Here is a 55610-nt window from a genome sequence, read left to right on the forward strand (position 1 = left end):
GCGGTCGCGGTCGCGGTCCCGGTCACGGTCCCGGTCGTGGTCGCGGTCCTTGTGGTCGCGGTCCTTGTGGTCGCGGTCGCGGTCACGGTCCCGGTCGTAGTCCCGGTCCTTGTGGTCGCGGTCGCGGTCCCGGTCGTAGTCCCGGTCCTTGTGGTCGCGGTCCCGGTCGCGGTCCCGGTCGTAGTCCCGGTCCTTGTGGTCGCGGTCGCGGTCCCGGTCGTAGTCCCGGTCCTTGTGGTCGCGGTCACGGTCGCGGTCACGGTCCCGGTCCCGGTCCCGGTCCCGGTCGCGGTCGTGGTCGCGGTCCTTGTCGTCGCCGTAGCCGTTGTGGTCCCGGTCCGGGCCCTGGCCGCCCGTGGCGAAGCCGCCACCCTGGCCGTTCCAGTCCTTGCCGTTGTGGTCCTTGTCCTTGTCGTCCTTGCCGTTGTGGTCCTTGTCCTTGTCGTCCTTGCCCTTGTGGTCCTTGTCCTTGTCGTCCTTGCCCTTGTGGTCCTTGTCCTTGTCGTCCTTGCCGTTGTAGTCCTTGCCGTTGTAGTCCTTGTCGTCCTTGTCGTTGTAGTCCTTGTCGTTGTAGTCCTTGCCGTTGTAGTCCTTGTAGTCCTTGTCGTTGTAGTCCTTGCGGTCCCCGCGCCGGTCGTTGTCGACCCGCTTCAGATCGACCTTGCCGGTGACCTTCGACCAGACGTAGGCGTGCTCCTGCTTGTCCTCGCAGACCTGGAGGAACTTGACCTTGTCGCCGGGCTCGACGATCTTCGGCTTGGCGTAGACCTTGCCGTCCCGGTCCCTGCCGTCGTGGTGGCCGTCCGCGAACGCGATCCCCGGCGTGAAAACCAGGAGGGACGCGCCACCGAGGGCGGCACCCGCTACGACCTTCCCGAGCATCTTCTTAGCCATGACCTGCGTCACTCCATCCCTGTTGTCCTGAGCCCGACGACAGTCGAGCTATGGCCAACGTTAGACCGTTTCGCGAGCTATCCGAGGAAAGATTCGCGTTTTAGCGTTTGCGGGTGATCGGCGCGGAAGGGGTGCTAGATGGCTTCTGTGCGGCTTGCGCTGTCGCGGTGTCCTTGTCGCCCCGCCGCGCCCTCCGGGTGGTGCCCGACCGTGACCGGTGTACGTCCGGGTTTCCCGGGTGGACGACAGGCATCGAACCATTGCCATGGAAGCGCTCCCATGCGAGAATCGCTGCACGCGGTTCGGGGAGCCACACCGCACCGGCAGATGTCGAGGGCAACCGGTCCGACCGGGCGGCGTCTGCGCCCGACCACCCCGAACGGGGTCGGTCAGCTCACCACCACCACCGCCCGTCCGTCCTGGACGGGCAGACCCCGAGACATCCCCCGTTGGCACCGAGGTCGTCCGTTCCGGGCGCCCGCCGGGCCATTTCGCCGGGCCGTACGCGGACCCGGTCTCGCCCAAGGAGTTCAGTGGTATGAATCTGTGGAGAAGTCTGTCCGGCCGGCGCCGGGCGCTCGCCCTCACCGGTGCGAGCGCCCTGGTGGTGGGCGGGCTGGTGGCCATTCCGGTCACCGCGGCGCAGGCCGCGACCCAGTGCAGCGTCGACTACACCACCAGCGACTGGCCGGGTGGTTTCACCGCCACCGTCGTCATCAGGAACGTCGGTGACCCGGTGAGTTCCTGGAACCTCGGCTTCACCTTCCCTGACGGTGGTCAGAAGGTGCAGCAGGGCTGGTCGGCGAAGTGGTCGCAGACCGGCCAGAACGTGACCGCGACCAACGAGTCCTGGAACGGTGCGCTGGGCACCGGAGCAAGCACCAGCATCGGCTTCAACGGGGCCTGGAGCGGCAGCAACCCGAAGCCGACCTCGTTCACCCTGAACGGCGTCGTCTGCAACGGCGGCAACCCGACCCCGACGCCGACCAACCCGACCCCGACGCCGACCAACCCCACCCCGACGCCCCCCACACCGGGGCAGAAGGTGGACAACCCGTACGTCGGGGTGAAGGGGTACGTGAACCCGGAGTGGAAGGCCAAGGCGGACGCCGAGCCCGGCGGTAGCCGGGTCTCGAACAATCCGACCGCCGTCTGGTTGGACCGGATCGCCGCCATCAACGGCACCCCGGACAGCAGCTCCAACGGCGCCTTCGGGGTGCGTGACCACCTGAACGAGGCGCTCAAGCAGGGGGCCGGCTACATCCAGTTCGTGATCTACAACCTGCCGGGCCGGGACTGCGCCGCCCTCGCCTCCAACGGCGAGCTGGGCCCGGACGAGCTGCCCCGCTACAAGGCCGAGTACATCGACCCGATCGCCGCGATCCAGGCCGACCCGAAGTACGCCAGCCTGCGGATCATCAACATCATCGAGATCGACTCGCTGCCCAACCTGGTGACCAACACCTCCGGTCAGCCCGGCGGCACGGCCATGTGTGACACGGTCAAGGCCAACGGCGCGTACGTGAACGGGGTCGGCTACGCCCTGGCCAAGCTGGGCGCGATCGGCAACGTCTACAACTACATCGACGCCGCGCACCACGGCTGGATCGGCTGGGACAGCAACTTCGGCCCGACCGCCGACATGCTGAAGAGCGCGGCCGTCGCCTCCGGCAGCACGGTGAAGAACGTGCACGGCTTCATCGTCAACACCGCGAACTACTCCGCGCTTCGGGAGCCGTACATCAAGATCACCGACACGGTGAACGGCCAGACTGTCCGCCAATCGAAGTGGATCGACTGGAACCAGTACGTCGACGAGCTGTCGTTCGCCCAGGCGTTCCGCAACAAGCTGGTCTCGGTCGGCTTCGAGCCGGGCATCGGCATGCTGATCGACACCTCCCGCAACGGCTGGGGCGGCGCCGCCCGGCCCACCGGCCCGGGTGCTCTCACCAGCGTCGACACCTACGTCAACGGTGGCCGCGTCGACCGTCGGATCCACGCCGGCAACTGGTGCAACCAGGCCGGCGCGGGCCTCGGCGAGCGGCCGAAGGCCGCGCCGGAGCCGGGCATCGACGCGTACGTCTGGGTCAAGCCCCCGGGCGAGTCGGACGGCTCCAGCAAGCTCATCCCGAACACCGAGGGCAAGGGCTTCGACCGGATGTGCGACCCGACCTACACCGGCAACGCCCGCAACGGCAACAGCATGACCGGTGCCCTGCCGAACGCGCCGATCTCCGGCGCCTGGTTCTCCGCCCAGTTCCAGGAGCTCATGCGGAACGCCTACCCGGCGCTGTAGGACAGCGACGGTGGGACGGCACGCCCACCTGCCGCGGCAGGAGTGAGGCACTGCCGCGGCGGGTTCCCCGGGCCCCCGACCATTGGCCGGTACGACGGTCAGGGCACCGTACGCTCGATCGCCGCCGGGCCCATCTCGGCCAGGTCACGCCGGGCCCGCTCGATGTTCTTCGGCGACAGGTCCTGCCCTCGGGCCTTCACCAGGTCCTCCGGCTCCCACGGCTGCTCGGCCCCGGTGCGGATGTTGTCCCCACCGGCACCGGTGCCCGTGCCGGTGGCGCCGGTGCCCGCCGCGTACGGGTCGCCGATCAGTTCCTCCGTCGGCGTGCCGCCGGGCTGCTCCCCGGGTGCGGTGAAGGACGGGTTGTCCGGATCGGCGCCGCCGCCGGTGGCGAGCTGCGGCACGGTGCTCTCGTCGTCCACCGCCGCCGCCACCTCCGGGCTCTCCTCCAGCGGCCGGCCGCGGTTCGGGTCACGATCCGTCATGGCGTTGCCCTCCTGTCCCCGACGTTCTGCGATTTCGCGTACCCCGTCGGGCCCGGCCCATGCCGCTGCGGCTCACGCCTTCCGGGCCTCCTCCTCGGTGGGCGGCTCGGCCGGACGGATCCACTGCCAGGCCAGCATGAGCAGCCCGAAGGCGAACATCCCCAGGCCGGCCCAGAGGTTGATCCGGACGCCCTGCGCCTTCTCGAGGTCCGCCGCCGAGTCGAAGAGACCGACGAGCCCGACGATCACCCCGTACACGACGAAGAGCCCACCGATGACCCGGCGGATGTCGAACAACCGGGCGGCCGCCGAGGCGCGGCGCTCCCGTTCGGTCTCCTCGACCAGCGGGTCGTGCGCCCGCTCGCTGTGGTGCTCCATGTGGTCAGCCTCCTTCTGGTCTGCGTCCGGCTCAGAAGACCGGGATGTAGAGGAGTACGGAGAGGACCAGGGCGATCGCGCCGAGCAGCACGGGGGAGCGCCACCAGACCGCGTCCCCGGCCAGCACGTCGCCCTTGAGGTCCACCCCGCCCATGCCGTACACCAGCCCGGTCAGCTCCTCGTCCCGCTTGGGCCGGGTGAGCGGGGTGACGATCAGGGCCACCACGGCGACCGTGACGAACGCGATGCCGGCCCCCCAGAAGCTCTCCTCCAGGTCGGAGTTGAAGTGGACGATCCCGCCCTTGTAGAGCAGGTAGGTCGCCAGCGCCGCCAGCGTGCCCGACAGCAGCGACCAGAAACCGGCCAGGGGGCTCATCCGCTTCCAGAACATGCCGATGATGAAGGTCGCGAAGAGCGGCGCGTTGAACAGCGAGAAGAGCGTCTGGATGTAGTTCATGATGTTGCTGAAGCCGGCGGCGATGAACGCCGTGCCGATGCCGACCACCACGCCGAGCACCGTGGCGAGCCGCCCGATCCGCAGGTAGTACTCGTCCGAGCGGTCCCGGCGCACGTACGCCTGCCAGATGTCGTACGTGAAGACGGTGTTGAAGCCGCTGACGTTGGCCGCCATGCCGGCCATGAACGAGGCGACCAGGCCGGTCACCGCGATCCCGAGCACCCCGTTGGGCAGCAGGTCGCGCATCAGCAGCGGGATCGCGTTGTTGTAGACCAGGTCGCCCTCCTCGGCGCCCAGCCCCTTCACCGTCGCCAGCGCGATCAGGCCGGGGATCACGGTGACCGCCGGGATGAGCAGCTTCGGGTACGCGGCGATGATCGGCGTACGTCGGGCGGCGCTCATGTTCCGCGCCGACAGGGCCCGCTGCACCTCGGCGAAGTTGGTGGTCCAGTAGCCGAAGGAGAGCACGAAGCCGAGCCCGAAGACGATGCCCAGCCAGTGCGCGCCGAGCGGGTTGTCGGTGCTGCCGGTGCCCTCCCAGGCGTGCAGGCCGGCCTCGCCGAGTTCCGAGTCGCGGACCGCGTCCATCAGGCCGGACACGCCGCCGACCTTGACCAGCCCGAGCACGGTGATCGGCACCAGCCCGGCCACGATCACGAAGAACTGGAGCACCTCGTTGTAGATCGCGCCGGAGAGCCCACCGACGGTGATGTACGCCAGCACGATCGCCGCGCCCACCACGATCGCGAACCAGAGCGGCCAGCCGAGCAGCGCCTGCATGATCAGCGCCAGCGCGTACAGGTTGACCCCGGCGATGAGCACCTGCGCCAGGGCGAAGCTGATCGCGTTGAGCAGGTGGGTGGGGCGGTTGAAGCGCAGCCGGAGGTATTCGGGGACGCTGCGGACCCGGGAGCCGTAGTAGAAGGGCATCATCACGATGCCCAGGAAGACCATCGCCGGGACGGCGCCGATCCAGTAGTAGTGAACGGTCATCATGCCGTACTGGGCGCCGTTGGCGGCCATCCCGATGATCTCGAGCGCGCCGAGGTTCGCCGAGACGAAGGCCAGGCCGGTCACCCAGGCCGGCAGGGACCGCCCGGAGAGGAAGAAGTCGACGCTGGTTTTGATCGCCCGGCGGGCGGCGAAGCCGACCCCGAGCACGGTGACGAAGTAGAGCGCCAGGATTCCGTAATCCAGCGCGTTCATGTTGAGTCGAAGACCGTCGCCGCCCATCCCGTACCCTTCATCGAGAGCCTTGCGTGGGCGCGCTACTACCCCTGGCCGCCGAATTTCATGCTGTGACGCGCGACGCCCCGGCCACCACGGTGGCCGGGGCGTCGCGGGGCAGGTCAGCGGCCCAGTACGCGGTCCAGGAAGTCGCGGTACTGCCGGACGGCCACCCGTAGCTGTTCGGTGTCGGCGGAACCGGCGTCCTGCCAGCCGCCCAGCTTCGCCTTCTGCGCGGCGAGCGCCGAGGAGAGCGCCTGGATGGCCTCCTCGACCAGCGACTGGGCCTCGCCGGCGGCCGCCCGCGGGTCGTCGACGAACCGGAGTTGGACGTCGCGCCACCGGTCCCGGAAGCTCTGCGCGGTGTCGTCGTCGAAGAGCGTCGCCGCGTGGGCCGGCACGGGAGCGCCGGCCGACAGGCCCGCCGCCCCGACGCCGGCCGCGGCCGCGGTGGCGCCACCCCCGGGGGCCTCGGCGTCCGGGTCGACCATCGTCGGGGTGGCGCTGCCGTACCCGGCGGCGCCGGCCACCACCGCCTCGTCGTCCCGCCGTACCGTCGCCGACCGGTCCTGGCGGTCGTGGCCCAGGCCGGCGGCGTGCTCCGACGCCCAGCGCTGCCGGTCGTGGATCCGGTCCGCCGCCGTCGGGTCGGCCCGCTCGTCGTCGAAGGGCCCGGTCCGCCCCGGGGCGCCGTCCCCGGGCGCCACGGTGTCCTCGCCCCGGGCGTCCCGTTCGTCCTCGGGTCGCCCGCTGGCCAGGGCCGACGCGGCGACCGCGTCGCCCACCGAGGCCGCCCCGAAGGTGGTCGGCAGCGGCGCCGGCTCGTGGAACTCGGGTCCGCGGTCACCGCCGCGCCGCGCGTCGCCCCGGTCGGCGTCCCGGACGTCGTACGGGCGGGTGTCGTCGGCCGCCCGGGGGTCGTCGAAGGTGCCCCGGTCGTCGAGGACGTCCTCGGGTACGTCGGCGCGCCCGTCCCGGTCGGTCCGCGACGCCTCGTCGGCGGGCGGCGGGACGGCCACCGGCGCGGACCGGACGACCTCCGGTCGGTCGTTGTTGACCTGCTCTTCCTGGCGCATGGTGGCGGTCTCCTCAACGGCTCGTGACGTCGTGCGAACTGTCCGGGCGGCGCTGCTCCGGCCGGTGCCCGACCGGCTCCTCGCCGAGCAGGTCGGCGAAGAGGGCGCGGTAGTGGACGACGGCCTGGCGGAGCTCCTCGGTGCTGGCCTCGCCCCGGTCGGTGCGCAGCCGGATCTCGTGCGCATCCCGGTAGTTGGTGAGGGTGCGGGCGTGGTCGACGGAGAGGTGGGCGATCTGGTCGGAGAAGTCCCCGGTGGGGTAGCCGCGCTCGGCGATCAGCCGACTGACCAGTTCGTCGGCGTCGCTGACGGTCTCGGCGGGGGAATCGATGAAGCGGACCTGGAGCTCCTCCCAGGCGGCCGCGTAGCGGGCCCGTGCCTCGGGGGCGAGCGGGGTGAGTTCGAGTTCCGCGTGCCGGCGTTCCCGGTCACGCAGCTCCCGCTCGGCGTCGGCGCGGCTCTCCCGCTCGGCGACGACCCGGTCGTACTCGGGGCCGAAGCGCTGCTTGAGCGCGCGCCGACGGCCGGCCACGACGGCCAGGGCGACCAGCGCCGCGACGACCAGTACGACGAGAACCAGAACGACTATCTGCGTGGGCGACATGGCTCCTCCTTCGCCACCGGTATTCCCTCCGTCCACTGATCGCCAATCCCGATCCCACCGACTTTCCTGGTCCGTTCCGGTACCCGGGATCCGGCTGGGCATGGCGGGGGTGCCCGGGCGACCGCCCGAAGAAAACTTGACTCGTTCCAGAAAGCCCGCTTGAGTGGGGTGGTGGTTGGGGGCGATCACGACACCCGATGCCAGCACCGATCAGGAGGAGAGCGATGAGCGACCGGGCCGACAAGCCGATCCTCACCACCCGTCAGGGTCATCCGGTGCCCAACAACCAGCAGCAGCGGACGGTCGGTTCCCGCGGCCCGGCCACGCTGGAGAACTACCACTTCCTGGAGAAGATCAGCCACTTCGACCGGGAGCGGATCCCGGAGCGGGTGGTGCACGCCCGCGGCTTCGTCGCGCACGGCGAGTTCGAGGCGTACGGGACGATCGGATCCGGGGACCAGGCCGTGCCGGCGTCCGAATTCACGAGGGCCAAGCTCTTCCAGACCAGGGGCGAGAAGACTCCGGTGTCCGTTCGCTTCTCCACCGTCATCGGCGGCCGGGACTCCTCCGAGGCGGCCCGCGACCCGCGCGGCTTCGCGGTCAAGTTCCGCACCGAGGACGGCAACTGGGACCTGGTCGGCAACAACCTGCCGGTCTTCTTCATCCGGGACGCGATCAAGTTCCCGGACGTGATCCATGCGCTGAAGCCGGACCCGGTCACGCACCGCCAGGAGCCGAACCGGATCTTCGACTTCATGTCGAACACGCCGGAGTCGATGCACATGCTGACCTGGCTGTTCAGCCCGCGCGGCATCCCGGCCAACTACCGCACCCAGGACGGCTTCGGGGTGAACACCTACCGGATGGTCAACGCCGCCGGCGAGGGTGTGCTCGTCAAGTACCACTGGAAGTCGCGGCAGGGCGTCGAGTCGCTGACCGAGGAGCAGGCCGCCGCCATCCAGGCCACCGAGCTGGGGCACGCCTCGAAGGACTGCTACGAGGCGATCGAGGGCGGCGAGTATCCGCAGTGGGAGCTCAACGTCCAGATCATGAGCGACGACGAGCACCCCGAGCTGGACTTCGACCCGCTCGACGACACCAAGACCTGGCCGGAGGACGCCTTCCCGCTGCGCCCGGTCGGCCTGATGACGCTCAACCGCAACGTCACCAACTTCCACAACGAGAACGAGCAGATCGCCTTCGGCGCCGGTGTGCTGGTGGACGGGCTGGACTTCTCCGACGACAAGATGCTCGTCGGCCGGACGTTCTCCTACTCGGACACCCAGCGCTACCGGGTCGGTCCGAACTACCTCCAACTGCCGGTCAACGCGCCGCGGGAGGACGTCCGGGTCAGCACCAACCAGGACGGCGGCCAGATGTCGTACGGCGTGGACGACCGGGGCGGCAACCCGCACATCAACTTCGAGCCGTCCTCCGTCGCCGGGCTCCGGGAGGCCGACGAGTCCTACCGGGAGTACCGACCGTTCGTCTCCGGGCAGGTCGTGCGCGCGCCGATCGAGCGGCAGAACAACTACGGCCAGGCCGGTGAGCGCTTCCGCACCATGCCGGACTGGGAGCGCGACGACCTGGTCAACAACATGGTCAACGTGCTGGGCCAGTGCGACAGGCACATCCGGGAGAAGATGGTCTGGCACTTCAGCCAGTGCGACGAGGGCTACGGCCGTCGGGTCGCCGAGGGGCTCGGCCTCTCCGCCCGGGGCTGACCAGCCGTACCCGAACGCCCCGCCGGCCCGACCCGGCCGGGCGATCGGTCTGTCCCGGATCCGACTTGATCCACAGTAGTTGGCGATAGACGGACGGTAGTGCTCCGGCGCGGGATTACGTATCCTGCCCAAGGTGCCCGCGCCGGTGCCCCCGGCCCCGAGGTCGGGCGCTGCCCGGCCGGTGCCGGCGCCGCCGCTGCCACCCCTTCCGGGCGAGGACTCATGAAGACGCGCGACTGGCCGATCCGCGCCAAGCTGACCGCCCTGGTCGTCACCCCGGTGGCCGCCCTGCTGGCACTCTGGATCTTCGCCACCACGCTCACCTTCGGTCCGGCGCTGGACCTGCTCTCCGCGCGGACTCTCCTCTACGACCTCGGGCGCCCGGGCGAGCGGGTGGTCGCCGAACTCCAACGGGAACGCCGGATCTCCGTGGTCCGGCTCGCCGGGGCGGCCGTCCAGCCCGCCCTGGTCGAGCAGCGGCGGCGCACCGACGCGGCGGTCGCCGAGCTGCGCCGCCGTCTCGGCGGCGAGCGGCTGCGCGACGCGGCCGGCGATCTGCTCGACGCCCGGCTCGACAACCTGCTCTCCGCCCTGGACGCGCTCCCCGCCGGCCGCGGCTTCATCGACCGCCGGGAGGTCGACCGGGCCGGCGCGATCGGGCTCTACACCGGCATGGTCACCTCGGCCTTCCAGACCTTCTCGGCGATGGCCACCCTGCCCGATGAGCAACTCAACCGGGAGGCGCTCGCCCTCACCGCGCTCGGCCGCTCCCGTGAGCTGCTCAACCAGAGCGACGCGCTGCTGGCCGGGGCGTTCACCGCCGGGCGGTACGCCGAGGACGAGCACCAGCGGCTGGTCCAGACCATCGGCAACGAGCGGTTCCTCACCGAGTTGGCGGTGGCCGACCTGCCCGCCGCGGACCGCAGCGCCTATCAGCGCCTGACCGAGGGCGAGGAGTTCGTCCGACTGCGCACCATGCAGGAGCGGCTGCTGCGGGCCGACCCGTCCGGCCGGCCCCCGATCGACGCCCGGGCCTGGCAGGCCAGCCACGACGCCGTCCAACAGCGGCTGCGGGACTTCGAGCTGAGCGAGGCCGACGGGCTGACCGACCGCACCGTGCCGGTGGCGGTGGGGGTCCTGGTCCGGCTCGGCGTCGCCGGGCTCCTCGGGCTGCTCGCGGTCGTGGTCTCGGTGCTGGTCGCGGTCCGGGTCGGGCGTACCCTGGCCCGCCGGCTGACCGGGGTGCGGACGGCGGCGCTGGAGATGGCCGAGCAGCGCCTGCCCGACGTGGTGGCCCGGCTGCGCCGCGGCGAGGCGGTGGACGTCGCCCGCGAGGCCCCGCCGCTGGAGTACGGCCGTGACGAGATCGGCGAGGTCGGACGGGCCTTCAACGAGGTACGCCGCACGGCGGTCCAGGCGGCGGTCGACGAGGTGACCCTGCGGCGCGGCCTCAACGAGGTCTTCCTCAACCTCGCCCGACGCAGCCAGGGGCTGGTGCACCGGCAGTTGGCCCTGCTGGACCGGATGGAGCGCCGGAGCGAGGACCCGGACGAGCTGGCCGAGCTGTTCCAGGTCGACCACCTGGCGACCCGGCTGCGACGGCACGCCGAGGACCTGGTCATCCTCGCGGGGGCGGCCCCGGGCCGGGGCTGGCGGCAACCGGTCGCCGTGCTGGACGTGGTGCGGGGGGCGGTCTCCGAGGTGGAGGCGTACCACCGGGTGGAGATCGGCGCGCTGCCGCCGGCCGGCGTGGCCGGTCGCGGGGTCGCCGACGTCATCCACCTGCTCGCCGAGCTGATCGAGAACGCCACCACCTTCTCGCCGCCGGAGACCCGGGTCGAGATCACCGGCGAGCCGACCCCCGAGGGGTACCTCGTGCACGTCACCGACCACGGCCTGGGCATGTCCGCCCCGGCGATCGAGGAGGCCAACCGGCGGCTGGCCCGGGCGCCGGAGTTCGACCCGGCCGACAGCGCCCGGCTCGGCCACTTCGTGGTGGCCCGGCTCGCCGCCCGGCACGACGTCCGGGTCACCCTCCGCGCCGGGCCGACCGGCGGCACGACCGCCGTCGTCCTGGTCCCGGCCGACCTGGTCACCGCCGAGCCGCAGCCGGCCGCCCCCGACCCGGCGCAGCGGGGGTCGGTGACCCGGCTGGCCACCCTGCCCCGACCCCGGACCACCCGCACCACCCGGGAGCGGGCCGATCAGACGGTGCTGCCGTTCGCGTCCGCCCGGGCCGCCGCGGCGGAGCCCCCCGACGGCGACGGGCTGCCCCGCCGGGTCCGCCGGCGGGGACCCACCGCCCGCCCCCGCCCGCAGGCCGGCGAGGCCGCGACGGCCCGCTCACCCGAGGAGGTACGCCGGCAGATGGCCGCACTCCAGGCCGGCACCGCCCGGGGCCGGCGCGAGGGCGCGGTGGTCCGGCCGGTGCCGTCCGGGCCGGCCGACACCCCGGCCCCCGGCGGCGCCCGCCCAGAGGGGCGGGACGTGCCCACGCCACCCCCGCCACCGGGTGACCCGGTGGCGGCCCCCCGATCCCCCGACCGCGACTGAGAGGGACATCCAGTGGTGGAAACGACGAGGCGGAGCGCCGACCTCGGCTGGCTGCTCGACGACCTGGTGGAACGCGTGCCGGCGGCCCGGGAGGCCGTGGTGCTCTCGGCCGACGGCCTGTTGCTCGGCGCCTCCGCCGAGCTGGGCCGGGACGCCGCGGAACACCTCTGCGCGCTGGCGTCCGGCTTCTCCAGCCTGGCCAAGGGCGCCAGCCGGCACCTCGACGCCGGCGAGGTGCGGCAGACGATGGTGGAGCTGGAGTCGGCGTACCTGTTCGTGACCGCCGCCGGGCAGGGCGCCTGCCTGGCCGTGGTCTGCGCGGCCGACGCGGACATCGGCCTGGTGGCGTACGAGATGGCGATGCTGGTCATCCGGGTGGGCGAGAACCTCACCGCGCCGAGCCGGGCGGCGGCGGGAGTCGCCGATGCGGGCTGAGCCGCCGGGCCCGCGGCACGAGTGGCTGGACGCCGCCGCCGGACCGGTCGTCCGCCCGTACACCCTCACCGGCGGCCGGGTGCGGGCGGCGAAGGGCTTCGACCTGGTCGCCTTCGTCCTCGCGGCGCCCGGCGCCGACCCGGCCGGCCAGCGCGGCCTGCAACCGGAGCACCGGCGGCTGGTCGAGTGCGCCCGCCGCCCCGCCGCGGTGGCGGACCTCGCCGCCGACCTGGACCTCGCGGTGGGCGTGGTCCGGGTCCTCCTCGGCGACCTTCTCGCCCGGGGGCTGGTCGCGGTGCACCAGCCGCCGGCCGCCGGAGCACCCGACAACGACATCCTCAAGGCGGTGGTCAGTGGACTACGTGCGCTCTGACCGGGACCACTCCCGGCCCCGGTTGCCGCTGGCTCTCAAGATCCTCATCGCCGGCGGCTTCGGCGCCGGCAAGACGACGCTGGTCAGCGCGTTGAGCGAGGTCCGACCGTTGCAGACCGAGGAGGTCCTGACCGACGCCGGCATCGGCACCGACGACCTCTCCGGGGTGGAGGCGAAGGCGACCACCACGGTGGCGATGGACTTCGGCCGGATCACCATCAACGAGGACCTCCAGCTCTACCTCTTCGGCACGCCCGGTCAGGACCGGTTCTGGTTCCTCTGGGACGAGCTGGCCTTCGGCGCGCTCGGCGCGGTGGTGCTCGCCGACACCCGCCGGCTGGCCGACTGCTTCCCGTCGATCGACTACTTCGAGCAGCGGGGCATCCCGTTCGTGGTGGGGGTCAACTGCTTCGACGACGCCCGACGGTTCGGCGCCGAGGCGGTGCGGCAGGCGCTGGACCTCGATCCGGAGGTGCCGGTGGTGCTCTGCGACGCGCGGGACCGCCAGTCCGCGAAGCTGGTGCTGATCTCACTGGTCGAGCACGTCGCCCGGCAGCGGGGCGAACCCGTCCCGGCATGACCGCCGGCCGCCGGGTGACGCACCCGGCCGGCCGGCGCGGCGGCGGAGAAATCCGGGAAAACAGGTCTAACCGCCGGGTACGCCGGGAAGCCTCTGGTTGGATCGACGGCAGAATCGGCGGAGGGGTGGATCGGTGACGGCAACGATCGTCCACATCGGGGGTTACACGGCGGCCGGCGGCGGACGGGGTGACGGCATCGTCGCCGCGCGCCGGGACCCGCGGACGGGGGCGCTGACCCCGCTCGGCACCGTCGCGGTCACCCCGTCCCCGTCCTTCCTCGTCCGGCACCCCACCCTGCCGGTGCTGTACGCGGTCAACGAGCTGCCGGAGGGGGAGGTCAGCGCCTTCCGGACGGGGGAGCGGGGCGAGCTGACCCCGCTGGGCGTCCGCCCGACCGGCGGCGCCGAGCCGTGCCACCTGGCGGTCGCGCCGGACGGCCGGCACCTCTTCGTGGCCAACTACGGCGGCGGCAGCGTGGCGGTCTTCCCGCTGGATCCGGCGGGCGTGCCCGGCGAGCGCAGCGACCTCGTCGTGCACCAGGGGCACGGCCCGGACCCGGAGCGGCAGGAGAAGGCGCACACGCACATGGTCTCCCCGGACCCGGAAGGCGGGCCGCTGCTCGCCGTCGACCTGGGCACCGACTCGGTTTACCGGTACGACCTGGACGCCGCCTCCGGCCGGCTGGTGCCCCGCGCGCCCCAGGTCCGTACCGCCCCCGGCACCGGGCCGCGGCACCTGGCGCGGCATCCGGACGGACGGCGCTGCTGGTTGGCGGGGGAGCTCGACGGGACGGTCACGGCGTACGAGCTGACCCCGGAGGGCGCGCTGCACCAGCGGGGACGGGTGGATGCCAGCGAGCGGACGGGCCACGTCCAGCCCTCGGAGATCGCCGTCGGCCCGGACGGCCGGTTCCTCTACGTCGGCATCCGCGGGGTGGGCACCGTGTCGGTCTTCGCGTTGGACGGGGAGCTGCCCCGGCTGGTGGCGGAGGTGGCGACGGGCGGGGAGTGGCCGCGGCACTTCGTGCTCACCGGGGAGCACCTCTATGTCGCGGACGAGCGGGCCGACATGATCCGGGTGTTTTGGGTCGACCCCGACTCGGGCGTGCCGGAGGCGGTCGGCGAACCGGTTCCGGTACCGAGCCCCACCTGCGTCCTGCCCTGAAAAGTCACCGTCCGATGTGGATGGCGACCACTGGGCGGCACTGAACGGTCACTCAGAGTGGCAAAACCGCGATCAACTGTATCTCCTGCGTAACTTTCGTCCGAACGGTTGTGGCAGTAAGCGAACGAGATACGCAAGATGGTCAGCGTGTCTGGCCGCCATCGCATGCGTTCAAGTATCCGTGGAGCAGGAGCCGCAGCTGCGGCGACCGCTCTCGTCGTCGTGGTCTCCGGGTCGTGGTTCGGGTACCAGCAGCTGGCCGGGCCCTCCTGCTCCGGGGAGATTCAGCTCTCCGTCGCGGTCGCTCCCGAGCTGGAGCCGGCCGTCCGGTCCGCCGCCGACGGCTGGCAGCAGGACGGCGCGGCGGTGGGCGGCACCTGCATCAAGGTGAACGTCGCCGCCTCCGAGTCGGTCGACGTGGCGGCCGCCGTCGCCAGCAAGCACGGCGCCACCCTCGCCGGTGTCGGCCAGGCGAGCGGCACCGCGATCACCCCGGACGTCTGGGTGCCCGACTCCTCGACCTGGCTGCTGCGCCTGAAGAACGGCGGCGCGACCGCCTTCGCCCCGGCCAACGGCGCCTCGATCGCCCGCAGCCCGGTGGTGGTCGCCATGCCGGAGCCGGTCGCCTCGCGGTTCGGCTGGCCGGACAAGAAGCTCACCTGGACCGACCTGCTGCGCTCCGTCACCAGCGACAAGCCGGTGCGGGCCGGAATCGTCGAGCCGACCCAGGACGCCGCCGGCCTGTCCGGGCTGCTCTCGCTGACCGCCGCGGCGGGTGGCGCCGGCGGCGACACCCAGAAGGCCACCACCGGCGCGCTGCGCGCGTTGGCCATAGGGCGTTCCTCGCTCCGCAAGGACCTGCTGGCCCGCTTCCCCCGGGCCAACGATGCGACCGCCATCGCGAACGGCCTCGGCGCCGCGGCGCTGTCCGAGAAGGACGTGATGGCGTACAACGCCACCAAGCCGCCGATCCCGCTGGCCGCGCTCTACCTCGAACCGTCGCCGATGCCGCTGGACTACCCGTACGCGGTGCTGCCCGGCATCGAGCCGGCCAAGGCGTCCGCCGCCCGGGTGCTCTACGAGCTGCTGACCACGCAGGGTTTCAAGAACCGGCTGGCCGCGCAGTCGCTGCGCGCGCCGGACGGCAACTGGGGTGACGGTTTCAAGGCGCTGCCCGGTGCGCCCAGCCCGGCCGGCGGTCAGGCGACGGTGCCGCCGGCGGGTGTCGGTGCGGCGGGCGGCCTGGACCCGGTCGCGATAGACCGTGCGGTCTCCGGCTGGTCCATCGCCACCCAGTCCGGTCGGATGCTCTGCGTCATCGACGTCTCCGGCTCGATGAAGGCGCCGGTTCCGTCGGCCAACAACGCCACCCGCGAGCAGGTCACGGTGGCCGCGGCGAGCCGGGGCCTGAACCTCTTCGACGACTCCTGGTCGATCGGCCTCTGGACCTTCTCCACCAACCTGCGCGGCTCGCAGGACTGGGTGCAGCTGGTCCCGATAAACCCGCTGTCGACCAACCGGAGCCGGCTGGAGCAGGGCCTCTCCGGGATCCGCCCGTCGCAGGGCAACACCGGTCTGTACGACACCATGCTGGCGGCGTACGAGACGGTCCAGGAGAACTGGGAGCCCGGACGGGTCAACTCGGTGGTGCTCTTCACCGACGGCAAGAACGACGACAAGGACGGCCTGTCCCAGGCCGAGCTGATCAGGCGGCTCAAGCAGCTCGCCGACCCGGAGCGGCCGGTCCAGGTGGTCATCATCGGCATCGGCAACGAGGTCTCCAAGGCCGAGCTGAAGTCGATCACCGATGTCACCGGGGGCGCGCCCTTCGTCACCGAGGACCCGACGAAGATCGGTGACATCTTCCTGAAGGCGATCGCGCTGCGTCCGAACGCGCCTCGCTGAGTCACGAGTCAGTGCGGGTGGACCGCCGCGCCGGACAATCCGGTGCGGCGGTTCGCATTTGAGGAATTCTCCGGGCGAGCAAACTGACGGTAATACGTCGGAAGCAATCGGTGAGCATCATTGTCAGGGCAGGATGTCGACAGTGCTCCGGCGTCGGCCCCCCGGTGGGGACGGCGGCGGACCGGGGCCGACCGGTGCGATGTGGGGGAGGCTGAGTGACCTCGGCGACGCTGTCCACGCCCGTACGGACCCCGCCGGCCCCCCGGGCCCGGCCACCGCGACCGGCCACCCACGGCGACCAGCGGGCGTACGTGCGGACCATGGTGGTGCTGGACACCGCCGTGCTCTCCCTCGCCGTTCTCGCCGGCTACGCCGCCCGCTTCGGCGACGGGGTGCCGGTCGGCTCGCAGATCCCCTACCTGCTGGTGGCGCCCGGTCTGGTGCTGGCCTGGCTGGTCTCGCTCAAGGCGCTGCGCTGCTACGACGACCGGGTGCTCGGCTACGGCGCGGAGGAGTATCGGCGGGTGAGCACCGCCAGCCTGCGGCTGGCCGGGACCGTCGCCATCATCGCCTACATCGCCGACGCGGGCGTCTCCCGCGGCTTCCTGGCGATCTCCTTCGCGGTCGGCACGGTGGCGCTGGAGGTGTCCCGGTTCGCCGCGCGCAAGCGGCTGCACCGGGCCCGCTGCAAGGGTGCCGGCTGGTCCCGCCGGGTGCTGGTGGTCGGCGACACCGCCCACGTGCTGGAGCTGGTGCACACCCTGCGCCGCGAGCCGTACGCCGGCTACCAGGTGGTCGGCGCGTGCATCCCCGACGCGCTGCTCGCGCCGGTGCCGCAGCGGCTCAGTGACGTGCCGGTGGTGGGCTCGCTGCGCGGCGTGCCCGAGGCGGCCACCGCGATCGGCGCGGACACCGTCGCGGTCACCGCGTCCGGCGAGCTGACCGCCACCCGGCTGCGCCGGCTGGGCTGGCAGCTGGAGGGCACCGGGATCGACCTGGTCGTCGCCCCGGCGCTGACCGATGTGGCGGGCCCGCGGATCCACACCCGGCCGGTCGCCGGCCTGCCGTTGATCCACGTCGAGGCGCCCGAGTTCCGGGGCGCCCGCAAGCTGGTCAAGGAGCTCGTCGACCGGACGGCCGCCGGGCTCGCCCTGTTGTCGCTGCTGCCGCTGATCGCGGTGATCGCGCTGGCCATCCGCCTGGACAGCCGGGGTCCGGTGCTGTTCCGGCAGGTCCGGGTCGGGCAGGGCGGCGAGGAGTTCGGGGTGCTGAAGTTCCGCACCATGGTGGTCAACGCCGACGCCCTGCTCGCCGAGCTGGCCGCCCGCAACGAGACTGACGGCCTGATGTTCAAGATGCGCGACGACCCGCGAGTGACCCGGGTCGGGCGAATGCTGCGCAAGTGGTCCCTGGACGAGCTGCCCCAGCTGGTCAACGTGCTGCTCGGCCAGATGAGCCTGGTCGGCCCCCGCCCCCCGCTGCCCACCGAGGTGGCCCGCTACGACGGCGACGTGGCCCGACGCCTGCTGGTCAAGCCGGGCATGACCGGGCTCTGGCAGGTCAGCGGCCGCTCCGACCTCAGCTGGGAGGACGGCATCCGACTCGACCTCTACTACGTCGAGAACTGGTCGCTCGCCGCCGACCTGACCATCCTCTGGAAGACCTTCGGCGCGGTGCTCAGGGGGCGCGGAGCGTACTGACCCCGGCGGCGGGTCAGGGCTGCGGTCCGGTCCAGTCCAGGCAGACCACCACCGCGTCGTCGATCAGGTCACCGGCGACGAACGCCCGAAGGTCGCCGATCAGCGACCGGACGGCGTCCAACGGCTCCATCGGGCCGGTACGGCGCAGGAACCGGTCCAGCGCCGTCTCCCCGTACCGGACGTCCCCGCCGGTGGCGTCGACCACCCCGTCGCTGACCACGAAGAGCCGGTCGCCCCGGCGCAGCTGGAAGCGCTGCTCGTGGTAGTCGCTCCCCTCGAACATGCCGAGCGGGAACTGCTTCTCCAGCACCTGCTCGATGACCTCGCCGTCGCGCAGCAGGATCAGGCGGGGCGATCCCGCGTCGACCGCGGTCAGCTCGCCGGAGGCGAGGTCGAGATCGAGCAGCAGGGCCGAAAGATGCTGCTCACCCCGGTGCAGGTCGTAGATCGCCTGGTCGGCCAGGGCGGCCTGGTCGGCCAGGGCCAGCCCGGCCCGGCGCGCGTTGCGCAGCGCGTGGGTGGCCAGCGAGGTCAGCATCGCCGCGGCCACCCCCTCGCCCATCCCGTTGACCGTGGAGAGCCAGAGCCGGTGCCCGTTGTCGGACCAGTCGAAGCTGTCCCCGCGCACCGCGTACGCCGGCTCCAGCTGGCCGGCCAGGCTGAACGAGGGCCGGGTCCGGCTGCGCCCGGGCAGCAGATCCCACTGCATCTCGGCGGCGAGGGTGAGCCGCCGGGCCCGCCGGGCCGTCAGGTAGACGTCGGTGCCGGGGGAGACGGCGGCCAGTTCGTGGCCGAGCGCGTCGGCGATGCCGGCCAGCTCGGCGATCACGGTGCGGTCGTCCGGCACCGGCGCCAGCCGCAGCACCCCCCGCCGCTCGCCGCGCATCCCGACCGGGAACCAGCCCCCGCCGTCGGCGAGCACCGGCTCCTGGTGGTCGAAGCACCGCCAGGCCGGGTGGCCGGGTCCGGTGAGCGCCTCCCCGTCCCCCAACGGCAGCAGCGCCGAGAGCCGGTAGTCGACCTGGTATAGCTCACTCTCGGTGACCCCGTAGGCGGTCGCCAGCTCCTCGGTGAGCCGGTCGAGGAGAAGGTCGGCCGGGGCCTCGATCAGCACCCGGCGGGTCCGGTCCTCCGGTCCGCTCATCATCACTCCTTCAGGCAGGGCCGGTCGACGGGTACGCCGGGTAGTCTCGGGCGCACCATGGCCGAAGAACGCGGTCCACACGGACCCGAAATGAGTATGGCCGCCGAGGTCGACGCCGCGGCGGGGACCCTGCTCGCCGTCTGGGAGGCGGCGCGGGAGCAGACCACCAGTCGCCTCTCCAGCGCCCAGCTCCGCGCCGTCATGGTGGTGGAGCGGCACGACGGGATCAACCTGCGCCGGCTCGCCACCCTCCTCGACATGCTGCTCTCCTCGGCCAGCCGGCTCTGCGACCGGCTGGTGGCCGCGGGCATGCTCGAACGCGAACCGGGCCGGACGGACCGGCGGGAGATCTCCCTGCACCTCACCCCGGCGGCCCGGAACATCCTCGTCGAGCTGCGCCGGGACCGCCGGCGGCGACTCGACGACGTGCTCGACGGCATGAGCCCGGAGGGGCGGTTGGCGCTGCTGCGTGGCCTCCAGGAGTTCGACCGGGTCGCCCGGGACCGGGAGGTGCCCGCCGAGCCGTGGCAGGCCGGGACCGTCCCGCCGATCTCCCGCTCCGCCTGACCCCCGGCGGGCCGCGCGGTCACGCCCGGCCGGCCGCGGCGACGGCGAGCATGGCGATGTCGTCGTGGCTCTGCCCGTCCAGCCACTCGTGCACCAGCTGGAGCAGGCGGTCGACCACCACGCCCGGCGGCAGCCCGGCCACCGAGGCGAGCGCCCGGTGCAGCCGGCCCTCGCCGAACATCTCCGCCGACGCCGGGCCGCCGCGCGCCTCGGTCACCCCGTCGGTGTACGCCAGCAGCAGCTCACCCGGGGCGAGCCGGACCTCCACCTCGACGAAACGGGCGGTGCCGAAGGCCCCGACCGGCATGCCTCCCACGGTGACCGGGGTGACGCCGCCGCCCGGGTGCGCGACCAGCGGGGACGGGTGGCCCCCGCCGGCGATCCGCAGGCGTACCCCGCCGTCCGGATCGGGGGCCATGGTGCCGAGCAGCAGGGTGGTGAACTGGGCCTGCCGGGCGGCGTCCGGCGCGTCGAAGAGCGCCCGGTTGAGCAGCCGCATCAGCTCCAGCGGGCGCCGCTCGACCAGCCGCAGCGTCTGCAGGGACTGGCGGACCCGACCGGTGAGCACGGCGGCGCCGACGCCCTTGCCGCAGACGTCGCCGAGGGCGAACATCCCGCCGTCGGGGGTGGGGAAGACCTGGTAGAAGTCGCCGCCGATGCGCAGGCTGTCCCCGGCGGCCCGGTAGCCGCCGGCGAGGGTCACCCCGGGGATCGGCGGCAGCTCGGGCGGCAGCAGGCTGTTCTGCAGGATCCGGGCCAGGTGGGCCTGCTCGCCGTAGAGGTCGGCGGTGGCGACCGCGGCGCCGGCCCGGGCGGCGAACTCACGGGCCAGCTCGATGTCGCGTTGCGCGAAGCCCGGGCGGTCGGTCCGGCGGATCAGCAGCAGGGCACCGGCCGGTCCGTCGGGGCGCGACATCGGGCAGGTCAGCACGGTGCCGGGCCGACCGAAGCCGGCGGGCAGCACCGGGGCCAGCGCGGCCGCCTCCGGGTGGAGCCAGGGGACGGGGTCGGTGACGTCGCCGTCGAGCGCCTCGGCGAGGCCGGGGACGGAGTTGGTCAGCTCCGGACAGCCGATGCCGGTGACCGGGCCGGGGTCGTCCCCCGTGTACCGGATCCAGTGCGGCACGGTCTCGGCGGGCGACGGCGGGTGGTGGATCACCAGCGCGGCGTCGGCCAGGTAGGGGACGGGCAGGGTGGTGGCGGCCCGCAACGTCTGGTCCCGGTGCAGCGAGAGGCCGAGCCGGCTGCCGGCCTGGGCCAGGAACGCGGTGCGGGAGCGTTCGGCCAGCAGGGCCTCGGCGCGGGTCTGTTCCTCGGTGACGTCCCGCACGTACCAGGCGCACCGGCCGGTGGTGAGCTGCCGGCAGACGCCGCGCAGCCGCCGGCCCCGATGCTCGGCGTCGAAGCACCGCGCCCCCTGCTCGACCGCGTGGGCGAGCGCCGGCACGGCGCAGCGGGACAGGTCGGTGCCCGGGGTCAGCTCGGGGAGGAGTCGGGCCGCCATGGCGTTGACCAGGGTGACCACCCCGGCGTGGTCGGTGGTGACCACCGCTTCGGCGAGGCCGTCCAGCAGCTCGCGGGCGAGCCGGGGGTCGGCCGGTAGCGGTGGCTCGGCATCCGGGCGGGCGGCCTGCCCGTCGTCGCTCACCGGCCCGGCAGCGCCACTCCGGCGGGTCGTCACCGCCGGTCGCCGGGCGCGGGGCCCTGTCGACCTCTGCGCATGCTGGTGGTGCACTCCTCGGGTGAAGATGGTTGCCTCGGGGAAAGGGTACCGAGGCGGACCTGCGATCGCCCGTCGAGGAAGCCCTTCTCACGTCGGGCGGGAGAGCCAACCGGACGGTCGGGTGATGATCCGGCGTACCACCGAGCCGGCCCCGCCGACCGCCGCCGACGCGGCCCCGAGCGCCGCCGCGCGGACGGTGACCGGCGACCAGGCGGCGGTGAGCACCCGGCCGGTGAGCTCCGCGGCCACGGGGGGCCGCAGCCAGCGGGCGAGGGGAGCGTATCCGCCCCCGAGCACCACGGTGTCCAGGTCGAGCAGGTTCACCACGCCGGCGACGGCGACGCCGAGGGCGGTGCCGGCGGCGTGCAGCGCGGCCAGGGTGGGCGGGTCGCCGGCGTCGGCGAGGTCGGCCAGCCGCCGGGCGGCGGTGTCCGCCGGCAGGTCCGCGCCGGCCAGTCCGGCCGCGGCGAGCACGGCCTCCTGCCCGGCGTACGTCTCGAGGCAGCCTCGTCCGCCGCAGCGGCACGGCCGCCCGCGCGGTTCGACGGGGATGTGCCCGATCTCCCCGCTCCAGCCGCGGGCGCCGCGGAAGAGCGCGCCGTCGAGCACGATCCCGGCGCCGATGCCCACCTCGCCGGAGACGTGCAGGAAGCTGCGGGGTCCGTCCGGTCGGGCGTGCAGCTCGCCGAGGGCGGCGAGGTTCGCCTCGTTCTCGACCACCAGCGGGGGTATTCCCGGCACCGGCTCGGTCACCGCGGGGTGCGCGGCGAGCAGGGCGGGGACGTCCACCTCCCGCCAGCCGAGGTTGGGCGCGAGCCGGACCAGCCCGCGCGCGTCGACCAGGCCGGGCACGGCCAGGGTCGCGCCGGCGAGGGTCAGCCCTTCCCGTACGGCGGCGGCGCGGGCCCGGCCGGCCAGCTCGACCAGTCGGGCGAGCGCGTCGGCGGGGGAGACCGGCCGCAGGTCGGCGCGGTGCACCTCGTGGTGCCGGACGTCCCCGGCGAGGTCGACCACGTAGGCGGCCAGGTAGTCGACGTTGATCTCCAGGCCGAGCCCGGCGGGGCCGTCGCGGGCCAGCAGCAGGACCCGGGCGGGGCGTCCGGCGCCGGTCCGGGGAGCGGGGTCGGCCTCGGTGACCAGCCGGCCGGTGATCAGGTCGTCGACCACCGCCGAGACGGTGGCCCGGGTGAGGCCGGTGTCGGCGGCGATCCGGGCCCGCGACGGCGGGGGGTCGGCGGCGGCGATCCGCCGGAGCACCACGGCGAGGTTGAGCTCGCGCAGGCTGCCCTGCCGAACCGCCCCGGCGGTGCGGGAACTGTTCACCGCTTGACAGTGCCACACGACGGTCATTTAATTCAACCACTGAACAAATTGCGGACGATCACCCCGGAGGTCTGCCATGGCACCCCGTCCCACTCCCGCCGACAAGTTCTCCTTCGGGCTCTGGACGGTGGGCTGGCAAGCCCGTGACCCGTTCGGTGACGCCACCCGCCCGGAGCTGGACGCGGTCGAGGCGGTGCACCGCCTGGCCGAGCTGGGCGCGTACGGGATCACCTTCCACGACGACGACCTGGTGCCCTTCGGTGCGGACGCCGCGACCCGGGACGCCCACCTCACCCGGTTCCGCAAGGCCCTCGACGAGACCGGGCTGGTCGTCCCGATGGTGACCACCAACCTCTTCACCCACCCCGTCTTCAAGGACGGCGGCTTCACCAGCAACGACCGGGACGTCCGCCGGTACGCGCTGCGCAAGGTGCTGCGCAACGTCGACCTCGCCGCCGAGCTGGGCGCCCGCACCTTCGTGATGTGGGGCGGCCGGGAGGGCGCCGAGTACGACCTGGCCAAGGACGTCCGCGCCGCGCTGGACCGCTACCGCGAGGCGGTCGACCTGCTCTGCCAGTACGTCGTCGACCGCGGGTACGACCTGCGCTTCGCCCTGGAGCCCAAGCCGAACGAGCCGCGCGGCGACATCCTGCTCCCCACCGTCGGGCACGCCATGGCGTTCATCTCCACCCTCGCCCACCCCGAGCTGGTCGGGCTCAACCCCGAGGTCGGGCACGAGCAGATGGCCGGGCTCAACTTCGCCCACGGCATCGCCCAGGCGCTGTGGCAGGGCAAGCTGTTCCACATCGACCTCAACGGCCAGCGCGGCATCAAGTACGACCAGGACCTGGTCTTCGGCCACGGCGACCTGCTCAACGCCTTCGCCCTGGTCGACCTGCTGGAGCACGGCGGCCCGAACGGCGGACCCGCGTACGACGGGCCCCGCCACTTCGACTACAAGCCCTCCCGCACCGAGGACATGACCGGGGTGTGGGCCTCGGCCGAGGCGAACATGCGCACCTACCTGCTGCTCAAGGAGCGGGCCGCGGCGTTCCGGGCCGACCCGGAGGTGGCCGAGGCGCTGGCCGCCAGCCGGGTGGCCGACCTGAACACCCCGACCCTGGCGCCGGGGGAGAGCTACGCCGACCTGCTCGCCGACGGGTCCGCGTTCGAGGACTTCGACGCCGACGCCGCCGGCGCGCGGGGCTTCGGCTTCGTCCGGCTCAACCAGCTCGCCGTCGAGCACCTGCTCGGCGCGCGCTGAGGCGGGCCGCCATGCCGCTGGTCGCCGGGATCGACTCGTCCACCCAGTCCTGCAAGGTGGTGATCCGCGACGCCGGGACCGGCGCGCTGGTCCGGCAGGGCCGCGCGCCGCACCCCGACGGCACCGAGGTCCACCCTCGGGCCTGGTGGGAGGCGCTGCGCAGCGCCGTCGAGGCGGCCGGCGGGCTGGCCGACGTCGCCGCCGTCTCGGTCGGCGGCCAGCAGCACGGCATGGTCTGCCTGGACGAGGCGGGCGAGGTGGTCCGGCCCGCGCTGCTGTGGAACGACACCCGCTCCGCCGACGCCGCCCGCGACCTGATCGCCGAGGCCGGCGGCGGTGAGGCCGGACGCCGCTTCTGGGCGGAGGCGGTGGGCAGCGTGCCGGTGGCCAGCTTCACCGCCACCAAGCTGCGCTGGCTGGCCCGGCACGAGCCGGAGCACGCGGCCCGGGTGGCGGCGGTGTGCCTGCCGCACGACTGGTTGACCTGGCGGTTGGCCGGCGCGCCCGGACTCGACGCGCTGCGCACCGACCGGGGCGATGCCAGCGGCACCGGCTACTGGTCCCCGCGGACCGGGGAATACCGTCTCGACCTGCTGGAACAGGCCCTCGGCCGGGCGGTGCGGGTGCCCACGGTGCTCGGCCCGGCCGAGTCCGCCGGCTTCCTCGACCCGGCCGTGCTCACCGGTGCTCCGCCCGGCGGTGGATCGGCCGGCGGGCCGTCCCGGTCCGGCGGGGCCGGCCCCGGGATCCGGCTCGGCGCGGGCACCGGCGACAACGCCGCCGCGGCGCTCGGCGTCGGGGCCCGACCCGGCGACGTGGTCGTCTCCATCGGCACCTCGGGCACGGTCTTCGCGGTGGCCGACGCGCCGGCCGCCGACCCGTCCGGGACGGTGGCCGGCTTCGCCGACGCCACCGGCCGCCACCTCCCGCTGGTCTGCACCCTCAACGCCGCCCGGGTGCTCGACGCCGCCGCGGCGATGCTCCGGGTCGACCTCGACGAGTTGAGCGCGCTGGCGCTCGCCGGCCCGCCCGGGGCGGACGGTCTGGTCATGGTTCCCTACCTCGAGGGGGAGCGCACCCCGGACCGGCCGCTGTCCACCGGCGCGGTGCACGGGCTGACGCTGCGTACCGCCACCCCGGCGCACCTGGCCCGGGCCGCCGTCGAGGGGATGCTCTGCGCCCTCGCCGACGGGCTCGACGCGCTGACCGCCCAGGGTGCCGTCGCCGAGCGGGTGATCCTGGTCGGCGGCGGCGCCCGGTCCGCGGCGGTGCGCCGGATCGCCCCGCAGGTCTTCGGGCGCCCGGTGGTGGTGCCGCCGCCGGGCGAGTACGTGGCGGACGGCGCGGCACGCCAGGCCGCCTGGGTCGCCCTGGGTGGCGCGGCGCCACCCGAGTGGCCGGTCACCGGAGCCGAGGAGTACGACGCGGAGTCCGTCCCCGCCGTCCGGGAGCGGTACGCGCAGGCCCGCGACCGGACCGTCGACCGGGTGGACGCGCCGAAGGGGTGAACGGGGGCGGGGGTCGGTCACCGGGCCGTGACCTGTTCCTGGTTGGCTGCGGGTCATGACCAGCACCAGGGCCGCACGGGGCGGGAACGCGGCGCACCGGTACTACAGCGTGGTGGTCTTCGTGGTGCTCGCCTCGCTGGACAACGTGGCGATTGGTCTGGTCCCACCGCTGTACGGGCCGATCTCCGGGGCGCTGGACGTACCCCAGCGGCAGCTCGGCCTGGTCACCGCGGTGAGCTTCCTGCTCAGCGCGGTGGCGTCGGTGGCCTGGGCGTACGTGGGCGACCGGACGAACCGCAAGCCGTTGCTCATGCTCGGCACCCTGGTCTGGGCGGCCGGCACCGGCGGCAGCGCGGTCGCCGACAGCTGGTCGGCGTTCCTCGTCGCGCAACTGGTGGCGGCGGTCGGCCTCGGCGCGGTCGGTTCGGTCGGGTTCTCCGTGGTCACGGACCTGATCTCGCCGCGCCGCCGGGGGCTGGTGATGAGCTTCTGGGGGCTCTCGCAGGGGGTGGGCACCCTCGCCGGCACGCTCACCGGCGGCATCCTCGGCGCCACCGACTGGCGGCGCCCCTTCCTGATGCTCGCCGTGGTCGGGCTGGTCGCCGCGGTGGCCTACCTCTTCACGTACGACATCCGGCGCGGGCAGAGCGAACCGGAGCTGGCCGGGGCGATCGACGCCGGTGCCGAGTACGACTACCGGATCACCCGCGCCGACCTGCCCCGGATCCTGGCCCGGCGGACCAACCGTTGGCTGATCCTGCAGGGGCTGACCGCACAGGCGGCGTTCGGCTCGCTGGTGTGGCTGCCGGTGCTCTTCGCCGAGCGGGCGGAGGCGCAGGGCTACTCGACCGCCACCGCCGTGGTGGTGGGCAGCGTCTTCGCCACCCTGTTCCAGCTCGGCGGGGTGCTCTCGATCGTCGGCGGGCTGGCCGGCGACGCGCTGCAACGGCGTACCCCCCGGGGCCGGGCCCTGGTCGCGGCGGTGGGCATCCTCGCGGCCGTGCCGTTCTACCTGGTCCTCTTCCTGGTGCCGGTACGGATCGTGGTGCCGGACGGCGCGGGGGCGGGCGAGGTGGTCCGGGCGGTGCTGGCCAGCGTGGTGACCGAGCCGACGGTCGGGCTGAGCCTGCTCACCGCCGTGCTCGCGCTGGCGCTCACCTCGGCGAACTCGCCGAACTGGTTCGCCCTGATCGCCGACGTCAACCCCCCCGAGCACCGGGGCACGGTCTACAGCCTCGGCAACCTGGTCAACGGGGTGGGTCGGGCGGCCGGCAACGGCCTGGTCGGGGTGGCCTTTCACGGGCTGCGGGCGGCCTTCCCGCCGCCGCTGAACTACGCCGTCGGGCTGGCCGCCTTCCAACTCTTCTTCATCCCGACCGGGGTGATGTACTGGCTCGCCTCCCGGACCTCGCCCGGCGACATCGAGTCCGTGCACGACCTGCTGCACACCCGCGCCGACCGCCTCTGACCCACCGCGCGGACCCGGTGCCGACCGCTCGCCACCCGGCACCCACCGCCGGGGCCCGGCACCCATCGCGGGCCACCCGACACCCATCGCCCGCCACCCGCCACCCATCGCGGGCCACCCGCCACTCATGGCTCAGGGCCCGACGCCCCACCGTCGACGCACCCAGCACCCAGCACCCACCGCCTGGCGCCTGGCGCCGCACCGCTCCGAGCCCGCGCCCGCTGCTCACCATCGGCGCTCCGAGCCCGGCGCCCACTGCTCACCATCGCGCTCCGAGCCCGGCGTCCGCTGCTCACCATCGGCGCTCAGCGCCCGCACCTTCGCTGGGGCTGTGGGCGGGAAGGGTGTCCGATTGCTGGTGCGGCCCCTTTAGAGCTGATGACGTAAACGACTCAGGTCAGGCCGTGAACGCCGCGACCGGTCGGCGGTCCGGTCGCGGCCGGCCGGCCAGCGGGCGTCTGATTCGTTTGCGTCATCAGCTCTAAAGGACGCCGCTCAGGTCCTTGCCACCGGCGCCGAGCCCGCGCCGGCCGCCGTCGCGGAGCATGGCACCGTGCCGCGTACCGCGCATCGCAGTCAGCGCCGCCCGGCAGCAGTGCGCGACGGCACCGCGATCCGCGCCGCCGGTCCGCGCCGCGCCGTCGGTCCGCGCCGCCGGTCCGCGCCGCGCCGTCGGTCCGCGCCGCGCCGTCGGTCCGCGCCGCTGGTCTGGCGGCCGCCCGTCTCCCAAACGCCGACCGCCGGCCCTCGCTGCGGAGCGGGGGCCGGCGGGACCAGGCGTTACGTCAGGCGCGGACCCAGACCGTGACGTCGGTGGGCACCCGGCCGTCGGCGTCCAGCGGGGCGCTGCTGTGCAGCACCTCCCCGGCCGGCGCCGGCACCGCGGCGTCGCCGAAGTTGGTCAGCACGACCAGGTCGCCGTTGCGGAAGGTCAGCACCTCATCGCCCGAGGAGAGCCACTCCAGCGTGCCCCGGCCCAGCCCGTGCTCGCGGCGCAGCCGCAGCGCGGTCCGGTACATCTCGTACGTCGAGGTGGGCACGCCGCGCTGCCGGTCGAGGGCGTACTCGGCCCAGAGCGGCGGCTGGGGCAGCCAGCTGGCGTCGGTCGGGCCGAAGCCGTACGACGGGGCGTCGGCCTCCCACGGGATCGGCACCCGGCAGCCGTCCCGGCCCCGCTGGGTGTGGCCGCTGCGCTCCCAGGTCGGGTCCTGCCGGACCTCGTCCGGCAGCGCGGTGTGCTCGGGCAGGCCCAGCTCCTCACCCTGGTAGAGGTAGGCGCTGCCGGGCAGGGCCAGCATCAGCAGGGTGGCGGCGCGGGCCCGCCGCAGGCCGAGCGCGGCGTCCGGCTGCGGGTCGCCGACGCCGATGCCGTTGGGCCGGACCGTGCCGATCGGCAGGCCGAGCCGGGAGGCGTGCCGCACCACGTCGTGGTTGGAGAGCACCCAGGTGGTCGGGGCGCCGACCGAGTCGGTGGCCTCCAGCGAGCGGGTGATCACGGCGTACTGGGCGGGGGCGGTCCAGGAGGCGAGCAGGTACTCGAAGTTGAACGCCTGGTGCATCTCGTCCGGGCGCACGTAGCGGGCCAGCCGCTCCGCCGGCTCCACCCACGCCTCGGCGACCAGGATCCGCTCGCCGGGGTACGAGTCGAGCACCCGGCGCCAGTCCTGGTAGATCTCGTGCACGCCGTCCTGGTCCCACATCGGGGGCTGGGGCTTCGCCACCTCGTTGCCGGAGAGGATCTCCTGCGGCTCCTGCCAGTCGGCCAGGTCGGCCTGCTTGATCAGGCCGTGCGCCACGTCCACCCGGAAGCCGTCCACGCCGCGGTCCAGCCAGAACCGCAGCACGTCCCGGAACTCCTCGCGGACCTCCGGGTTGTCCCAGTTCAGGTCCGGCTGGCCGGTGTCGAACAGGTGCAGGTACCACTGGCCGGGGCGGCCGTCCGGGTCGAGGACCCGGGTCCAGGCCGGACCGCCGAAGACGCTCTGCCAGTCGTTCGGCGGCTGGTCGCCGTCCGGGCCGAGGCCGTCCCGGAAGATGTACCGGGACCGCTCCGGGCTGCCGGGGGCGGCGGCCAGGGCGGCGGTGAACCAGCGGTGCGCCGAGGAGGTGTGGTTCGGCACCAGGTCGACGATGACCTTCAGCCCCTTGGCCCGGGCCTCGGCGATCAGCTTGTCGGCGTCCTCCAGCCGGCCGAAGAGCGGGTCGACGTCACGGTAGTCGGCCACGTCGTACCCGGCGTCGGCCTGCGGCGACGGATAGAACGGCGACAGCCAGACCGCGTCGACACCCAGTTCGACGAGGTGGCCGAGACGGCTGGTGATGCCGGGCAGGTCACCGATGCCGTCGCCGTCGGAGTCGGCGAAGGAGCGCGGGTAGATCTGGTAGATGGCGGCCTCGGTCCACCATCCGGGGGCCACGCCCGCGGACTGGTCCGGCTGCCTAGCGTCGGTGTTCAGAGCCTTACTCCCTCTGTATTGCTGGTTGCGGATGGTGGAATTCGGTCAGTGTGCCCGGGGTGGCGCGGTCGAGTCGCGTACCACCAGGCGAGTGGGCAGGATCACCGGCTCCGCCGACCCGCCGCCGGGGGCGGCGGGGTCACGCGGCTCGGGGATCCGGCCGGCGTACGGCCCGACGTGGCGGGCGCCGAGCGGGTCGAGCAGCAGCTGGGCGGCGAGCCGGCCCTGTTCGGCGGCGGGCTGGGCGATGGTGCTCAACCCGAGCACGCCGGCGAGGTCGTGGTCGTCGACCCCGATCACGCTGACGTCCTGCGGCACCCGGAGCCCGGCGTCGCGCAGCGCCGTCATCGCGCCCATCGCCATCTCGTCGCAGGCCGCGAAGATCGCGGTCGGTGGCTCGCCCCGGGCGAGCAGTTCGACGGTGGCCCGGGTGCCGCCGTCGATGGTGAACTGCGACTCGACGTCCAGGCTCGGGTCGGGGCGGAGCCCGGCCGAGCGCAACGCCTCCCGGTAGCCGCGGCGCCGGTCCAGGTGGGTGGTGAAGGCCAGCTCGTCGTCGGGGTCGCCGGAGATGTGGGCGATCCGGCGGTGTCCCAGGTCGAGCAGGTGCCGGGTGGCCGTCCGGGCGGCGGCCACGTCGTCGATGCGGACGCAGGGCCAGCCGGGGACGACGGTGCCGGAGCTGATGGTGATCCCGGGCAGGTCGAGCGTGGCCAGCGCGGTCAGGTCGGCGGGGCGCAGCGGGGTGGCCACCAGCATGATCGCGTCCACCCGTTTGTGCAGGTTGGCGGTGCGCAGCACCCGCTGGCGGATCTGTTCGCGCCCGCCGAGGTTGTGCAGCAGCAGGTCGTAGCCGGCCTGGTGGAGGTGGTCCTCGACCGCCTCCACCACGATGCCGAAGAACCAGCGGGTGATCCGGGGGACCACCACGGCCACCGTCCCGGTCCGGCCACCGGCCAGCCGGGAGGCGCTCGGCGAGACCGCGTACTCCAGTTGCTCGGCGGCGGCGAGCACCCGGCGGCGGGTCGCGGCCGACACCGTCGGCAACCCGCGCAGCGCTCGGGAGACGGTGGCGGTCGACACCCCGGCGAGCCGGGCGACGTCATCAATCCTGGTCATGGTCTTCCCCCCGCTCCGCGTCGGTCCCGCCGCCGCCCGGGACTGCCGGGCGGCGGCGGTACGGCGGTCAGCCCTTGACGCTGCCGGCGAGCAGACCTCGCACGAAGTAGCGCTGCAGGGAGAGGAACACGATCAGCGGTACGACGATCGACACGAACGCGCCGGCCGTCAGGCGCTGCCACTCGTTGCCCCGGGTGCCGGCCATCTCGGCGAGCTTGACGGTGAGCGGCGCCGTCTCGGCGGTGCCGCCGGCGAAGATCAGCGCGACCAGCAGGTCGTTCCAGACCCAGAGGAACTGGAAGATGCCGAACGCGGCCAGGGCCGGGGTGATCAGCGGCAGCACGATGGTGCGGAAGATCCTGGGGTGGGTGGCCCCGTCGACCCGGGCCGCCTCCATCAGGTCCTTCGGCAGCTGCGAGATGAAGTTGTGCAGCAGGAACACGGCGAACGGCAGCGCGAAGCAGGTGTGCGCGAACCACACCTGGGCGAACTTCTGTTCGTCGACCAGATCCCAGGCGGGCATCAGCGTCACGCCGCCGAGGGTGACCCCGGTGGAGAAGAACTTCAGCAGCGGCACCAGGGCCATCTGCAACGGCACGATCTGCAACGCGAAGATCGCGATGTAGAGCCAGTCCCGACCCCGGAAGTTGATCCAGGCCAGCGCGTACGCGGCCAGGGCCGCGAAGGCGAGGGGGAAGAGCACCGACGGGACGGTGATCGCCAGCGAGTTGATGAAGTAGCCGGCGAGCTGCCCGGACGACGCCGACCGCCCGAACAGCACCTGCTGGTAGTTCTCCAGGGTGAACTGCGGGTTGGTGAAGGCGGTCCACCAGCCGGTGCTCTTGATCTCGTCCTCCGGCCGGAGGGAGGAGACCAGCAGGCCGAAGGTCGGGATGGTCCAGACCACCGCGATGACGATCGAGACGAGGGTCGCGGTACGGCTGTTCAACCGCTTGCGGACCCGCGCGGCGGTGCCGGGCGTACGGCCGTCGGTCTTCTGGGTGCTGGCGGCGACGGTGGGCGTTGCGGTCGTCATCTCAGCCCTCCCGCTGCTGACGGAGGTTGCGGATCTGGTAGATCACGACCGGGATGACCAGGACGAAGAGGAAGACCGCGAGCGCGGAGCCCTGCCCGTTCTGGCCGTACCGGAACGCCTGGTTGTACATCTCGCTGGCGATGACGCTGGTGTCGTAGTTGCCGTTGGTCGCGGTCCGGACGATGTCGAAGACCTTGAGCGTGGCGATCGTGAGGGTAACCACCACGACGATCAGCGCCGGGCGGATGCTCGGCATGGTGATCTGCCAGAACATCTGCCAGGGGGTGACCCCGTCGAGCCGGGCGGCCTCGACGATGTCCGCCGGGATCGCCTTGATGGCGGCGGAGAGCACCACCATGGCGAAGCCGGCCTGGATCCAGACCATGATGACGATCAGCAGCAGCGTGTTCAGCGGTGACTCGAGCAGCCACTGCTTGGGTTCGCCGCCGAGGCTGACCACGATCTGGTTGAGCAGACCGATCTGCTCGCCCTCGCCGCGGTAGGCGTAGACGAACTTCCAGATGATGCTGGCGCCGACGAAGGAGATCGCCATCGGCAGGAAGATCAGTGACTTGGCCACGGACTCGAACCGGGCCTTGTCCACCAGGACGGCGTAGAGCAGGCCGAACGAGGCCGCCACCAGCGGGACCAGGACCACCCAGACCAGGGTGTTGATCAGGACGCGGACGATGGAGTCGTCGGAGAACATCCAGCCGTAGTTGCGCAGCCCCACCCAGTCGTTACTGCCCGCGTCCATCAGGGAGAGCAGGGTGGTGCGGATGGCGGGGATGACCAGGCCGATGGTGAGCAGCAGCACCGTCGGCAGCAGGAAGAAGAGCGCGAAGAGGCCCTCCCGCTGCCGGGGTCGCCGGGGGAGCGGGGCTCCGCTGGCAGAGGCGGCGACGAGCTGCGCCTCACGTCGCCGGGCGAACCAGGCCGGCACGACGTCGAGCAGCAGAAGCAGACCGCCCACCACCACCACGAAGGCGACCAGCCCGTACATCAGCATGAGGAGCTTCGGCTGCTGATCCGCGAAGTCGAACTCCATCAACCCTCCCTCCAGGGTTGGCTCGGCCGGTGGCCCGGCCCGCTGTCGCGGGCCGGGCCACCGCCGGGATCACTTGGGCCAGCTGTTTTCGATGCCCTGGAGCACCGGGGCGGTCGGCTTGCCGTTCAGCCAATCGACCATGCCCTTCCAGAACGTCCCCGCGCCGACGCCGGCCGGCATCAGGTCGGAGCCGTCGAAGCGGAAGACGCCGCTCTTGTCCTGGAGGATCTGGACGGAGAGCTTGTCGATCGGGTTGGCCACGTTGGCGATGTCGAGCTTGTTGTTCGCCGTGACCCAGTTGCCGAGCTTGGCGCGGCTGTTCACGTACTCGGCCGAGGCGAGGTAGGTCTGCACCGCCTGCACCTCCGGGCGGTCGGCGTAGGCGACGACGACCTCACCCGCGCCCAGCACCGGCTTGCCCTTGGCCGGGTCGATGGCCGGGAAGTAGAACGCGAAGGCGTCGCCGTCCTCGGCCACCTTGGTGCCCTCGGGGAACTGGTTGGCGTAGAAGGACGCCTGACGGTGCATGGCGCACTTGCCGTTGGTGATCGGCAGGCCCGCCTCCTGGAAGGAGGTGGTGGTGATGCTCTTGACGCCGCCGAAGCCGCCGTTGACGTACTTCTCGTTCTTCAGGATCGCGCCGGCCTTCTCGACCGCGTCGGCGACCTTCGGGTCGTTGAACGGGATCTGGTGCGTCGTCCACTGGTCGTAGACCTCGGGACCCTGCGTACGCAGCATCACGTCTTCGATCCAGTCGGTGGCCGGCCAGCCGGTGGCGTCACCGGACTCGACACCCACGCACCACGGCTTCATGCCGCTGCCGGCGATCTTGTCGCTCAGGGCGATGAGCTGGTCCCAGGTGGTCGGAACCTCCCAGCCCTTCTCCTTGAACGTCTTCGGCGAGTACCAGACGAAGGACTTGACGTTCGCGCCGAGCGGCACGCCGTAGAGCGTCCCGTTCACGGTGCCGTACTTCAGCCAGTCGGCCGGCATGTTCTGCTCGGCCAGGGCCTTCGTCTCGGACCCGAGGGCCTTCAGCTTGCCGGCGTCCGCGAAGCGCTTCACCAGGCCCGGCTGGGGCACGAAGGCGATGTCGGGGGCGTTGCCGCCGTCGACCCGGACGGGGAGCTGCGCCTCGAACTCGCCGCTGCCCTCGTACTCGATCTCGATGCCGGTGCACTCGACGAACTGCTCCCACGACTTCTCCAGCAGGTCGGCCTCCGCGTCACGGATCGACGCGTAGATGGAGACCTTCTTGCCGTCGTTGTCGCCGTACTTCTCGTATGGGGCGCACTCCGCGGAACCCGCGTTGCTGCTCTTCTTGTCGTTGCCGGTGCCACAGGCGGTGGCGCCGAGCGCCAGGCCGAGTACGCCGGCGATCGCGAGAGCCTGGCGTGATCTGGCAAACGCCATGCCGATCTCCTTCCTTGCCGGCGCTCAGGGGGATCGAATTCGCGCCGGTCCGATGGTCTTCTACACATGTAAGCGCTTGCATCGCTCCGGGTCCACCCCCAGGCGGACACGGCCCGGTAACAATCGCGAAACCTGGTCACCGGCTATGGTCGCGCTCCCAGAACGACGGCCCGCACCCGGGGTCCGCACCCCTTCCCATCGATGGCATTTTCTGCCACGCTGACCGAAGCTCATCGAAGGTTCTCGACATCGGAGGTGCTGGATGCGTAGACGGTGGTGGAGCGTCGCGGTGGCCGCCCTGCTCGCCGCGGGGACCCTCGTCCCGGCGAGCCCGGCGATGGCGGCCCCGACGTTCAAGGTGCCGTTCCCCTGCGGCCAGTCCTGGTCCGGCCAGACCCGGTCCGACCACAGCCCGGCGTACGCGCTCGACTTCAACCGCACCGACGACCTGGGCGACCCGGTGGTCGCCAGCGCTCCCGGCACCGTCGACCGGGTCACCGACCTCGGCGGCACCAGCTACGGCAAGTACGTCCGCATCGACCACGGCGGCGGGTACACCACCTACTACGCCCACCTCAACGGCTTCAACGTCTCGGTCGGGCAGAGCGTCGGCTACGGCAAGGTGATCGGCTGGGTCGGCAGCACCGGCGGGTCGACCGGGCCCCACCTGCACTACGAGCAGCGGCTCAACGGCAACGACATCCAGGTCCGGTTCAACGGCGGCCTTGCGCTCTACTGGGGCACGAAGACGTACACCAGCGACAACGCCTGCTCCTCGGCGACCGGCTCCGGGACGGTGAACACCGCCGGCGCCGACCTGACCGTCCGGTCCGGCCCCGGCACCGGGTACGCCGCGGTCGGCTCGGTCGCCGACGGCACGCGGGTCACCATCCACTGCCAGACCAGCGGCAGCACCGTCACCGGCACGTACGGCACCAGCGCGATCTGGGACCGGATCGGCGCCGGGCGGTACATCGCCGACGCGTACGTGTACACCGGCCACGACGGCTGGATCCCGGACGTGCCACGCTGCTGACCTTGCGCGGGCACGGGCTCCCCTGCGCCGGGGGCCCGTGCCCGCGCCTCAGCTGTTGAGTCGCCAGATGGTGAAGTTGAGCGCGGCGGCGAAGGCCACCCAGGCCCAGTAGGGCAGCATCAGCGCCGCGGCGGGGCGCGAGATCCGCTGGAAGAGCAGCACCGTCACCCCGATCGCCAGCCACATCAGCACGATCTCGGCGAACGCCAGGCCGTACCGGCCGGCGCCGAAGAAGAGCGGGGTCCAGATCGCGTTCAGCACGAGCTGGGCGATCCAGGCGTACAGCGCCGGACCGAAGCCGACCCGGCGCCAGACCAGCCAGCCGGCGATGGCGATCAACGCGTAGAGGACGGTCCAGACCGGGCCGAAGAGCCACGAAGGCGGAGCCCAGTCCGGCTGCCGGAGGCTGGCGTACTCGTCGGCGGTGCCCTGCACCCCCAGCCCGCCGATCGCCGCGGCGACCGTCACGGCCGCGCCGAAGCCGAGCAGCGCCCACCAGGTGCGCGCCCCGTGGGTCCGCGAGGGGCTCCCAGTTATCTCCATGGTCGAGATGTTTCCGCGACCCGTGATCGACAAACCCGGCCCCGGACAGCGCAGCGCCGGGGTCGTCGGTTCCGGGTGTCTCCTGTCTGGGAGGACGGAGATCCCGGTGCCGACGACCCCGGCGGGTCCGGAAGCGGCGGGCACGCCGCGCGTCAATTGCTGAAGATGCTGACACCACCCGGGCCGACCAGCAGCCCGACCACGATGAGGACGATGCCCCACAGGATCTGCCGGCGGAACAGCGCGAGGATGCCGGCGACCACGAGTACCACTGCGAGAATCCAGAGAATCAGCTCCATGGCGGCTGAATACCCGAGGCGCCGGTCCGAGAAACCTGGTCCTCAGTCCACCTGATCTCCCACGTGGAAGATGCTGTACGCCTGCTTGATGACCGGGTGGGCGACGTTGCGGACGCGGACCCCGCCCGGGGTGGTGCCCCGCTCGGTCCCGTGGTGGGCGTGCCCGTGCAGGGCCAGCGCGGTCGGCGCCGAGTCGATCGCCTGACCCAGCTGGTACGAGCCCAGGAACGGGTAGATCTCCAGCGGCTCGCCCGCGAGCGTGTCCGGCACCGGGGAGTAGTGGGTCAGCGCGACCACCAGGTCGCACTCGAGCCCGCGCAGCGCCGCGCCCAGCGCGTCGGCGCTCTGGTTGCTCGTCCGGACGAACGCCTTCATCTCCGGCTCGCCGAAGTCGCTGGCGCACCGCCCGGCGAAACCGCCGCCGAAGCCCTTCACCCCGGCCACCCCGAGCCGGCCGCCGGCGCACTCCACCACCGTCCCGGTCCCCTCCAGCACGGTGATGCCGGCGTCCTCCAGCACCTTGACCACCTGCGGCACCTCGTCGCACTGGTGGTCGTGGTTGCCCAGCACCGTGATCACCGGCACGCCCAGGTCGCCGAACTCCCGCGCCACGCACCGCGCCTCGGACTCGGTGCCGTGCCGGGTCAGGTCCCCGGCGAGCAGCAGCGCGTCGGCGCAGTCGGGCAACTCCTCCAGGGCCGGCCGGAACCGGCCCACCACGTCCTCGTCCAGGTGCACGTCGCCGACGGCGGCGATGCGGATCATGCTCGGACCCCTCTCACGGCAACTCCTCGACCTGGGTGGGCGCCTGCGTCCGGATCACCCCGATGTCGCTGGTGATCGGCACGTCCGGGAAACGCTCGGCGACCCGGCGCAGGATCTCCTCCCGCCGGTGCGGGCTCTCCACCTCGCCGTAGAGGACGAGCCCGCGCTCCTTGCGCAGCACGGTGATCCCCTGTTCGGCGACGTCGGGATCCTCGGTGAGCATCCGGTGGATCTCCGCCTCGACGTACTCGTCGGGTGGTCCGGCGCCATGTCTGGTCACGGTGTCTCCTTCCCTTCGGGCGTGCGCGCGTACGGCACCGGCGTGCCCGTGTACGGGACCACGTCGAGCCGGTCCAGCAGCACCAGGAACGCCTCGGCGTACGGCGAGTGCTCGGTCTCCTTCCGTACCCGTTCCCAGTCGATCTGTTCGCGCAGCGAGCGGGCCAGCGGCAGACCGCGGGCGAAGTCGCAGTAGTGCTGCGAGAAGCTGAGCAGCTTGTGCACCATCAGCCGGGTCGCCGAGAGCACCGGCATGCGGATGGCGTCGACCGGGCGGACCACGGTGTCGGTGAAGGTCTCCTCGGTCACCGGGGTCTCGACCGGCCGGTGGATCAGGTCCACCATCCGGCCCTCGTCGTAGACCTTCACCAGCCAGTCCTCCGGCGGGCGCTCGGCGGTGAAGCCCTCGGCGACCAGTGCCTCCAGGGATCGCTCGACGTCCTCCTCGCGGAGCAGGAAGTCCACGTCGTGTTCGCTGGAGTGCCCGCCGTGCGCGTACACCGCGAAGCTGCCACCGAGGGCGAACGGGATGTCGTTCTGCTTGAGCACGGCGGCGACCCGCTTCAAGGTGTGCAACAGGCTCTCGTCCCCGCGCTCGGCCATCTGGTTCTCCCGTCGTGGTGAAGGTGGACAGGCGGTCGGAAATGACATCGCGTACCCGGCTGGCCCCCGGCTGACACCTCCCGGGCCCGACCCACAGGTGACGAGCGGGTGACCAGGCGGACAAAACGCCAAGGTGTGAGCGGGCGTCGGATAGCGTGTGGAAGGTGGCCAGATCAATGCGGGCGACCGGCGGCAGGGCCCGACTGCGCCGGGTCGCCCTGATCGGCATCGACGGTTCGGGCAAGACGACCCAGGCGTACCGGCTCGCCGCCGCGCTCACCTCGGCCGGGCGACCGGCCACCTACCACCGCAACGCCGGGGGCCGACGCTGGCTCGGCCGGGTCGCCAACCGGCTGGGGGTCCCCGACGCGCAGCGCCTTGTCGGACGCAACGGGGTGCTCGCGGTGGAGTCCGTACTGCGCTGGCTGGCCATCGCCGCCGCCCTGCTCAGCTGCCTGGTGACCGGCCGCACCGCGGTCATGGACCGCTACTCCGCCTGCCAGTACGCCAGCATCCGGGCGCACGGGGGGCAGCGCTGGGAGCGGCTGGCCCGGGTCGGCTACCGGGTCTTCCCGCCGCCGCAGGTGACCTTCCTGCTCACCGTCGACCCGGCCGAGGCGTACCGGCGGATCGAGCGGCGCGGCACCGACCACGAGACGATGGACTGGTTGCGGGCGGCGGACAGCGCCTACCGCACGCTGCCGGAGTACCCGACCTTCGTGCTGGTCGACGCGGGCGGCCCGCCCGAGGAGGTGACCCGGCGCATCCAGGCCCACCTGGCGCAGTGGCTGCCTGCCGCCGTCGAGCCGCCCGCCGTGCCGCTGGCGGTTCAGGCCCGGCCGTAGACCGGCACCGACGCCCCGCTGGTCGGCGCGGACTCGTCGGAGGCGAGGAAGCGGATCACCGGGGCGATCTCGGCCGGGGTGACCCAGCGGCCGTGGTCGGCGTCCGGCTGGGCGGCCCGGTTCGCCGGGGTGTCGATGACGCTGGGCAGCACCGTGTTGCAGCGCACACCGGACGCCCGGTACTCGACCGCCACCGCGTTGGCGAAGGCGAGCACCGCCGCCTTGGCGGTGACGTAGCCGGCGGCGCCGGGGAAGGGGGCGAGCGCCGCCCGGGCCGACACGCAGACCACCGCGCCGCCGCCGGCCGCGACCAGGTGCGGCAGCGCCGCCCGGGTGACCAGATAGGTGGGGCGCAGGTTGACCGAGAGCATCCGTTCGAACTCCTCGATCCCGGTCTCGTGCACCCGGCCGCCGGCGGCGTACCCGCCGACCAGGTTGACCACGGCGCGCAGCGGCGCGGCCGGGTCGCCGGCGGCGGCCTCGACGGCCCGTTCGGCGCCCTCCGTGGTCATCAGGTCCGCGGCCAGCCGGACCGGGCCCGACCCCGCCGGCGCCGTCGTGGCCGGGCTCTCCCGCCCGGGTACGACCACCCGCCAGCCCGCCTCGACGAAGGCGGCGGTGACCGCCCCGCCGAGTCCGCCCGTCCCACCCGTCACCAGCACGCTGCGTCCCGTCATGCCGCACACCGTAGTCCCGCCCCGCGGCTCCGGTGCTCCTCCGCCGGCCGCGCCGTCGCCGCCACCCCGGTGAGCAGCCGGTTCGACCGGAGCGGACGAGGGGCGGCGGCCCGCGATGATGGCAGGCTGTGGGGGGACGGCGCGGGCGCGGGGGATACTTGGTCGGATCCGCGAGGCATGGTTGACGCTCGGGGCTCATGAAAGTAAGTTTCATCCGTGGCGAAGAGTCCGAAGATTTCTGCGAGTCACGAGTCGGGTGGACTGATCGTCCACATCAGCGGCCTGCTGCCCTCGCTGTCGCCCGCCGAGCAGCGGGTCGCCCGGCTGGTCGTCGCCGACCCGGCCGCCGCCGCGCGACGAACCATCACCGACCTCGCCACGGCCGCCGAGACCTCCGAGGCCACCGTGATCCGGTTCTGCCGGTCGGTCGGCATGGACGGCTACCCGCAGCTGCGCATCCGGCTCGCCGCCGAGGCGGCCCGCCGGGTGGAGCCGCCGGACGCCCGGGTGGTCGGGGGTGACATCCCGCCCGGCGCCGACCTGGCCCAGATCATCGCCACCATCGCGTTCAACGACGCGCGGGCCGTCGAGGAGACCGCCGAGCAGCTCGACCCGGCGATCTGCGAGCAGGTCGTCGAGGCGATAGTCGCCGCCGGCCGGATCGACGTCTACGGGGCCGGCGCGAGCGGCTTCGTCGCCTCCGACTTCCAGCAGAAGCTGCACCGGATCGGCCGCACCTCCTTCTACTTCCCCGACGTGCACACCGCGCTGACCTCGGCTGCGCTGCTCGGCAAGGGCGACGTGGCGTTCGGCATCTCGCACACCGGCACCACCTCGGACGTGATCGAGGTACTGGAGCAGGCCCGGGCCCGGGGCGCGTCGACCGTGGCGCTGACCAACTTCCCCCGCTCGCCGATCACCGAGGTGGCCGACTTCGTGCTCACCACCGCGGCCCGCGAGACGACCTACCGCTCGGGCGCCATGGCCAGTCGCCTCGCCCAGCTCACCGTGGTCGACTGCCTCTTCGTCGGGGTCGCCGCCCGGAACCGGGCGCGGGCCCGCAAGGCACTGGAGGCGACCGCCGAGGCCGTGCTGACGCACCGGGTCGGCCCCGGGCGGAGGCGCTCGTGACCGCCGGTCGGGTGGAGCCGGACGGCGCCGTGGAGCATCGTCGGAGCGGGGACGGCAGCGGTGAGACCGTCGTCGACCTGCGGCCCGTGGTCCGGGTGGGCGCGCCGACCGAGCGGCGCAACCCGCACAGCGCCGACCTCGACCTGATGTCGACCCGGGACGTGCTCACCGTCATCAACGACGCCGACCGGCGGGTCCCGGCGGCGGTCGCCGCGGTCCTCGACGAGATCGCCGCGACGGTCGACCTGGCGGTGACGGCGCTGCGCGGCGGGCACCGGGTGCACTACTTCGGCGCCGGCACCTCCGGCCGGCTGGGCGTGCTCGACGCGGCCGAGCTGGCACCCACCTTCAACTCCCCGCGCGACTGGTTCTGCGCGCACCTGGCCGGCGGCCCGGACGCGATGTGGCGGGCCGTCGAGGACGCCGAGGACGACGACCGCGGTGGCGCGGCCGAGGCGGCCGGCTGCGTACGGCCGGGTGATCTGGTGGTCGGGCTGGCGGCCAGCGGGCGCACCCCGTACGTTCTCGGGGCACTCGCCGCCGCCCGGGCGCAGGGCGCCTCGACGGTGCTGCTCTGCGCGAACCCGGAGGCGGCGGCCGCCGCGACGGTCGACGTGTTCATCGGGGTGGACACCGGACCCGAGGTGGTCACCGGCTCGACCCGGATGAAGGCGGGCACGGCGCAGAAACTGGTGTTGAACACCTTCTCCACGGCGGTGATGGTCCGGCTCGGCCGGGTCTACTCCAACCTCATGATCGACATGGTGGCGACCAACGCCAAGCTCCGGGGCCGGATGATCTCCATCCTGATGGAGGCCACCGGCTGCGCCGAGGAGGTCTGCCGGCGGGCACTGCGCGAGGCCGACGGCGACCTCAAGATCGCCCTGGTCTCGCTGGTCTCCGGCGCCGAGGTGACCGCCGCGCGAGCCGCCCTGGCCCGCGCCTCCCACCAGGTACGCGGCGCGCTCGCCCTGCTCGCCTCCTGATCCTCGTCCGCCCCGGCGGGCCGTACCCCCGCCGGGGTGCTCCGCCCCCGGGGTGGACGTGGGGCGCGGGTGAGACGCGGAACACGTCACCGGGCGGACGCCCAGCGCGCCTCGGATTGTTGTGCAGGGGGCGGGGTAATCGACCTTGCGTGGATGAACCGACCGGCCCACCGGCGCGTATTCAGCAGTGACCAGGGTCGCAGTCGGGCGGTGACGAGCGTCGCTGTGCTCTTGGAAGTCGCGATGGTGCGATTTCCTGCGACGGACGACGTCCCGCCTCCGTCAGCGCGGTCCGTGGCACCGGCGCACCCCGCACCGGCGGGGTGCTGACAGCAAACGTGGACCGCACTTTCAGCTGATACTCAGGCATTCGTGACACTTTCGACTCACGACATGGAATCCCCGACACGTCTCAACTGTTGTGTAGGTGTCAGCACCGACGGGCACAGCAGAGGTTACGGGGGAGGGCTGATGGACGTGGGGATGGCAAGGAACCGGGCAACCGGCGCGAGCGAGGGGACCGTGGGCAACGTGGACAAGAACATCGGCATGCGAACCGACGAGGTCGCCGAGGAGCGTGACCTGGTCGGCGTCTACCTTCACGAGATCTCCCGGACGCCACTGCTGGACGCCGCCAAGGAGGTCGATCTCTCCAAGGCCATCGAGGCCGGCCTCTACGCCGAGCACCTGCTCGGCGAGGACCGCGTCCCCGCCGGTGTCGACCGGGACGACCTGGAGCGCCTCGTCGCCGAGGGCGAGCGGGCCAAGGACCTCTTCATCCGGGCCAACCTGCGGCTGGTCGTCTCCATCGCCCGCCGCTACGTCCGGTCCGGGATGCCCATGCTGGACCTGATCCAGGAGGGCAACACCGGCCTGGTCCGCGCGGTCGAGAAGTTCGACTACGAGCGCGGCTACAAGTTCTCCACCTACGCCACCTGGTGGATCCGTCAGGCCATCAGCCGGGCGATCGCCCAGCAGGAGCGCACCGTGCGGCTGCCCGTGCACCTGGTGGAGGACGTCAACCGGATGCGCAACGTGGCCCGGCAGCTCACCCGTGAGCTGGGCAGCGACCCGGAGCCGGAGCAGATCGCCGCGGCCCTCGGCGTCACCGTCGAGCGGGTCAACGAGCTGCGCCGCTGGTCGCAGGACACCGTCTCGCTGGACACCCCGGTGGGCGACGACGGCGACACCAACCTCGGCGACCTGGTCGCCGACAGCGACGCCCCCTCCCCGGAGGACATCGTCCTCAGCGGGCTGGAGCGGCAGCGCATCGAGGGCCTGCTCAACCACCTCGACGACCGTTCGGCCGGCATCATGCGGGCCCGCTACGGCCTCGAGGACGGTCGGGAGCACTCGCTGACCGAGGTGGCCTCGCGCTTCTCGCTCTCCCGGGAGCGGATCCGCCAGCTGGAGATCCAGGCCCTCGGCCGGCTCCGGGAGCTGGCGCGGGCCGAGGGGCTGCAGGCCGCCTGACCTGGCGGCAATGACGGCGAACGGCCGGCGTCCGATAGGGGGACGCTGGCCGTTCGCCGTACCTGCCGCCGGTCAGCGCACCCGGCCGTAGCCCTGGATGGGCATGATGTCCATGTCCCGCTTGAGCACGTTGCGTCCGGCGCTCGGCGCGTCGATGATCTGACCGCCGCCGACGTAGATGCCCATGTGCCCCAGGCCGCTGTAGAAGACCAGGTCCCCGGGGCGCAGCTCGCCACGGCTGATGTGGCTCACCACACCCCACTGCATCCGGGTGTTGTGCGGCAGGGACCTGCCCGCCGCCCGCCACGCCGCCGAGGTCAGCCCGGAGCAGTCGTACCCGTTCGGCCCGTCGGCGCCCCAGACGTACGGCTTGCCGAGGGCCCCGTACGCGTAGCGCACCGCCACCCCGGCCTGACCGGAGACGGCCGGCGCGTCGTCGGCGGGAGCCGACTTCGGCCTCCGCTTCGGTGCCTCCTCGGTCGCCCGGCCGTACGCCTGCCGGCGCATCTCGTACAGCCGCGACAGGTCCTTCTCGATTCTCTTCCTCGTGTTGGTCATGCTGCGGGCCTGCGCGGCCTCCCGGGCCAGGGTGGCGTCCAGCCGGGACTTCTCGGCGAGCAGCTGCCGCTGCTGCGTCGTGAAGCCGGAGATGCGGGCCTGGCGCTGCCGGGTCAGGTGGTCGAGCGTGCCCAGCCGGTCGGTCAGCGAGGCGGAGCCCGGCTCCAGCAGGGCCCGGGCGGTCCGCAGACCGCCGGTCTTGTAGGCGGTCGAGGCCAGCTCGCCGACGTCCGCGCGACTCTGTGCGGTCTGGGCCTCCAGCGGCCCGATCCTGGCATGGAGCGAGGCCGCGGTGGCCTTGTTCGCCTTGATCTCCTCGTTGAGCTTGTTGTAGGACTCGACGATCCGTTCCAGCTCGGTGGAGGACTTCTCGATCCGCGCGGTGAGCTCGGTGACCGACGGTTCGGCCCGAACCTCCACCGCCGGGGCGATCAACACGGCGGAGAGGCCGGCGACCACGAGCGTGCGCATCAGCAATCGTGAGGACGACAAGAGCGGAAGGCTCCTCTCGCTCGGTCGCCGGAGGGTGCTGACGCCTCCGGCGGCACCGTCAGCGGGGCCATCCGGGTGGATGGCGACGCCCCGTGCCGGCCCGCTCAACCTATCCCGGGACGGGAGTGACGCGCAGTGGAAGCCGGGGCGAATGTTGGCAAAGAGGCAGCTATTGCCGCTGTGCGTGCTGACAACCGGTGATGCTGGCGTGTCGCTCCGTCCGGCGTGTCGAAGGCGAAAGTGGTGAACGCGGCCTTCGCCGGATTCGTCGTTCTCGACGGATGCCGCCATGGATCGGGAGGGAAACGACGGACAAATCCGAAAGGCCGGACGGTTGCCGGCGACGCCCCGACCGCCGCCGCCGCTACCAGGGCCGAAAACCGTCCGGCGGGCTGGCGGACCGGCAACAGAATGGAGCCCGGCACCGGAAATCCCGCCGTACGCAGGACCGTCGCCGGTGGAAGCATCGGCGCCGCCGGCCCTGGGAGGACGCCGTGCAGGCAGAACACTTCGCCCGCGCGCCGCGCTCGGCGCGTCGCACCACGCTGCTCTACGCGCGCCCCGGCATCGTGGTGACCACCGAACGGTTCACCGTCGGCCGGAACACCTTCGCCGTCGCCGACCTCACCCACCTGCGGACCGGCCGGGGGCCGCACGACCGGTCGGCCGTCCGGGCCGTGGTGGTCACCGCCGTCATGATCGGCGGCGCCGGAGTGCTGCTCGGCTTCACCGGCGGGCTGGCACGGCTCACCGCCGGGGCGTACCTGGTGCTGGGGGCGGTCTCGCTGCTGCCGGTGCTGCTGGTGCTCGCCGGCGACCGGTGGCGGCCGCCGGCGTACGAGCTGTGGGGGAGTTGTGGCGGCGTCGAGGTGCTGCTCTTCAGCGCCGACGACGAGCGGCAGCTCGACCAGGTCACGGAGGCGCTGCGCCGGGCCCGCGAGCTGACCCGGTACGACGACGCCGACGACCCGGCCGGCACGGCCACCTACTGGCGGCCGGCGCGCTGAGGACCGCTCAGAGGGCGGCCGGCTCCGGGGTGCGCGGCCGCTCGACCGCCAGGTCCCGGGTCACCCGCCGCTCGGCCACGAACGACACGAACGGCACCGTGCCGGCGAGCATCACCAGCAGCATCCGCTTGAGCGGCCAGTGCACCCGACGGCCCAGGTCGAAGGTGGCGGCCAGGTAGAGCATGTAGAGCCAGCCGTGCGCGGTGCCGACGACCGCCACCACGATCGGCTCGTCGAACGCGTACTTCAGCGGCATGCCGATCAGCACCAGCACGACCAGCGCCACGCCCACGATCCAGGCGATCACGCGGTACCGGGTAAGGGCTCCGCCCACCGTCGTCCGTCCTTCCGCACCGGCCTCAGCCGGGATAGTCACCGGGCTTCGCGCCCGGGTTGGCGTTCAACCATGTCAGGTACCGGTTGTACTCGGCCAGGTCGGCGTCGACCGGCTCGTCGACCGCGGCCGGCACCCGGACGACCCGCACCGGCCGCCGTACCGCGCCGATGGTGCGGGTGGACGCGGCGTCACCGGCCGTGACCACGGCGTCGTCGGCGGTGGCCGGCTCGGCGGCGGCGGCGGCCGGCCCGCGCAGCGTGTGCCGGACCTCACGCCACCAGACGAAGACCACGAAGGCGGCGAAGATCGGCCACTCGACCGCGTACGCCCAGCTGAGCGTGTTGCCCGAGGCGGCGCGGCTGATCTGCCACCAGCCCAGCGCCAGGAATCCGCCCACCAGCACGACCATGGCCACGTGGCGGGCGATCCACGCCGGTGTCCAGAGCCGCTTCATGGCGTCGAGCGTACCGGGCTGGCCCGCCGTCTCCGACACGGTGTCGTAGGCGGGTTTGGTGACACCGGGTGTGGGCATCCGTCTAGACGCGAGCCCAAACGAACCAGGGGGGCGACATGACCGAATCAGTACGGCAGTCCGGTGACGTGAGCCCGGAGCAGCGGGTCACCGAGTGGGACGGCGACGACAGCCGGAGCACCGGCGCGGACGTCGACGGCGAGGTGCTCGGGGTGGACCCGGCGGAGCTGGCCGACGAGGACCTGATCCGGGAGCTGCAGAGCCTGCACCGCACCCGGCTGGACACGCTGCGGCACGCGGCCGACTCCGCGCTCGCCAACCACCTGCGGCGCACCGCCGAGATGGAGACCGAGTACCTGGCGCGGCACCCCGGGCGCGAGGTCGACCCGAGCCGGCTGCGGGACGCCTGATGGCGGCGCGCGCCGAGCAGGGGATGTCGGCCCCGCCCGAGGTGGTGTTCAGCACGGCCACCGACCCCGCCCGGGTGTCCGCGTGGCTGCCCGCGCCGCTGCGCCACGACGGCGACAAGCCGGCGGAGGCCGACGCCGAGCAGCTGCGGGCCCGTTGGGACAGCGGCTCCGGTGACGGCTGGTCCGCCGAGCTGTGGGTCGAACCGGCCGACTCCGGTGGCTCCCTCGCCCGGCTGGAGCTCACCGGCGATGCCGCCGACGGGCTGGCCGACGAGTCCCTGGCCAATCTCGCGCGCGAGGTGGCCGACAACCTGACCGCGGGCTGACGAAGTCCGCCGACCACCATTGCCCGACGACCGAGGAGACCAGGGTGCCCGAGAGTGGCCTGAAGCAGAAGGTGGCGCGGCTGCGCCAGGCGTACGCGCCGCACGAGTACCGGCCGCTGGGCGGCTACCTGGCGGCGATGGGGACGTACGCCGGGGTGACCGCCTCCATCGTCACGCTGGTGAGGGCGACCGGGCGACCGGTGCCCGACCGGCCGGCCCCCGCCGACGTGGTGCTGCTCTCCATCGCCACCCACAAGCTGAGCCGGCTGCTCTCCAAGGACGCCATCACCAGCCCGCTGCGCGCGCCGTTCACCCGCTACGACCACCCGATCGGCAGCGGCGAGGTGATGGAGCAGGTCCGTGATCAGGGCAGCTCCACCCGGCACGCCATCGGCGAGCTGCTCAGCTGCCCGTTCTGCCTCGCCGTCTGGGTGGCCACCGGCCTGACCAGCGGCCTGGTCCTGGCGCCGCGGCTGACCCGCCTGGTGGCCACCGCGTTGACCGCGGTCGCCGCCTCCGACTTCCTCCAGATGGGCTACGCGGTCGCCCAGCAGGCGGCCGAGCGGGGACACCACGACGAGAAGTGAACCGGACGACGAACGGGGCCGGCGGACGTCGTCCGCCGGCCCCGCTTCGCGTCGTCCGACCTCAGGTCGGGGTGGTGCCGTGGTCCTCGCCGGCCCAGCCGCGCGCCGCCTCCGGCTCCCGTTCGCCCTCGTCCTCGCCCGTGACCACGTCCCGGTCGACCGCGGTGCGGTCGTGCTCGTTGGCGAAGTCCGGCTCGGGAAGGGTGTCCCGGCCCTCGGGGGGCTGACCCAGGGCGGGCAGCGCCTCGTCCTCGTGGTCCCTGTGCTGCGTCATGCCCTCGTCCTCTCGGTCGTCCTCGGGCACCCGCTGGCCGGCGCGCTCACGTCGCCGACCCGCCGAGCGCGTCGGCCGCCTCGTCCACGGAGTACTCGCCCTGGGGGAGTGCCTCGATCCGCGCGAGCAGCGCCGCCGGGAGCTGCGCGGCGATCGCCCGCCGGTGGATGTCCGCCTGGCTGATCCGTTCCTGGCCGCGGTAGATGTCGTCGAGCAGCTCGTCGAGCTGCCGGGTGTCGACCTCGTCGGTCACGGGTGCCTCATCGCTCACCCCGCCCACCTACCCCGGCCCGAAACGGTCAAACTTCCCGTCAGGCGGGGGTGGGCAGGGTCGCCCGGCGGGTGCGGACGGCGGCGGCCAGGTGCGCCAGCACCTCGGCGGTGGTGTCCCAGCCGATGCAGGCGTCCGTGACCGAGCGGCCGTAGGTCAGCTCCCGGGTCGGGTCCAGGTCCTGCCGGCCCTCGAGCAGGAAGCTCTCCAGCATGATCCCCACGATGCCGCGCTGACCTGCGGCGAGCTGACCCGCCACGTCGGCCGCGACGAGGGGCTGGTTGCGGTGGTCCTTGCCGCTGTTGGCGTGGCTGGCGTCGACCACCAGGCGCTCCGGCAGGCCGGCGGCCCGCAGCAGGTCCAGTGCGCCGGCGACCGACTCCGCGTCGTAGTTCGGCCGGCCCCCACCGCCGCGCAGCACCAGGTGCCCGTCGGCGTTGCCCCGGGTGTGCATGATCGCCGGGGTGCCGGAGACGTCGATGCCGGGGAAGACGTGCGGCACGCCGGCCGCCCGGATCGCGTCGACCGCGGTGCCGATGCTGCCGTCGGGGCGGTTCTTCATGCCGATCGGCATGGACAGGCCGGAGGCGAGCTGGCGGTGCACCTGGCTCTCCACCGTGCGGGCGCCGATCGCGCCCCAGGCCACCGTGTCGGCGATGTACTGCGGGGTGATCGGGTCGAGGAACTCGCAGCCCACCGGCAGGCCGAGGCGCAGGACGTCGAGCAGGAGCGCGCGGGCGGTGCGGAGGCCGGCGTTCACGTCGCCGGAGCCGTCCAGCGCCGGGTCGTTGATCAGGCCCTTCCAGCCCACCGTCGAGCGCGGCTTCTCGAAGTAGACCCGCATCACCACCAGCAGGTCCTCGGCGTGCCGGGCGGCGGCCTCCCGCAGCCGGTGCGCGTAGTCGAGGGCGGCGGCCGGGTCGTGCACCGAGCACGGCCCCACCACCACCAGCAGGCGGTCGTCGGCGCGGTCCAGCACCTGGCCGACCGCGCGCCGGCCGGCCAGCACGGCCGAGGCGAGCGGGGCGTCCAACGGCAGCTCGTGCAGGAGCAGGGCGGGCGTGGTCAACGGCACGACGCGGTCGATGCGCTGATCGATGACCGCGCCGGTCTCCGGGGTCGTCACGGTGGGCTTTCCTTCCGCCGACCGTGCCCCGGGGCCGGTGCCCGGGTCGAGCCGGCTGCTCGAATGCAGAAGGCAGGAGCGTTCAGCTCCTGCCCGGCCGGCTCGAAACGCGGTGACGTCAGCTCATGGTGAGGTCACCGGCATCGCAGCCGGCTGCCTAAACCATCGATACGCACGCGTCACGTCGGTCAGCGTACCCGACCGGACGCCGGTGGCTCACCCGGTCGTCCCGAAAGGCTCGCCTGGATTTCACCTCCGTCGATGCCTCCGGCGGTAACTTCATCGCCACACACCGCACCCCCGGAGGTATCCGATGGACCGTCGTACCGTCCTGCGCGCCACCGTCGCCGGTGGAGCCGCCGCCTTCGCCGGCAGCCTCTGGTCCGGCGCGGCGCTGGCCGCCCCCGCCCAACCCGGCCCCGGCCCGTACGGGCCGCTCGGCGCCGCCGACGCGCGCGGCATCCAGCTGCCCGCCGGGTTCACCAGCCGGATCGTCGCCCGGTCCCGGCAGGCCGTGGCCGGGACGTCGTACACCTGGCACGACGCGCCCGACGGCGGCGCCTGCTTCACCGCCGGCACCGGCTGGATCTACGTCTCCAACTCGGAGATCTCCGCCACCGGGGGCGCCTCGGCGGTCCGGTTCAACGCCGACGGGAGCGTCGCCTCGGCGTACCGGATCCTGTCGAACACCAACCGCAACTGCGCCGGCGGCGCGACGCCCTGGGGGACCTGGCTCTCCGGGGAGGAGGTCAACCTGGGGTACGTCTACGAGACGTACCCGCAGGGCGGCAGGGCCGGGGTGCGGCGGGCCGCGATGGGCCGGTTCACCCACGAGGCCGCCGCCTGTGACCCCGACCGCAAGGTGATCTACCTGACCGAGGACGAGAGCAGCGGCTGCTTCTACCGGTTCCGCCCCACCGTCTGGGGCGACCTGTCCAGCGGCACCCTGGAGGTGCTGGTCGCCGGCACCGCCACCAGCGGCCCGGTGAGCTGGGCCCGGGTCCCCGACCCGGACGGCTCCCCGACCTACACCCGCAACCAGGTCTCCGGGGCGAAGCGGTTCAACGGCGGCGAGGGCTGCTGGTACGCCGACGGCACCTGCTGGTTCACCACCAAGGGCGACAACCGGGTCTGGGCGTACGACGCGGTCAACCAGCGGATCGACCTGGCGTACGACGACTCGCTGGTGGTCGGCGGCGGCGCCCCGCTGACCGGGGTGGACAACATCACCGGCTCCCGCTCCGGCGACCTGTACGTCGCCGAGGACGGCGGCAACATGGAAATCGTCCTGATCACCCCGGACGAGGTGGTCACGCCCTTCCTCAGGATCAACGGGCAGTCCTCTTCGGAGATCACCGGCCCGGCCTTCTCCCCGGACGGCACCCGGTTCTACTTCTCCTCCCAGCGCGGCACCTCCGGCTCCTCCTCCGGTGGGATCACCTACGAGGTGCGCGGCCCGTTCCGCTGAGCGAACCGTCCGCCGGGCCGGTCCCTCCCGCCCGGCGTAGGCGGGTGGGGGGCGGGGTACAAGGCGCGACATGAGTCACGAGCAGAGCGACCAGGAGCGGGTGGAGTCCCGTGCCCACCTGCTGCCCGAGGAGGCGGCGGTCGGCAGCGACGACCCGCAGGCCCAGGCCGACGCCATCCTCAACGAGTCCGACATCCGGGAGGAGGACCGCAACGCCGCCCCCGACACGGTGCTGGAGCACCGCACCTCCGATCAGACGGCGACCCCGGTCGAGCCCCCCGACTGAACCGACGCGCCCCGGCCCCGGCGGGACCCCCGGTAGGAGTGCTCGCGCAGCCAGGTGAGCGGCCCCACCGCCCGCAGGCCCGGCGGCAGGTTCCCCACCGGGTCGAAGGCGAGCGCGGCGTCCGTCCGGGCGTCCAACTGATCGCCGAGGGTGAGCTGGCCGACCGGGCGCCACGGGCCGACGGCGGACGCGACCGCGAGCACCAGCCGCGGCGCGTCCGCCCGTGTCGCGCCGGTCAGCTCGGCCAGGCCCCGGCCCAGGTCGGGCGAGTCCGGGTCGGCCAGCGCGGCCAGCCAGAGCCGCCGGGCTCCGGCCCGGTACGACATGATCGTGCTGTACGTCCCGGTGAAGCCTCGGCGGGGCAGCGGCAGATTCCGCAGCACCGGGGCCGCGCCGCTGGAGCTGGCCAGCAGGTCGAACGCGCGCCCCTCGGGCAGGTGCAGCCGCACCGCCAGGCCGAGGACGTCCGGCCAGCGGCCCGGGGTGGGCACCCCCTTGGAGAGCCGGACGGTGGCCCGGTGCCGCCCGGGCAGGTCGAGCAGGTCCACGCCGGTCGGGGGTCCGGGCGTACCCCAGATCATCACCTCGGCGGCGAACGAGCGGCCCGCCGGATGCAGCAGCCGGGCCCCCCGCCAACGGGCGAGTGCGGCGGCCGTGCCGGCGACGGCGACGGCCGCCGCGGCGGTGCAGGGGGTGGGCATGCCCCCACCGGTACCCCGCGCCGCGCGGTCGATGCCCCCCGGACCCGGCTCGCCGGGGCCCACACGTCACCTTTGCGCTCGGGAGATCGGATAGCGTCGGGTCATGCCCGAGAGCGGTTACCCCTGGCCCATCGAGACGACCCGACTGGACAACGGCCTGCGCGTGGTGGTGAGTGAGGACCGGACCGCCCCGGCGGTCGCGGTCAACCTCTGGTACGACGTGGGCTCCCGGCACGAACCGGAGGGGCAGACCGGGTTCGCCCACCTCTTCGAGCACCTGATGTTCGAGGGCTCGATCAACGTCGCCAAGACCGAGCACATGAAGCTGATCCAGGGGGCCGGCGGCTCGCTCAACGCCACCACCAACCCGGACCGGACGAACTACTTCGAGACGGTGCCCGCCGAGCACCTGGAGCTGGCGCTCTGGCTGGAGGCCGACCGGATGGGCGGCCTGGTGCCGGCGCTCACCCAGGCGACGCTGGACAACCAGCGCGACGTGGTCAAGAACGAGCGGCGGCAGCGCTACGAGAACGTCCCGTACGGCGACGCCTGGCTCCGGCTGCTCCCGCTGCTCTATCCGCCGGGGCACCCGTACCACCACGCGACGATCGGCTCGATGGCCGACCTGAACGCCGCCGACCTGGCCACCTTCCAGGCGTTCCACGCGACGTACTACGCGCCGAACAACGCCGTGCTCACCGTCGTCGGCGACGCCTCGGCCGCCGAGGTCTTCGCGCTGGCCGACAAGTACTTCGGCGCGCTGCCCGCCCGCGCGGACATCCCCGCCGCGCCGGACGGCCGGACCGTCCCGGCGACCGCCACGGCCGCCGTCGAGACGGTCACCGCCGACGTGCCGGCCCCCCGGGTGTACGTCGCCCACCGCACCCATCCGTTCGGCACCCCCGGGTACGACGTGGCGACCGTGCTCGCCGCCGTGCTCGGCAGCGGCCGGGGCAGCCGCCTCTACCAACGCCTCGCCGACGGGGAACGGATCGCCCAGCCGGATCTCGTCGGGGCGTACGGGGTGGACCTGGCCCACGCCCCGGCCCCGCTGATCGCCACCGCCACCGCCCGTCCCGGGGTGACCGCCGAGCGGCTCACCGCCGGCGTCGCCGAGGTGATGGACGAACTGGCCACCGTGCCGGTCACCCACGCCGAACTGGACCGCGCCAAGGCGCTGCTCAGCACGTCGTGGTGGCGACAGATGTCCACCGTGGACGGCCGGGCGGACACCCTCGGCCGCTACGCCACCCAGTTCGGCGACCCGGCGAAGGCCGCCGAGCGGCTGCCCGCCTGGCTGGCGGTGACCGCCGAGCAGATCGCCGAGCTCGCCACCGAGGTGCTCGGCGCCGGTGACCGGGCGACCCTGACCTACGTGCCGGAGGAGACCTCATGACGCTGATCACCGCCCGTCCCGGACCGGGCACCGCCCGCCCGTACCGGTTCCCGACGGTGGTCCGCCGGGACGTCGCCGGCGGCAGGGTGGTCGCCGCGCACCTGCCGGGGCAGAACCTCGCCGTCGCGCTGCTGCTGCTCGACGCTGGCGCCGGCCGCGAGCCGGTGGGCAAGGAGGGGCTCGGCGCGGTGCTGGCCAAGGCGCTGGAGGAGGGCACCGCGCAGCGGGACGCCACCGCGTACGCGCTGGCGGTGGAGGGGCTCGGCACCGAGCTGGTGACCGGGCTGGACTGGGACTCCTTCCAGGTCAGCGTCCAGGTGCCGGTGGACCGGTTGAGCGCCGCGGTGGAGCTGCTCGCCGAGGCGGTGCGCACACCCCGGCTGGACCCGGACGACGTGCGGCGGGTCCGCGACGACGAGGCCACCGCGCTGCGGATGGACTGGGCCAACCCGGGCCCCCGGGCCGACGCGGTGCTCCGCGCCGACCTGTTCGGCGTCGACAACCGCTGGGGCCGCCCCATGTACGGCGACCCGGACTCGGTGGCCGGCCTCGACGTCGAGGACGTCACCGTCTTCCACTCCGAGTGGTTCATCCGCCCCGGGACGCTCATCGTCGCCGGTGACCTGGACCGGCTCGACCTGGACGCGCTCGGCGCGGCGGTGTTCGCCGGCACCGGTGGCGGCCCGGTCGAGCGGGGCGGCCCGATCGAGGTCCCGTCCCGCCCCGGGCGGCGGATCATCCTGGTCGACCGGCCCGGCTCGGTGCAGTCGACGCTGCGGCTGGGGCACCCGTCCCCGCACCGCGCGCACCCGGACCACGTGCCGATGACGCTGGCCGGCACGGTGCTCGGCGGCGCCTTCACCTCCCGGCTCAACCACCTCATCCGTGAGGTGCGCGGCTACACGTACGGCATCCGGGGCGACTTCGCCTCCTCCCGCCGGTTCGGCCGGTTCGCGGTCAGCTCCGGGGTGCAGACGGCGGTGACCGCGCCGGCGCTGGTCGAGGCGGTCGGGGAGATCACCCGTACCCGGGACGACGGGGTGACGGAGGACGAGCTGGCGGTGGCCCGCTTCTGGCGGGCCGGCCAGCTCTCGGTGGAGCTGCAGAGCCCCCGGGCGATCGCCTCGGCGTTGACCACCCTGGTGGTGCACGACCTGCCGGACGACTACCACGCCCAGCTGCGCGAGGCGCTGCTCGCCACCGACGTGGCGCAGGTCTCCGCGGCGGCCGCCGCGCACCTGCACCCGGAGGCGCTGACCCTGGTGGTGGAGGGTGACGCGGCGACGATCCGGGACGAACTCACCGCGACCGGTCTCGGTGAGGTGACCGACGCCACGCCCTGATCGGGGCGAATCCGGTCCGGGCGGTGGGAAAGCATTCCCGCCCGGACCGGCGGCGTGGGTAGCCTCGCGGGCATGAGGATCGGCATTGTGGGGGCCACCGGCCAGGTCGGTGGCGTGATGCGGCAGGTGCTGGCGGAGCGCGAGTTCCCGGCGGAGCAGGTGCGGTTGTTCGCCTCCGCCCGGTCGGCCGGGCGGAACCTGCCCTGGCGGGACGGCGAGGTGACGGTCGAGGACGCGGCCACCGCCGACTACTCCGGGCTCGACATCGTGCTCTTCTCCGCGGGCAAGGGCACCGCGAAGGAGCTCGCCCCCCGGGTCGCCGCCGCCGGCGCGGTGGTGATCGACAACTCGTCCGCGTTCCGGATGGACCCGGAGGTGCCGCTGGTCGTCGCCGAGGTCAACCCGCACGCCGCCGCCGACCGCCCGAAGGGCATCATCGCCAACCCGAACTGCACCACGATGGCCGCGATGCCGGTGCTGCGCCCGCTGCACGAGGAGGCGGAGCTGGTCAGCCTGGTCGTCTCGACCTACCAGGCGGTCTCCGGGGCCGGCCTGGCCGGCGTCGCCGAGCTGGACGAGCAGGTCCGGAAGGTCGCCGAGGACGCCACCGGGCTCGCCTTCGACGGCGCCGCGGTCGAGTTCCCGGCGCCGCGCTCCTTCGCCCGGCCGATCGCGTTCAACGTGCTCCCGCTCGCCGGCTCGATCGTCGACGACGGCTCGTTCGAGACCGACGAGGAGCAGAAGCTCCGCAACGAGAGCCGCAAGATCCTGGAGATCCCCGGCCTGAAGGTCTCCGGCACCTGCGTACGGGTGCCCGTCTTCACCGGCCACTCGCTCCAGATCAACGCCCGTTTCGCCCGGCCGATCACCCCGGCCCGGGCCCGCGAGCTGCTCGACGGCGCGCCGGGCGTGGCCCTGTCCGACGTGCCCACCCCGCTGGAGGCGGCCGGCCAGGACCCGACGTACGTCGGCCGGATCCGCGCCGACGAGACCGTCGAGCACGGGCTGGCGCTCTTCTGCGCCAACGACAACCTGCGCAAGGGCGCCGCGCTCAACGCGGTGCAGCTCGCCGAACTGGTCGCCGCCGGCCTCCGCTGACCGCCGCCCGCCCGTCTCCCCGTCGACTCCGGCGGGGAGACGGGCGGTCGCGTCACCGCAGCCGCACGCCGGTCGGATCTTCACGCGTCCGACCCGCCGATCGCCGTCGGATGCGGTGGGATGGAGACCGGTACGACGAGCCGACGCGGAGGCACCATGGCGGACGAGAAGACCCAGCAGGCCCTCACCGACCTCATCGCCAGCCGGTGGCTGGGAGTGCTGGTGACCATCAAACGGGACGGGCGGCCGCAGCTGTCCAACGTGGTCTACTCCTTCGACCGGGAGCGTGGGCTGATCCGGGTGTCGGTGACCGAGGGGCGGGCCAAGACCGCCAACCTGCGTCGTGACCCGCGCGCCAGCTTCCACGTCAGCAGCGACGACGGCTGGGCGTACGCGGTGGCGGAGGCGCGGGCCGAGCTGACCCCGGTCGCGCGGCGGGCGGACGATGCGACCGTGGAGGAACTGATCGGGCTCTACCGGACGGTGCAGGGCGAACACCCCGACTGGGACGACTTCCGGGCCGCCATGGTCGCCGAGGAGCGGCTCGTGCTGCGCCTGCACGTCGAGCGGATCTACGGCATGCCCCCGCACCGGTGACCGTGCGTTACCTGTCCGGGAGCGGCGGGTAGACGGCGGTGCCGACACCGAGAGGGGAGCACCATGACAACGGTCGGAGAGTTCATGACGACCCGGTTGGTGACGATGGACGGCAGCGACACGCTCACCGCCGCGGCTCAGGAGATGCGTGACAGCGCGATCGGCGACGTGGTGGTGACCGACGGCGACAACGTGGTCGGCATCGTGACGGACCGGGACATCACGGTCCGGGGCGTTGCCGCGAACATGGACCCGAACACCACCCAGCTCAACGCGATCACCAGCAAGGACGTGGTCACGGTC

The 55610-nt window shown here is 73.0% G+C and carries 54 protein-coding genes and 2 pseudogenes (1 of these 56 running past the window's edge); 29 read left to right on the forward strand and 27 right to left on the reverse strand.

Annotation, left to right across the window (positions count from 1 at the left end; all coding sequences use genetic code 11):
• Nucleotides 1-894: pseudogene (locus V6U79_RS12540) on the reverse strand (hypothetical protein); the annotation flags it as partial.
• A 538-nt stretch (nt 895-1432) separates the two neighbouring features.
• Here V6U79_RS12540 and V6U79_RS12545 point away from each other — a divergent pair.
• Nucleotides 1433-3190 (forward strand): glycoside hydrolase family 6 protein, encoded by a 1758-nt coding sequence (locus V6U79_RS12545; protein ID WP_334614754.1) that lies wholly within the window; start codon nt 1433-1435, stop codon nt 3188-3190.
• 98 nt (nt 3191-3288) lie between these two features.
• Here the strand turns inward: V6U79_RS12545 and V6U79_RS12550 are convergent, their stop codons facing one another.
• The 5 genes from V6U79_RS12550 to V6U79_RS12570 form a co-directional block, all read right to left on the reverse strand.
• Complete coding sequence (locus V6U79_RS12550; protein WP_334526537.1) at nt 3289-3675, reverse strand: hypothetical protein; 387 nt, start codon at nt 3673-3675, stop codon at nt 3289-3291.
• A 72-nt stretch (nt 3676-3747) separates the two neighbouring features.
• Nucleotides 3748-4053, reverse strand: coding sequence for a hypothetical protein (locus tag V6U79_RS12555; RefSeq protein WP_334614755.1), 306 nt, complete (start codon nt 4051-4053; stop codon nt 3748-3750).
• Nucleotides 4054-4084: 31 nt separating this feature from the next.
• Entirely contained in the window at nt 4085-5743 is a 1659-nt protein-coding gene (locus tag V6U79_RS12560) for a sodium:solute symporter family protein (protein WP_334526542.1), read from the reverse strand.
• 116 nt (nt 5744-5859) lie between these two features.
• Entirely contained in the window at nt 5860-6813 is a 954-nt protein-coding gene (locus V6U79_RS29790) for a hypothetical protein (RefSeq protein WP_442933768.1), read from the reverse strand.
• Nucleotides 6814-6826: 13 nt separating this feature from the next.
• Nucleotides 6827-7417 carry a hypothetical protein gene (locus V6U79_RS12570; protein WP_334526545.1) on the reverse strand — a complete coding sequence of 197 codons (591 nt, stop codon included), beginning with the start codon at nt 7415-7417 and terminating at the stop codon, nt 6827-6829.
• Nucleotides 7418-7641: 224 nt separating this feature from the next.
• Between V6U79_RS12570 and V6U79_RS12575 the strand changes: the two genes are divergently transcribed.
• From V6U79_RS12575 to V6U79_RS12610, 8 genes are all read left to right on the forward strand, one after another.
• The gene (locus tag V6U79_RS12575) at nt 7642-9141 is read left to right on the forward strand and encodes a catalase (RefSeq protein WP_334614756.1); all 1500 of its coding nucleotides are present in this window, start codon (nt 7642-7644) and stop codon (nt 9139-9141) included.
• Nucleotides 9142-9363: 222 nt separating this feature from the next.
• Complete coding sequence (locus tag V6U79_RS12580; RefSeq protein WP_334614757.1) at nt 9364-11694, forward strand: sensor histidine kinase; 2331 nt, start codon at nt 9364-9366, stop codon at nt 11692-11694.
• A gap of 12 nt (nt 11695-11706) precedes the next feature.
• Nucleotides 11707-12129, forward strand: coding sequence for a roadblock/LC7 domain-containing protein (locus V6U79_RS12585; protein WP_334614758.1), 423 nt, complete (start codon nt 11707-11709; stop codon nt 12127-12129).
• Nucleotides 12119-12502, forward strand: a complete 384-nt coding sequence (locus V6U79_RS12590) for a DUF742 domain-containing protein (protein ID WP_334526556.1) — start codon at nt 12119-12121, stop codon at nt 12500-12502. The genes V6U79_RS12585 and V6U79_RS12590 overlap by 11 nt, the downstream gene beginning before the upstream one ends.
• Nucleotides 12483-13082, forward strand: a complete 600-nt coding sequence (locus V6U79_RS12595) for a GTP-binding protein (protein ID WP_334526559.1) — start codon at nt 12483-12485, stop codon at nt 13080-13082. Before V6U79_RS12590 ends, V6U79_RS12595 begins: the two co-directional genes overlap by 20 nt.
• 133 nt (nt 13083-13215) lie before the next feature.
• The gene (locus V6U79_RS12600; protein WP_334614759.1) at nt 13216-14247 is read left to right on the forward strand and encodes a lactonase family protein; all 1032 of its coding nucleotides are present in this window, start codon (nt 13216-13218) and stop codon (nt 14245-14247) included.
• Between the two features lie 165 nt (nt 14248-14412).
• The gene (locus V6U79_RS12605) at nt 14413-16152 is read left to right on the forward strand and encodes a substrate-binding domain-containing protein (RefSeq protein ID WP_334614760.1); all 1740 of its coding nucleotides are present in this window, start codon (nt 14413-14415) and stop codon (nt 16150-16152) included.
• A 215-nt stretch (nt 16153-16367) separates the two neighbouring features.
• Nucleotides 16368-17852, forward strand: a complete 1485-nt coding sequence (locus V6U79_RS12610; RefSeq protein ID WP_334526567.1) for a sugar transferase — start codon at nt 16368-16370, stop codon at nt 17850-17852.
• A gap of 13 nt (nt 17853-17865) precedes the next feature.
• Here V6U79_RS12610 and V6U79_RS12615 read toward each other — a convergent pair whose 3' ends face one another.
• A complete protein-coding gene (locus V6U79_RS12615; RefSeq protein WP_334526569.1) occupies nt 17866-18996 on the reverse strand; it encodes a PP2C family protein-serine/threonine phosphatase in 1131 nt (376 codons plus the stop codon).
• 90 nt (nt 18997-19086) lie between these two features.
• Between V6U79_RS12615 and V6U79_RS12620 the strand changes: the two genes are divergently transcribed.
• Nucleotides 19087-19563, forward strand: a complete 477-nt coding sequence (locus V6U79_RS12620; protein ID WP_334526572.1) for a MarR family winged helix-turn-helix transcriptional regulator — start codon at nt 19087-19089, stop codon at nt 19561-19563.
• Between the two features lie 19 nt (nt 19564-19582).
• Here V6U79_RS12620 and V6U79_RS12625 read toward each other — a convergent pair whose 3' ends face one another.
• Nucleotides 19583-21211, reverse strand: a complete 1629-nt coding sequence (locus V6U79_RS12625; protein ID WP_334526575.1) for a SpoIIE family protein phosphatase — start codon at nt 21209-21211, stop codon at nt 19583-19585.
• Nucleotides 21212-21373: 162 nt separating this feature from the next.
• Nucleotides 21374-22636, reverse strand: coding sequence for an ROK family protein (locus V6U79_RS12630; protein ID WP_334526578.1), 1263 nt, complete (start codon nt 22634-22636; stop codon nt 21374-21376).
• A 49-nt stretch (nt 22637-22685) separates the two neighbouring features.
• On the opposite strand from V6U79_RS12630, the gene xylA reads away from it, so the two are divergent.
• The 3 genes from xylA to V6U79_RS12645 are packed head-to-tail and all read left to right on the forward strand — an operon-like array spanning nt 22686 to nt 26849.
• Nucleotides 22686-23873 carry a xylose isomerase gene (gene xylA, locus V6U79_RS12635; protein ID WP_334526581.1) on the forward strand — a complete coding sequence of 396 codons (1188 nt, stop codon included), beginning with the start codon at nt 22686-22688 and terminating at the stop codon, nt 23871-23873.
• Between the two features lie 11 nt (nt 23874-23884).
• Complete coding sequence (gene xylB / locus V6U79_RS12640; RefSeq protein WP_334526583.1) at nt 23885-25381, forward strand: xylulokinase; 1497 nt, start codon at nt 23885-23887, stop codon at nt 25379-25381.
• A gap of 55 nt (nt 25382-25436) precedes the next feature.
• Entirely contained in the window at nt 25437-26849 is a 1413-nt protein-coding gene (locus V6U79_RS12645) for an MFS transporter (protein ID WP_334526585.1), read from the forward strand.
• A 785-nt stretch (nt 26850-27634) separates the two neighbouring features.
• On the opposite strand, the gene V6U79_RS12650 is transcribed toward V6U79_RS12645, so the two are convergent.
• The 5 genes from V6U79_RS12650 to V6U79_RS12670 form a co-directional block, all read right to left on the reverse strand.
• Nucleotides 27635-29305, reverse strand: a complete 1671-nt coding sequence (locus V6U79_RS12650; protein ID WP_334614820.1) for a glycoside hydrolase family 13 protein — start codon at nt 29303-29305, stop codon at nt 27635-27637.
• A gap of 45 nt (nt 29306-29350) precedes the next feature.
• Nucleotides 29351-30424 carry a LacI family DNA-binding transcriptional regulator gene (locus tag V6U79_RS12655; protein WP_334525803.1) on the reverse strand — a complete coding sequence of 358 codons (1074 nt, stop codon included), beginning with the start codon at nt 30422-30424 and terminating at the stop codon, nt 29351-29353.
• A gap of 67 nt (nt 30425-30491) precedes the next feature.
• Nucleotides 30492-31460, reverse strand: a complete 969-nt coding sequence (locus V6U79_RS12660) for a carbohydrate ABC transporter permease (RefSeq protein WP_334614761.1) — start codon at nt 31458-31460, stop codon at nt 30492-30494.
• 1 nt (nt 31461) lies between these two features.
• Complete coding sequence (locus V6U79_RS12665) at nt 31462-32508, reverse strand: carbohydrate ABC transporter permease (protein ID WP_334525797.1); 1047 nt, start codon at nt 32506-32508, stop codon at nt 31462-31464.
• Nucleotides 32509-32577: 69 nt separating this feature from the next.
• Nucleotides 32578-33921 (reverse strand): ABC transporter substrate-binding protein, encoded by a 1344-nt coding sequence (locus V6U79_RS12670; protein WP_334525793.1) that lies wholly within the window; start codon nt 33919-33921, stop codon nt 32578-32580.
• Between the two features lie 262 nt (nt 33922-34183).
• Between V6U79_RS12670 and V6U79_RS12675 the strand changes: the two genes are divergently transcribed.
• The gene (locus V6U79_RS12675) at nt 34184-34957 is read left to right on the forward strand and encodes a peptidoglycan DD-metalloendopeptidase family protein (protein ID WP_334525790.1); all 774 of its coding nucleotides are present in this window, start codon (nt 34184-34186) and stop codon (nt 34955-34957) included.
• Nucleotides 34958-35005: 48 nt separating this feature from the next.
• On the opposite strand, the gene V6U79_RS12680 is transcribed toward V6U79_RS12675, so the two are convergent.
• From V6U79_RS12680 to V6U79_RS12700, 5 genes and pseudogenes are all read right to left on the reverse strand, one after another.
• Nucleotides 35006-35500 carry a TspO/MBR family protein gene (locus tag V6U79_RS12680; RefSeq protein ID WP_334614762.1) on the reverse strand — a complete coding sequence of 165 codons (495 nt, stop codon included), beginning with the start codon at nt 35498-35500 and terminating at the stop codon, nt 35006-35008.
• 152 nt (nt 35501-35652) lie between these two features.
• Nucleotides 35653-35799: a GPGG-motif small membrane protein gene (locus tag V6U79_RS12685; protein WP_334525784.1), complete on the reverse strand. Its 147-nt coding sequence runs from the start codon at nt 35797-35799 to the stop codon at nt 35653-35655.
• Nucleotides 35790-36564: pseudogene (locus tag V6U79_RS12690) on the reverse strand (metallophosphoesterase family protein). Before V6U79_RS12690 ends, V6U79_RS12685 begins: the two are co-directional and overlap by 10 nt.
• 13 nt (nt 36565-36577) lie before the next feature.
• Nucleotides 36578-36787: a hypothetical protein gene (locus V6U79_RS12695; protein ID WP_334525834.1), complete on the reverse strand. Its 210-nt coding sequence runs from the start codon at nt 36785-36787 to the stop codon at nt 36578-36580.
• Between the two features lie 53 nt (nt 36788-36840).
• The gene (locus tag V6U79_RS12700; RefSeq protein WP_503629760.1) at nt 36841-37494 is read right to left on the reverse strand and encodes a nucleotidyltransferase; all 654 of its coding nucleotides are present in this window, start codon (nt 37492-37494) and stop codon (nt 36841-36843) included.
• 128 nt (nt 37495-37622) lie between these two features.
• Here V6U79_RS12700 and V6U79_RS12705 point away from each other — a divergent pair, with 128 nt between their 5' ends.
• A complete protein-coding gene (locus V6U79_RS12705) occupies nt 37623-38291 on the forward strand; it encodes a dTMP kinase (RefSeq protein ID WP_442933769.1) in 669 nt (222 codons plus the stop codon).
• On the opposite strand, the gene V6U79_RS12710 is transcribed toward V6U79_RS12705, so the two are convergent.
• Nucleotides 38276-38968 carry an SDR family NAD(P)-dependent oxidoreductase gene (locus V6U79_RS12710; protein ID WP_334614765.1) on the reverse strand — a complete coding sequence of 231 codons (693 nt, stop codon included), beginning with the start codon at nt 38966-38968 and terminating at the stop codon, nt 38276-38278. The genes V6U79_RS12705 and V6U79_RS12710 overlap by 16 nt on opposite strands.
• Nucleotides 38969-39184: 216 nt before the next feature.
• Between V6U79_RS12710 and V6U79_RS12715 the strand changes: the two genes are divergently transcribed.
• The 3 genes from V6U79_RS12715 (at nt 39185) to V6U79_RS12725 (ending at nt 42558) form a co-directional block, all read left to right on the forward strand.
• Nucleotides 39185-40099 carry a MurR/RpiR family transcriptional regulator gene (locus V6U79_RS12715; protein WP_334614766.1) on the forward strand — a complete coding sequence of 305 codons (915 nt, stop codon included), beginning with the start codon at nt 39185-39187 and terminating at the stop codon, nt 40097-40099.
• Entirely contained in the window at nt 40096-41085 is a 990-nt protein-coding gene (gene murQ / locus V6U79_RS12720) for an N-acetylmuramic acid 6-phosphate etherase (protein ID WP_442933319.1), read from the forward strand. The genes V6U79_RS12715 and murQ overlap by 4 nt, the downstream gene beginning before the upstream one ends.
• 483 nt (nt 41086-41568) lie before the next feature.
• Nucleotides 41569-42558 carry a sigma-70 family RNA polymerase sigma factor gene (locus V6U79_RS12725; protein ID WP_334525766.1) on the forward strand — a complete coding sequence of 330 codons (990 nt, stop codon included), beginning with the start codon at nt 41569-41571 and terminating at the stop codon, nt 42556-42558.
• 72 nt (nt 42559-42630) lie between these two features.
• On the opposite strand, the gene V6U79_RS12730 is transcribed toward V6U79_RS12725, so the two are convergent.
• Nucleotides 42631-43608 carry a C40 family peptidase gene (locus V6U79_RS12730; RefSeq protein WP_334614767.1) on the reverse strand — a complete coding sequence of 326 codons (978 nt, stop codon included), beginning with the start codon at nt 43606-43608 and terminating at the stop codon, nt 42631-42633.
• A 494-nt stretch (nt 43609-44102) separates the two neighbouring features.
• Here V6U79_RS12730 and V6U79_RS12735 point away from each other — a divergent pair, with 494 nt between their 5' ends.
• A complete protein-coding gene (locus V6U79_RS12735; RefSeq protein ID WP_334525760.1) occupies nt 44103-44615 on the forward strand; it encodes a DUF6232 family protein in 513 nt (170 codons plus the stop codon).
• 7 nt (nt 44616-44622) lie between these two features.
• Here V6U79_RS12735 and V6U79_RS12740 read toward each other — a convergent pair whose 3' ends face one another.
• Together V6U79_RS12740 and V6U79_RS12745 are read right to left on the reverse strand one after the other, a co-directional pair.
• On the reverse strand, nt 44623-44949 hold the full coding sequence (locus V6U79_RS12740; RefSeq protein ID WP_334525757.1) for a DUF3817 domain-containing protein: 327 nt from the start codon (nt 44947-44949) through the stop codon (nt 44623-44625).
• 25 nt (nt 44950-44974) lie between these two features.
• Nucleotides 44975-45406: a hypothetical protein gene (locus tag V6U79_RS12745; protein WP_334614821.1), complete on the reverse strand. Its 432-nt coding sequence runs from the start codon at nt 45404-45406 to the stop codon at nt 44975-44977.
• A 116-nt stretch (nt 45407-45522) separates the two neighbouring features.
• Here V6U79_RS12745 and V6U79_RS12750 point away from each other — a divergent pair, with 116 nt between their 5' ends.
• Genes V6U79_RS12750 through V6U79_RS12760 form a run of 3 tightly spaced genes read left to right on the forward strand, consistent with a single transcriptional unit; the run spans nt 45523 to nt 46747 of the window.
• Nucleotides 45523-45834: a DUF6158 family protein gene (locus tag V6U79_RS12750; protein WP_334614768.1), complete on the forward strand. Its 312-nt coding sequence runs from the start codon at nt 45523-45525 to the stop codon at nt 45832-45834.
• On the forward strand, nt 45834-46160 hold the full coding sequence (locus tag V6U79_RS12755; protein ID WP_334525752.1) for a hypothetical protein: 327 nt from the start codon (nt 45834-45836) through the stop codon (nt 46158-46160). The genes V6U79_RS12750 and V6U79_RS12755 overlap by 1 nt, the downstream gene beginning before the upstream one ends.
• A 44-nt stretch (nt 46161-46204) precedes the next feature.
• Complete coding sequence (locus tag V6U79_RS12760) at nt 46205-46747, forward strand: DUF1360 domain-containing protein (RefSeq protein ID WP_334525750.1); 543 nt, start codon at nt 46205-46207, stop codon at nt 46745-46747.
• 61 nt (nt 46748-46808) lie between these two features.
• On the opposite strand, the gene V6U79_RS12765 is transcribed toward V6U79_RS12760, so the two are convergent.
• The 3 genes from V6U79_RS12765 to V6U79_RS12775 are packed head-to-tail and all read right to left on the reverse strand — an operon-like array spanning nt 46809 to nt 48418.
• On the reverse strand, nt 46809-47021 hold the full coding sequence (locus V6U79_RS12765) for a hypothetical protein (protein ID WP_334525747.1): 213 nt from the start codon (nt 47019-47021) through the stop codon (nt 46809-46811).
• Between the two features lie 46 nt (nt 47022-47067).
• Nucleotides 47068-47292, reverse strand: a complete 225-nt coding sequence (locus V6U79_RS12770) for a hypothetical protein (RefSeq protein WP_442933318.1) — start codon at nt 47290-47292, stop codon at nt 47068-47070.
• Between the two features lie 40 nt (nt 47293-47332).
• On the reverse strand, nt 47333-48418 hold the full coding sequence (locus tag V6U79_RS12775) for a 3-deoxy-7-phosphoheptulonate synthase (RefSeq protein WP_334614769.1): 1086 nt from the start codon (nt 48416-48418) through the stop codon (nt 47333-47335).
• 313 nt (nt 48419-48731) lie between these two features.
• On the opposite strand from V6U79_RS12775, the gene V6U79_RS12780 reads away from it, so the two are divergent.
• Nucleotides 48732-49886, forward strand: coding sequence for an alkaline phosphatase PhoX (locus tag V6U79_RS12780; protein ID WP_334525740.1), 1155 nt, complete (start codon nt 48732-48734; stop codon nt 49884-49886).
• Between the two features lie 70 nt (nt 49887-49956).
• Nucleotides 49957-50172, forward strand: coding sequence for a hypothetical protein (locus V6U79_RS12785; RefSeq protein ID WP_334614770.1), 216 nt, complete (start codon nt 49957-49959; stop codon nt 50170-50172).
• On the opposite strand, the gene V6U79_RS12790 is transcribed toward V6U79_RS12785, so the two are convergent.
• A complete protein-coding gene (locus V6U79_RS12790; RefSeq protein ID WP_334525734.1) occupies nt 50139-50873 on the reverse strand; it encodes a phosphodiesterase in 735 nt (244 codons plus the stop codon). The genes V6U79_RS12785 and V6U79_RS12790 overlap by 34 nt on opposite strands.
• Before the next feature lie 103 nt (nt 50874-50976).
• On the opposite strand from V6U79_RS12790, the gene V6U79_RS12795 reads away from it, so the two are divergent.
• The 5 genes from V6U79_RS12795 to V6U79_RS12815 form a co-directional block, all read left to right on the forward strand.
• Nucleotides 50977-52269 (forward strand): M16 family metallopeptidase, encoded by a 1293-nt coding sequence (locus tag V6U79_RS12795; protein WP_334525732.1) that lies wholly within the window; start codon nt 50977-50979, stop codon nt 52267-52269.
• Nucleotides 52266-53612, forward strand: coding sequence for a M16 family metallopeptidase (locus tag V6U79_RS12800; RefSeq protein ID WP_334614771.1), 1347 nt, complete (start codon nt 52266-52268; stop codon nt 53610-53612). The genes V6U79_RS12795 and V6U79_RS12800 overlap by 4 nt, the downstream gene beginning before the upstream one ends.
• 72 nt (nt 53613-53684) lie before the next feature.
• Nucleotides 53685-54710, forward strand: coding sequence for an aspartate-semialdehyde dehydrogenase (locus V6U79_RS12805; RefSeq protein WP_334614772.1), 1026 nt, complete (start codon nt 53685-53687; stop codon nt 54708-54710).
• Nucleotides 54711-54866: 156 nt separating this feature from the next.
• Nucleotides 54867-55307 (forward strand): PPOX class F420-dependent oxidoreductase, encoded by a 441-nt coding sequence (locus V6U79_RS12810; protein WP_334525723.1) that lies wholly within the window; start codon nt 54867-54869, stop codon nt 55305-55307.
• A gap of 63 nt (nt 55308-55370) precedes the next feature.
• Nucleotides 55371-55610 carry the 5' portion of a CBS domain-containing protein gene (locus V6U79_RS12815; RefSeq protein ID WP_334525720.1) on the forward strand. 177 nt of this gene lie beyond the right edge of the window, so only the first 240 of its 417 coding nucleotides appear in the window; it begins with the start codon at nt 55371-55373; the stop codon falls past the right edge of the window.

This window comes from Micromonospora psammae (assembly GCF_036902725.1).
Taxonomy (GTDB): domain Bacteria; phylum Actinomycetota; class Actinomycetes; order Mycobacteriales; family Micromonosporaceae; genus Micromonospora.

Excerpts from the sequence above, each read along its gene's own strand:
- V6U79_RS12785 (WP_334614770.1), top strand. The coding sequence starts at position 49,957 with ATGAGTCACGAGCAGAGCGACCAGGAGCGGGTGGAGTCCCGTGCCCAC.
- xylA (WP_334526581.1), top strand. The coding sequence starts at position 22,686 with ATGGCACCCCGTCCCACTCCCGCCGACAAGTTCTCCTTCGGGCTCTGG.
- V6U79_RS12615 (WP_334526569.1), bottom strand. The coding sequence starts at position 18,996 with ATGAGCGGACCGGAGGACCGGACCCGCCGGGTGCTGATCGAGGCCCCG.
- xylB (WP_334526583.1), top strand. The coding sequence starts at position 23,885 with ATGCCGCTGGTCGCCGGGATCGACTCGTCCACCCAGTCCTGCAAGGTG.
- V6U79_RS12665 (WP_334525797.1), bottom strand. The coding sequence starts at position 32,508 with ATGGAGTTCGACTTCGCGGATCAGCAGCCGAAGCTCCTCATGCTGATG.
- V6U79_RS12725 (WP_334525766.1), top strand. The coding sequence starts at position 41,569 with ATGGCAAGGAACCGGGCAACCGGCGCGAGCGAGGGGACCGTGGGCAAC.
- V6U79_RS12680 (WP_334614762.1), bottom strand. The coding sequence starts at position 35,500 with ATGGAGATAACTGGGAGCCCCTCGCGGACCCACGGGGCGCGCACCTGG.
- V6U79_RS12750 (WP_334614768.1), top strand. The coding sequence starts at position 45,523 with ATGACCGAATCAGTACGGCAGTCCGGTGACGTGAGCCCGGAGCAGCGG.
- V6U79_RS12800 (WP_334614771.1), top strand. The coding sequence starts at position 52,266 with ATGACGCTGATCACCGCCCGTCCCGGACCGGGCACCGCCCGCCCGTAC.
- V6U79_RS12705 (WP_442933769.1), top strand. The coding sequence starts at position 37,623 with ATGCGGGCGACCGGCGGCAGGGCCCGACTGCGCCGGGTCGCCCTGATC.
- V6U79_RS12660 (WP_334614761.1), bottom strand. The coding sequence starts at position 31,460 with ATGACGACCGCAACGCCCACCGTCGCCGCCAGCACCCAGAAGACCGAC.
- V6U79_RS12630 (WP_334526578.1), bottom strand. The coding sequence starts at position 22,636 with ATGACCGTCGTGTGGCACTGTCAAGCGGTGAACAGTTCCCGCACCGCC.
- V6U79_RS12765 (WP_334525747.1), bottom strand. The coding sequence starts at position 47,021 with ATGACGCAGCACAGGGACCACGAGGACGAGGCGCTGCCCGCCCTGGGT.
- V6U79_RS12545 (WP_334614754.1), top strand. The coding sequence starts at position 1,433 with ATGAATCTGTGGAGAAGTCTGTCCGGCCGGCGCCGGGCGCTCGCCCTC.
- V6U79_RS12670 (WP_334525793.1), bottom strand. The coding sequence starts at position 33,921 with ATGGCGTTTGCCAGATCACGCCAGGCTCTCGCGATCGCCGGCGTACTC.
- V6U79_RS12790 (WP_334525734.1), bottom strand. The coding sequence starts at position 50,873 with ATGCCCACCCCCTGCACCGCCGCGGCGGCCGTCGCCGTCGCCGGCACG.
- V6U79_RS12805 (WP_334614772.1), top strand. The coding sequence starts at position 53,685 with ATGAGGATCGGCATTGTGGGGGCCACCGGCCAGGTCGGTGGCGTGATG.
- V6U79_RS12700 (WP_503629760.1), bottom strand. The coding sequence starts at position 37,494 with ATGTCATTTCCGACCGCCTGTCCACCTTCACCACGACGGGAGAACCAG.
- V6U79_RS12695 (WP_334525834.1), bottom strand. The coding sequence starts at position 36,787 with ATGCTCACCGAGGATCCCGACGTCGCCGAACAGGGGATCACCGTGCTG.
- V6U79_RS12645 (WP_334526585.1), top strand. The coding sequence starts at position 25,437 with ATGACCAGCACCAGGGCCGCACGGGGCGGGAACGCGGCGCACCGGTAC.
- V6U79_RS12605 (WP_334614760.1), top strand. The coding sequence starts at position 14,413 with ATGCGTTCAAGTATCCGTGGAGCAGGAGCCGCAGCTGCGGCGACCGCT.
- V6U79_RS12570 (WP_334526545.1), bottom strand. The coding sequence starts at position 7,417 with ATGTCGCCCACGCAGATAGTCGTTCTGGTTCTCGTCGTACTGGTCGTC.
- V6U79_RS12685 (WP_334525784.1), bottom strand. The coding sequence starts at position 35,799 with ATGGAGCTGATTCTCTGGATTCTCGCAGTGGTACTCGTGGTCGCCGGC.
- V6U79_RS12590 (WP_334526556.1), top strand. The coding sequence starts at position 12,119 with ATGCGGGCTGAGCCGCCGGGCCCGCGGCACGAGTGGCTGGACGCCGCC.
- V6U79_RS12675 (WP_334525790.1), top strand. The coding sequence starts at position 34,184 with ATGCGTAGACGGTGGTGGAGCGTCGCGGTGGCCGCCCTGCTCGCCGCG.
- V6U79_RS12620 (WP_334526572.1), top strand. The coding sequence starts at position 19,087 with ATGAGTATGGCCGCCGAGGTCGACGCCGCGGCGGGGACCCTGCTCGCC.
- V6U79_RS12550 (WP_334526537.1), bottom strand. The coding sequence starts at position 3,675 with ATGACGGATCGTGACCCGAACCGCGGCCGGCCGCTGGAGGAGAGCCCG.
- V6U79_RS12655 (WP_334525803.1), bottom strand. The coding sequence starts at position 30,424 with ATGACCAGGATTGATGACGTCGCCCGGCTCGCCGGGGTGTCGACCGCC.
- V6U79_RS12795 (WP_334525732.1), top strand. The coding sequence starts at position 50,977 with ATGCCCGAGAGCGGTTACCCCTGGCCCATCGAGACGACCCGACTGGAC.
- V6U79_RS12810 (WP_334525723.1), top strand. The coding sequence starts at position 54,867 with ATGGCGGACGAGAAGACCCAGCAGGCCCTCACCGACCTCATCGCCAGC.
- V6U79_RS12555 (WP_334614755.1), bottom strand. The coding sequence starts at position 4,053 with ATGGAGCACCACAGCGAGCGGGCGCACGACCCGCTGGTCGAGGAGACC.
- V6U79_RS12745 (WP_334614821.1), bottom strand. The coding sequence starts at position 45,406 with ATGAAGCGGCTCTGGACACCGGCGTGGATCGCCCGCCACGTGGCCATG.
- V6U79_RS12575 (WP_334614756.1), top strand. The coding sequence starts at position 7,642 with ATGAGCGACCGGGCCGACAAGCCGATCCTCACCACCCGTCAGGGTCAT.
- V6U79_RS12560 (WP_334526542.1), bottom strand. The coding sequence starts at position 5,743 with ATGGGCGGCGACGGTCTTCGACTCAACATGAACGCGCTGGATTACGGA.
- V6U79_RS29790 (WP_442933768.1), bottom strand. The coding sequence starts at position 6,813 with ATGCGCCAGGAAGAGCAGGTCAACAACGACCGACCGGAGGTCGTCCGG.
- V6U79_RS12755 (WP_334525752.1), top strand. The coding sequence starts at position 45,834 with ATGGCGGCGCGCGCCGAGCAGGGGATGTCGGCCCCGCCCGAGGTGGTG.
- V6U79_RS12780 (WP_334525740.1), top strand. The coding sequence starts at position 48,732 with ATGGACCGTCGTACCGTCCTGCGCGCCACCGTCGCCGGTGGAGCCGCC.
- V6U79_RS12710 (WP_334614765.1), bottom strand. The coding sequence starts at position 38,968 with ATGACGGGACGCAGCGTGCTGGTGACGGGTGGGACGGGCGGACTCGGC.
- V6U79_RS12580 (WP_334614757.1), top strand. The coding sequence starts at position 9,364 with ATGAAGACGCGCGACTGGCCGATCCGCGCCAAGCTGACCGCCCTGGTC.